Consider the following 54,724-nt stretch of genomic DNA (forward strand, 5'->3'; position numbering starts at 1 on the left):
GGGTGGAGCTGCGCGGCGTCCACTTCGGCTACCAGGACGACCGCGAGGTGCTGCGCGGGATCGACCTGGTGCTCGAACCGGGCACGGTCACCGCGATCGCCGGGCCGTCGGGAAGCGGGAAGTCCACGCTGGTCCAGCTGCTGCCCCGCTTCTTCGACCCGACCCGCGGCTCGGTCACCCTGGGCGGCGTTGACGCTTCGGGCTGCTGGACGGCTCGCTGCGCGAGGTCGAGCGCGCGTCCCGCCGCACCCTGCGGTCGGCGCTGCCCGGCATGCTGGGCCTGACGCTCACCGTGCAGGCGGTGTTCACCGCGCTGCTGGTCCTCGGCGCCCGCCTCGCGCCCGGCGGCGACATCGGCGCGGCCGAAGTGCTGACCGCCCTGGTGCTGGCCGCCCGCTGCGCCGACCCGCTGCTGTCGCTGTCGGACATCGGCGGCCAGATCCGCGGCGCACGCTCCGAACTGGCCGGGCTCGACACGGTGCTGCGCACCGAGCCGCTGCCCGAGCCCGCCCGGCCCGTCCGGCCCGCTCACCACGGCCTCGAACTCGACTCCGACACCTCGTCGGCACGGCGACCGCACCGTGGCCGACGAAGTGTCGCTGACCGTGCCGGAGGGGCAGCGGCTCGCCGTCGTCGGCCCCTCCGGAGCGGGCAAGACCACCCTGCTGCAGCTGCTCGCCCGGTTCCACGACGTGGACGCCGGCGCGGTCCGGGTCGGGGGCGCGGACGTCCGCGCCATCAGCACCGAGGTCCTCATGTCGCGGTTCGCCATCGTCTTCCAGGACGTCTACCTCTTCGACGGCACGATCGAGGAGAACGTGCGCCTCGGCCGTCCCGGCGCCGCCGAGGCCGACGTGCGGGCCGCGGCCACCGCCGCGCGGCTGGACGAGGTCGTCCGGCGGCTCCCCGGCGGATGGGACGCCGACGTCGGCGAGGGCGGCGCGCGGCTGTCGGGCGGCGAGCGCCAGCGCGTCTCCATCGCGCGGGCACTGCTGAAGGACGCGCCCATCGTGCTGCTGGACGAGGTGACCTCCGCGCTGGACCCGGTCAACGAGGCCGCCGTCCACGACGGCATCGAACACCTGATGGCGGGCCGGACGGTGGTGATGGTCGCGCACCGGCTGGGGACCGTCCGGCGCGCCGACCGCATCGTCTTCCTCGACGGCGGCCGCATCGCCGAACAAGGCGGCCACGACGACCTGCTGCGCCGCGGCGGCCGCTACGCCGACTACTGGAACCTCTCCCTGGGCTCAGAGCACTCGGCGGCCTCGGCATAGGGTTGGGTGGCATGACTCTGCGGCTGGTACAGGTGAACTTCAAGGCCCGGGACGACTCGGCCCTCGGCCGGTTCTGGGCGGACGCGCTCGGCTGGGGCGTCTCCAGCGAGGGACCCGGTGTGACCAACATCGAGCCCTTGGGCTTCACCTGGCCCGACCCCACCGCCGTCTGCGTCGACGTCGTCACCGTCCCCGACCCCGAGACGGTGAAGGACCGCGTGCACCTCGATCTCGCCACCACCTCCGCGGCCCACCAGACGGAGCTGGTCGCGCGCCTGAAGGACCTCGGTGCGACGCCAGCCGACGTGGGCCAGGGAGACGTCCCCTGGACGGTCCTCGCCGACCCCGACGGCAACGTGTTCTGCGTGCTGGAGCCCCGGGAGACCTACCGGGACACCGGGCCGATCGCCGCGGTGGTGGTCGACTGCGCCGACGTGCGGGCCATGGTCGGGTTCTGGGGCCAGGCGATGGACTGGACCCTGCACGAGGAGACCGACGAATTCGCGGTGATGCGCTCGGCCAAGGGCGTCGGGCCGTTCCTGGAGTTCCGCCGCGCACCCGGCGCGAGGACATGGTGGAACCGCGTGCACCTCGACCTGCTGCCGTTCCCCGTCGAGGACAAGGAGGCGGAGGTGGCCCGGCTGCGGACCCTCGGCGCCACCGACCTCGACCTCGGCCAGGGCGACGTCCCCTGGACGGTCCTGGCCGACCCGGAGGACAACGAGTTCTGCGTCCTCGGCCGGGGCTGACGCAAGACCCCTGCGCAAAACCGTTTGAGCCCCTCAGCCGCGGTCCCGTAGATTGCCCGCGGCCCATCGCACCGAGCACAGAGGACAAAACCGCGTGACCCCGCCTGCCCTTTAGACCTGACACCTTCTTCGCTCACCTGTAGCCGGCGCTCCCGCCGGTTCCGCCGGGCTGCCCGCGTGCACCCGGTCATACAGCGTTCGAGGCCGCGCGTAATCGGCCTCGTGTCAGGTCTAGAGAGCTCATGTCCTCACAACCTCATACCGTGCTGCCCTGGGTCGTCCGCCGGACCAGGCTGCCCCTGCTGTCGCTGCGGTGCGCGGACTGCCGGTCGGAGTCGGCCACCACCGGCGACGGCAGGTTCCGCGTCAACGCCAACGGCAAGCTGCTGGACGTGTGGCTGCTGGTCCGCTGCACATCCTGCGACCGCACGGGCAAGCTCAGCGTCCACGAGCGGGCGCCGGTCAGATCCCTCGATCCGGCCGAGCTCCGCGGCTACCGCGACAACGACCCGGAACTGGTGGCGTCCAGGCTGCTGGATCCGCTGCTCGCCCGCCGCAACCGCTTCACCCTCGACTGGACGGGCGCCTGGCGGCTCGACACCCCGCCGGAATGGCACGGCGAGCCATGGCCGGTCCAGGTGGAGGTCGCCTTCGCCGATCCGGTACCGGTGCGCCCGGAGCGGCTCATCGCGCAGGGCCTCGGCCTCAGCAGAACCGAGGCGCTGCGCCGGATCAAGTGCGGCATCCCGCTGCGCCGTCCGACGAGCACCGGATTCACCTTCACCGTGATGCCCGCCGGCTAACCGGAACAGCCGCGAAACACGCCCCGCCCGGGGGCGGCTCCGAACGGACCCGCCGCCGGGCGGCCGCGGCATGCGCGGGCCGCACCATCGCGGCCGAGGTGAGCCGGCCGGTCAGGCGTTGAAGACGGCCTCGGATCGGTCGCGGTTTTCGTGCAGGTCCCAATACAGGGGGGCGATCTGCTCGGGCGCGGCCGTCGGGAAGCCCTCCGGGCCGCCCCCGCCGATCCACACGCCGATCACCACGTGCCCGGCGTGCACGCCGGTGCCCGCCAGCTCCTTGTCCAGGTTGACCACCCAGTTGCGCAGAGCCGCCTGCGCCGCGTTGACGTTGCCGAACATCGGCACCGGGTCCACCGAGCCGCCGCCGGTGGTGAACAGCAGGGTTCCGGCGCCCGCCTCCCGCATCGCGGGCAGTACCGCCTGGGTCGCCGTGACGGCACCGTAGAAGCTGTACTCGATCTGCGGTTGCAGACTGTCCACCGTGACCTCTGAGGGAGCGGTCAGGGTGAAGCCGGGCACCGGGGAGTGCGGGGCCGGCGAGTACTCCAGTACGTCGATGCCGCCGAAGCGGACCTTGGCCGCGTCCAGGGCATCGGTCAGTGAGGCGCGGTCCAGGACGTCGGCGGGGAACGCGGCGGCCGTGATGCCTTCCCGCCCGAGCCGGTCGACCAGCGTTTCCAGCTTCTCCTTGGTTCGGGCGATCAGGGCGACGTCGAAGCCCCGGCTGCCGAAGGTGCGGGCGATGGCCAGGCCCATGCCAGGGCCGGCGCCGACGATGGCGAGAGTGGGCACAGTCAGACCTCTTCCGTGTCGTGACCGCCGGGACATGCGGAGACCCGACGCCCGGCATGTGGATCAGGCGTTGGCGGCGTGGCCGACGGGAACCGGATCTCGATTCCCACAGCTCACCTCCAATTCCTACTATTTGTGCGTAGCGCCATGATGGACCAGTATGGAAGGCCGTACAAAAGGCACATCGATGTGTGTGCCGGAGGGGAATGTGCGCCATGGACACCGCAGAGCGACCCGATGCCGCCGCGGGCCGGGGGCCGTGCGCCGCCATCCCCGCTGAGCAGATGGACTTCGTCCGGCAGACACTGGACCGGATCGGCGACAAGTGGAGCATGCTGGTGATCGCCGTACTGGAGGCCGGCGCGCTGCGCTACACCGACCTGCAGCGCGAAGTCCCCGGCATCTCCCAGCGGATGCTCACCCTCACCGTGCGCCAGCTCCAGCAGGACGGCTTGGTGACCCGGACCGCCTACGCGGAGGTGCCGCCGCGTGTGGAGTACGCCCTCACTCCCCTGGGCCGCAGCCTCCACCAGATCGTCACGTCCCTGATCACCTGGGTCGTGGACCACCACGGCCAGATCCGCGAACACCGGGCCCACACCGCCACCGCACCCTGATGTCCAATGGGCCGGTTGCCGCCCGTGCCTCGGCAGCCGTGAGCCTTCAGGTGCCTCCGGCCCGTCCGCCTCCCCGACCGCCACCGCGCGGTTGAGCGCACCACCGGGCTGCCGGTGAGGAGCAGCAGTTCCTCGTACCACTCCACGACCTGGACCCGGTCCGTCTCGGCGACGGTCCGGGCGTCCGCGTGTAGGGCGGCGATCGCGGCCTGCGACTTTACCCGCACGGCGAGTTCCCTCCCGTGCCGCGACGCCTCGGCGCGGGCGGCGTCGAGGAACTTGCGCCACCCGGCCGCGACGAGCCATGCCTTCGGATCGCGCGGCGGCTCGTCCGGCCAGGTGTCCAGCGCTCGGATCAGGGCCTCCTGTACGGCGTCCTCGGCCGAGGCGAAGTCGGCTCCGCGCTGGACGAGGACGCCGATCACTGCGGGAACGAGTTCCCGCAGCAGCGATTCGTTCACCCGGTGACCGTGGGCGGCTCGCCGAAGAACGGCCGGACCTCGACCCACTCGCACCGGCTTCCCGCCGGCCCGGGTACGGCCGACGGCTACCCGGCCACCTCGACCGCGCGATCCCAGGACTCCACGTCGATGATGTACCAGCCGGCGATGAGGTCCTTCGTCTCGGCGAACGGGCCGTCGGTCACCGGCGGGCGCCCCTCGCCGTCGTACCGCATGAACGTCCCCTCGGGCGTGAGGGCCTGGGTGTCGACGAACTCGCCCGTCTCCTCCAGCCGGGCGGCGAAGTCGTTCTTGGACGGGGCGTGAGCGGTCGCGACGCTCGTCTTGCACCGCGCTGGTCGTGAGAGCCGGAATCAGTGTGCGCGTATGCCCTCGATGGCGATCGCCAGCAGGCGGTCGGCTTCGGCCGGGCCGTCGGGTTCGTGCTCGGTGGCCAAGGAGATGGCGCTGACGAGTTTCAGCAGATGGGTGATGGCGATCTCCGGGCGCACGGCCCCTGCCGCTCGGGCACGTGCGAGGAGGGCGTCGCCCGCGTTGATGATCATGTCGTGGCAGGTACGGCCGAGGGCCGGATCGCCGCCGCGCATCAACGATGCGCCCAGGCCCCGGTTGGCCACCGCGTGTGCGCCGACGGCGCGGAGCCAGACGAGCAGCGCCTCGCCCGGATCGGGGTCGCGGAGCAGGCCGTCGGCCTTGGCGCAGAGAACCTCCACTCGATCGTTGAAGACCGCCTCCAGGAGCGCCTGCCGGGAGGGGAAGTGCCGGTGCAGGGTGGCCGAGCCGACTCCGGCGCGGCGGGCGACCTCCTCCAACGAGGCATCGGCGCCGTGCTCGGCGATCAGGGCGCCCGCGGCGGCGACGATCCGGTCGGCGTTGCGGCGGGCGTCGGCGCGCATCCGCTGCCTGGGCGGCGCGGCGGCGTCCTTGGACACGAGCGCTCCTCGCAGCTTGATAAATGGGGTGGCCCTCCATATGGTAGCGGACCATAACCAGGGGGGCACCCCACTTAGGGATCGGCACCTCCTCCGCATGGACGCAGGGAGAGACGATGACGCAGACCGACAAGACCGTCGCGGTGGTGGGGGCGACCGGCCTGCAGGGCGGGGCCGTGACGCACCACCTGCTCCGCGGCGGCTGGCAAGTGCGGGCGCTGACCCGTGATCCGAACGGGACCCCGGCCCGAGCACTGGCGCGGGCCGGTGCGCGGGTGGCGCGGGCGCAGATGGAGGACGTCGATTCCCTGACCGCCGCTGCCGAGGGCGCCTGGGGGCTGTTCAGCGTCCAGCCCACGGTCGGCTCGCCCGGCACGGCACCGGACTTCACCACCGAGGACGAGGTGCGCTGGGGCGTGAACGTCGCCGACGCCGCGCACGCCGCCGGCGTCGGGCACCTGGTGTTCACCTCGGTCGCCGGCGCGGACCGCCACCTCAGCGAGAAGGTGCCGGTGAACCTGGTCAGCAAATGGCGGATCGAGCAGCACATCGCCCGCCTCGGCCTGCCCGCCACGATTCTGCGGCCGGTCTCGTTCATGGAGAACTTCACCGGCGGATACGCGCTGCAGAACGGGACCCTGTCCACCGGGCTCGCACCGGACACGGCCCAGCAGCTCATGGCCGTCGACGACGTCGGCTTCATCACCGAGCTGGTGTTCCGCCGCCCCGAAGAATGGATCGGCCGGTCGGTCTCCCTGGCCGCCGACGAGCTCACACCGGTCCAGGTCGCCGACGCCATCGGCAGGGCGCTCGGCATAACGCTGCCCTACGACCAGATCCCGATCGAGACGATCCGGGATCTGAGTGAGGACTTCGCCTACGCCAACCAATGGCTCAACGAATACGGCTACCGCACGGACATCGCCGCCACCCGGCGAATCCACCCTGCCGCGATGGACTTCTCCACCTGGCTGAAGCACACCGGCGCCGCCCAGATCTCGGCGTTCCTGAACACCGAGATCGCCACGGCCCAAGACGCGTGAACACCCGCACGCCCAGCCACGGTGGCGGCTCCCCCGCCGGGCGCGATGCCCCTGGCGAGAACTCTCAGCGCCATTGGGGTCTCATGGGACTGATGCACGATCGGGTCAGACGACACCCGTCCGTGCGGCAGTCCCGTTCTTGCGCTGGTTGGCATTGAAGCGCGCCTTCTTCTGACGATTCCCGCACGTGTTCATTTCACACCATTTGCGGGTGCGACTTTGACTGGTGTCGAAGAAGGCGGCCTGGCAGGTTGGCGATGCGCACAAGGCCATTTTTCCGTCTCGTTCGCCTGCGATGATGCTGATCGCGTCGGCGGCGATGACGCTCAGGGCGTCCTCTACGCAGGAAGCCGAACCAAGTCGCCATTGGCGGTTTCTCTCGGCCGTCAGGACGGCCGAGGCCCGACCCTGAATACTGCAGTCATTGATGATTCGGACGGCAGATACAGGGAGAGCGTCTTGGATCGCGGTCGCCGTCGCGGCGGCGTGAATTGCTTCCCTCAGTTTCCGGGCGAGTTCGAGCTGGGCGGTGGTGCAGGAGTCCACGGCCAGGCCGTTCGCCGCCAGCCAGTCGACCAGTCGCTGCGGCGTGGGAATGCGCTCCACAGGATTGCCGTGACGCTCCGTCAGAGTCCCCGTGAAGCTGGTCGCCAGCACGCTACCGAGGCGAAAGTCAGGGAACTCAGCACGCATGGAACCACCTTAGCCTCGATCGTCCATTCGAGGACCGCGTCCGGCCCGCCGAAGACTCGGGACCGGACCGGTCCCCGTCGCGGGAGTTCGCGGTCAACACCGCCCGGCCGATGCCGATTCTCGCACGTCCCGGCCCCCGCTCACTCCCCCGGCGACCTTCATGGGAGACCGGGGTCGGCTGGTTGAACTCTGGCGCGCAGGCATGCTAGAACCACCTTAGCCGGTTCGCAAAGGTCATGGCCGGTTCCGCGATGGCCAGGAGGTCTCATGTCCCGTCCGACCAGCGACGTGCGAGCATTCGAAGCCCACGCCACCGCCGCCGACCTCGACGATCTGCGTGCGCGACTGGCCGCGGCGCGGCTACCGGAGGCCGAGACGGTCCATCGCGCCGCGCCCGACCCCCGCCGATGGGAACAGGGCGTCCCTCTCGCCGACCTCGTCGGGCTCGTGGACTACTGGCGCACCGGGTACGACTGGCGGTCGTTCGAAGAGCGCCTCAACCGCATCGGCCAGTTCCGCACGACCATTGATGGTCTGGGAATCCACTTCCTGCACCGCCGGTCCGCGCGCGCAGATGCCACTCCTCTGATCCTGACGCACGGCTGGCCGGGCAGCATCGCCGAGTTCATCGATGTAGTGGACGAGCTGGCAGATCCGAAAGATGCGGCCACGCCGGCGTTCCACGTCGTGGTCCCATCGCTACCGGGATTCGGTTACAGCGACAAACCGGCCACCACCGGGTGGGGCACCGAAAAGATCGCGGCCGCATGGGTGGAACTGATGGGAAGGCTCGGCTACAGCAAGTTCGCAGCCCACGGCGGCGACTTCGGAGGTGTGATCACCACGATTCTCGGCGGCAGGTTCCCGGCGCACGTTCTCGGCATCCACACAACGTTCGCGGAGGGACCGCCCGGGTTGACAACGGACGGGCTGACGGCGGTCGAGCGCGAATGGACCGAGGAGACCCGCGATTTCTGGCGCCACCGCGCGGCGTACGCGAAGCAGCAGGCGACCCGGCCGCAGACCATCGGCTACTCGCTCGTCGACTCACCGGTCGGGCTTCTCGCCTGGATCCTCGACAAGTTCGCCGAGTGGACGGACACCGAAGACAGCCCGTTCGAGACGATTTCCAGAGACCGAGTCCTTGACGACGTCACCCTGTACTGGCTGACGCGGACCGGCGCGTCAGCGGCCCGCATCTACTACGAAAGCCACAACTCGCTCGACCCCGAACTGCGGGTCGACGTCCCGTCAGCGATCACCATGTATCCGCGCGACCTCGAGAACAAGTGTCCGCGCCCCTGGGCACAGGAGCGGTACCGACAGATCGTCCGATGGAGCTCCCCCGAAACCGGCGGACATTTCCCCTCGCTGGAGGTTCCGGAGTATTTCGTCAAGGACCTGCAAGACGGCCTCGCAGCGGTACTGGCCGCCAATCGCTGAACGCGGCCGGGTGCCAGGACTCGATCGGCCGCCGAGCCCCGTAAGCAGATCACTCGGGTGGACGGCTCCCGCGAGCGCCATCCGGCCTCATGAGGGAGCCGCTTACCGGCCGTTTCGATCCTCCTCACCGGCCGGACCGTCGCCGCCCTGGGTGTGCGGGTCGTCGGAGGCGGCAGGATTTCCTTGCGGGGTCGAGGCTTCGGCTCGGGCGGCGCGTTCGCGTTGCGCCGCCGCGTCGGCGCGGGCGGCCGCCAGGTCGGTTTCGAGTCGGCCGCAGAGCGCCTCACGAGAGGCGAGAGCGGTCTGTGCGGCGGCGAGCTGCTGGGCCGCCCGTTCGGCGGCGGCCTGGAGGGCTTGCTGCCGCTGTTCTACGACCTCGGCGCGGGCGGCGGCTTCGCGCCCGTGCCGTACGGCCTCGTCGCGTGCGTGCTCGGCGGCCTCGGCTCTGGTCTGCTGGGCGCGTGTCTCGCCGTGGGCGACGGCCAGAGCCTCCCGCGCGGCCGCGAGTGCTCCCGTGCTGTTCGCCAGTTCTTTCTGGACGGCCTGCGACTGCTCACTTTGGACGCGGGCGGTGGCCTCGAACCGGGCTCTTTCCTGCTCGTGAGCGTGGCGGGTGTCGCGGAGCTCGGCCGTCTTGGCGTCGCGGACCGTCTCGGCGGCGGTCTGGGCCTCACGGGCGGCGTCGCGGGCGTTCTGGTGTGCGGTGATGGCCTCGGTGGTGTCGGCGCGGACCTGTTCCAGGGCCGCGCGGTCGCGGGCCGCGGCCTGCTCGGCCGCCCGCTGGGCATTGCGGGCCTCCTCTGCGGCGGTGACCGCGTTCTGACGCGCCGTGTCGGCGGCGAGGGCGCGGGCTTCGGCGTCGGCTTCGGCCTGTGCGGCCGCCGTCGCCTCGGCCTCGGCCCGCCGGACCCGCGACAGCGCCCCCTCCTGTGCTTTGGCGAGGAAGTCCTGCAGCGCGGTCAACTGATCCTGCAGGGCACCGATGGCCGACGGCACCCGCTGGGCGAGCGCCTCGGCCTGGAGGAGCGGTTCGTCGACCGCCGCGGCGTCCACGGCGCGCCGGTCCCGGCTGGCCTGATCGGCGTGCGCCTTGCTGCAGTACTTGGCGGGCCGGCCGCGGCCGCGCACCGCGAGCGGCTCGGTGCAGCCGGCCAGGGCGCACTCCCCCGCAGCTGCCGACGCTGACGTCTCACCCGCGGCCTCTGCGGCCATGCCCGATGACGTCGGCGAGGGCACAGACGGGGCCCCGCTCGTCTCGTCGGCCGGCGGGGTGACCGCCGCGGTGCTCGCGGACTCGCCGGCGGCGCCGTCCTCGCTGCTCGTCTCGTTGCTCACTCGCCTCACCATAGCCATCTTTTCGCTGCACGCTTCGCTTAATGATTAACGCGACACGCAGAACGTGTAATACGTCCATCGTTGAGGCTCCGGGATAATGACGGTTATCCTGGTGTGCATGATCAACAGCGGCGATCGGCGGGCGAGCGACCTTGCACGCGGCACCTGCCGGGCATGCGGCGATGTGAGGGCCGGAGAAGGCGCGTCCGATGGCGGCGCTCCACACGCTCCGGCTCGGCGGTCGGCGGACGTGTCGGCGGCAGCGGATCAGAAGGCCGAATCCGCTGGTGGCGGCGTTATTGCACCGGGTGTCCGAACGCCGGGTGCGCGGGGTGTGCGGGCATGACCGTGCAACCGCGGCCCGCTCCGGAGGCCCCACTGGAAGCCGTGGTGCTGCTGCCCGCGGAGCCGACACCACCGGCGCCGACACCACCGGCGACACCCCCGGTGGCGGCACCCGTCACGACACTGGGGGCTCAAGGGCTGTCGCCGGATCCGATCGGACAGGCCGTCACGCTGCTGCCCGCACTGCCGCCCGACGACCCGGGTGACCGTTACGGTCCGCGGTTGCTCACCGCCGCCTGGCTGCGCAGCCAGAGCAGTGACGCCACCCGCCGCGCCTACTACCGCGACCTCGCCGGCTGGCTGGACTACTGCGCACGCACCGGGCTGGACCCGCGGGCGGCGCGTCGTGCGGACATCGACGACTGGTCGGCGTCCATGACCGTCGACGTCGGTGCCCGGTCACGCCCGCCGAGCGCCGCGACACGGGCGCGGCGGCTGGCGGCCGTATCGTCCTGGTACACCTACCTGCAGTCCAACGACGCCACCGATCGCAACCCGACGCTGCTGGTCAAGCGGCCGACCAGCGCGCAGATCGCCGCGTCGGCGCACAAGGCGCCCACCCTCAGCGTCGCCGAGACGGCACTGCTGCTCGATACCGCGGAAGGCCGGGCCGTCGACCTGGGCACCGAAGCGGCCTGGCGCGACGCGGCCGTGATCGCCCTGCTGTTCTACACCGCGCTGCGCGTGTCGGCGTTCACCGGCGCGGACCTGGAAGACCTGAGCGCCGAGGCCGGGTACCGGGTGCTGTGGCACGGCACCAAGGGCAAGGGGCCCGACGGCCGCGACTACGTCCGTCTCGACGGTGAGCTCTGCCGCGTCCTGGACGCCTACCTCGCGGTCCGCGCCGAGCGCCACCCGGACCGCGCCACTCCACCCGGACCGCTTCTGGTGACCGCCCCGCACCCCTACGACCCGACCAAACCCGGCGACAAGAGCCTCACCCAGCGCGACGTCACCAACATCCTGCGCCGGCAGGCGGAACGGGCCGGGCTGCCCGCCGCCCCCCGGCTGAGCCCGCACAGCGGCCGCCGGACCGTTATCACCACCCTGCTCGGCAACGACGTCCCGCTCGCCAAGGTGCAGGACCTGGCCGGTCACGCCGACCCCCGCACCACCCGCGGCTACGACGACACCAACCACAAGCTCGCCTCCTCCCCCGTCACCGACCTCACCCGCATCCTCGCCAGGCACCGCACCACCGACCGCAACCAATGATCATTGGTCCGCCCTGACCGGTGGTCTGTCACCTGGCCGGGTTCAGGCCCGTCAGGACGACGCGGTGGGCCGCCGCACGCCGGGTGTGCCCAGATCTCCACCGCCATGGACGGCGGCGGGCGGGAGGCCGAAGCGGCGATCGCCTCAGACGGCCGGGTAAGAAGGTGCGGTCAGGCGCCTTGCTCGGTGTCTCCGACGAGGACGCTCTTTCGGGGTTGCGGCGCATCGACCGGATCGTGGGACCTGGTGCGGAACAGCGACGCGAGGCCGCCCGGGAGGAACAGGATCACCAGGACGAAGACGGTGCCGAGAATGAAGTTGGGTTGGCTCAGGGGCGCGCGGATGACGTGCGGCAGAGCGCTCACCGCGCCCGAGTCGGAGACCGCGGTGAGCCTCTCGTTCAGGTAGGTGTAGACGAAACCGCCCACCACGGCGCCCCAGATCACTCCGCGGCCGCCCAGCACGACCATCAGGACGAGCGACAGGGAGTAGCCCAGGACCACGATGCTCGGGTTGGCGCCGCCCATCACGATGGAGTAGACGGCCCCGCATGCGCCCGCGAGCGTGCAGGCGATGGTGCCCGAGGCCAGTTGGCTCGCGTAGACGTTGTAGCCGAGTACGCCGGTCCTGAGCGGGTTCTCGCGTATCGCCTGCCAGACATGGCCCGCCTCGGTGCGGACGGCGAAGCCCACCAGCGCGTACACCGCGACGAGCAGGGCCAGCGCGAGCCAGTAGGTGTTGCGCGTGTTCACGATGCCGACGAACGGGGCGGGCAGGACGTCGAGCCCATAGGTGACGCCGACCTCCCCGCCGCTGCGGAGGAAGCCGCGCTCGACCGCGATCGAGAGCGCCTGGGCCAGGGCGAGCGTGGCCATGCTGAATCCGATCCCGGTGAGCCGGAGCGATGCGGCGTTGCCGACCAGGGCGACCGTGAACGTGAGCAGCATGGCGAGGGGCAGGCCGAGTGTGAACCCGAGGCCGCCGATGTTGCTGAGGATCACCGTGGAGTAGCAGCCGAATCCGAAGTACAGCGCGTGCCCGAAGGACAGCAGGCCGGTGTAGCCGAACATCAGGTCGAGGGTGATCGCGGTCGCGGCCGCCACGAACATCAGCGCGAGCAGTTGCAGGCTGCCGGTGCTGTTGACCGCCCCCGGCAGCAGTCCGCCGACGCTCAGGTCGCTGTACGGCGCCAGGGCCAGCAGTACGACGACCGCCGCCGGCGCGAGTGTCCGAACCATCGTTACACCAGCCGATCCTTCTGGCCCAGGAGCCCCTGGGGCCGCACCAACAGGGTCACTACCAGCAGCGCCACGACGAGGATGTCGCCGACCCCGTTCTGGACGTAGTAATTGGCCAGCGACTGGGCGAGCCCGAGGACGACCGCGGCGATCAGCGCGCCCTGGACGGACCCGAGCCCGCCGATGATCAGCACGATGAAGGCGAAGATCAGCATCTGGTCGCCGAGGTACGGCGAGACGCCGCCGTAGTAGGAGCCGGCCAGCGCGCCGCCGAGTCCGGCGAGCATCCCGCCGGCGGTGAAGACCGCCGTGAACGATCGCTTGACGTCGATGCCGAGCGCCGCCACCATCTCCGCGTTCTCGACCCCGGCCCGGATGACGAGGCCGGCGCGGGTGCGCGACAGGCACGCCTGGATGACGACCATGGTGACGGCGGCGGCCCCGATGAGCAGGAACCGGGTGTTGGGGATGGGCGCGCCAGCGACCTGCGTCGTCGAGGTGACCCAGCCCGGCTGCGGGATCATGTGCTCGTCCGGGCCCCAGATCGCCGCCAGCAGGGCGACCAGTGCGAGCCCGAGGCCGGCGGTCGCCAGGAGCTGTTCGAGCACCTTGCCCTTCAGCGGGCGGATGATGGTGAGCTCGGTGACCAGGGCGAGAATCCCGGCGGCCACGCTGGACACCAGGACCGCGACGAGCAGGAGCCCGAGGGACGGGGCCGCCGCGTGCCGCAGCACCGTCCAGGAGGCGAAGGCCGCGACGGTGAGGAAGGCGCCGTGCGCGAAGCTCAGGACCCGCATGAGTCCGAAGATCAGCGACAGGCCGCTGGCCAGCAGGAAGTACAGGGCGCCCAGCCCCAGGCCGGAGAGCGCGATGAGGGTGAAGGTGTCCACGGCCGCTTTCCCTTCAGGACTCGCCGACGCCGAGGTGGCGGCGCATGGATGCTTCGTCCGCCAGGATCTCGGCGGCGGGTCCCCGGGTGGCCACCCTGCCCTCGGACAGCACGACGACCGTGTCGGACAGGCGCCGGGCCGCGGCGAGGCTCTGCTCGACCAGGAGGATGCTCGCGGACGAGGCCACGCGGGCGAGGGTGTCCACGACCTCGCGGACCAGTCGGGGCGCCAGCCCTTTCGTCGGCTCGTCGATGAGCAGCAGCCGGTTCTCGTTCAGCAGTGCGCGTCCGAGGGAGAGCATCTGCTGCTGGCCTCCGGACAGGGTTCCGGCCCGCTGCCCCGCCCGGGTCTTCAGCTCCGGGAAGAGCTCGAAGACGCGGTCGTAGTCCGGCGCCGTGCCGCGCCGCTCGGCGAGGCGCAGGTTCTCGGCGATGGTGAGCCCGTGGAAGACGTCGCGGTCCTCGGGGACGTAGCCCACCCCGAGCCGGGCGATCTCGTGGGTCTCCAGGCCGGCGAGGTCGCGGCCGTCCAGCCGGATGGCGCCGGTGCGCCGCATCAGGCCGAGGATCGAGCGCAGCGTGGAGGTCTTGCCGACGCCGTTGCGGCCCACGATGGTCGTCACCTGCCCTGCCGTGACGTCGAAGCTGACGCCGTTCAGGATGTGCGAACGGCCGATATAGGCATGGACGTCGGTGAGAGTCATCAGGGCATGGCCGCCCGCGGACGTGCCCTCGGCCTCGGACAGGACTCGGGACGCGTTCACAGCGGCTCCCCCATGTAGACGTTCTGCACCGTCTCGCTGGCGATGATCTCCTCCGGGGAGCCGCACGCGACCAGCGCTCCGTGGTGCATCACCGCGATCCGGTCGGCGAGGTCGAGCACCACGTTCATGTGGTGCTCGATCATCACGATCGTCTTGGCCTGCGTCCGGTGGACCCGTTGGACCAGGTCCACGAGGCCGCGGACGTCGTCGATGTTCACGCCGGCCATGGGCTCGTCCAGGAGGATGACCTCGCTTCCCTGGGCGAGGACGGTCGCCAGCTCCAGTTTCCGGCGGTCGCCGTGGGAGAGGGTCGACGCCGGACGCCCGGCGAGCCGGTCCAGGCCGACGAGCGCGAGCGCCTCGTCCGCGCGGTCCCATGCCTCGCCGCGCGCCGAGACCAGGGCGGCGTTGCCGAGGATCCCGGACCCCCGCGCCCTCGCCGCGAGCCTGGCGTTCTCCCGGACGCTCCGCCCGAGAAGCAGGTTCGATGTCTGGAAGGTGCGGCCCAGGCCCGCGCGGGCCCGGCGGTGGGGCGGCCGGCCGGTCACGTCCCTGCCCAGCAGGCTCACGGTTCCGGACGTGGCCCTGGCCGCGCCGCTGAGGACGTTGATGAGGCTCGTCTTGCCGGCACCGTTGGGTCCGATCACGGCCATGAACTCGCCGCGGCCGACCTCGATGTCGACCGAGTCGAGGATGTGGTGGCCGTCGATCACGAGATGGAGGTCCCGGCCCGCGACCGCCGCCGTCCCGTCCGGGGACGCCTTGTCGCCGAGGAGCCGCATCACGAGATCTTTTTGGTCACCGGGGACTCGACGTCCTTCGCCGAGTAGGTCTTGACCAGTTCGAGCCGCCAGCCGGCGCCGTTCTTCACCATCGTGTAGCCGAAGATGGGCTGGAGGGGGACGTGGTCCTCGGACCGGATGGTGACCGATCCCACCGGGGTCTGGAACGTCGCGCCCGAGAGCGCCTTGTTCACGGCGTCGACCTTCAGGCCCGCCCCGGCCTTCTCGACGGCCTTCACGGTCATCTGCGCTGCGAGGTATCCGCCCGGCTGCTCGATGTCGACCGGGGTGTCGGTGCCCTTCAGCGCGTCGAGCATCTCGGTCTCGGCCTCGGTGCGGGTGGTGCCTTCGCCGTAGTAGGTGATCAGTTCGAGTCTGGGCAGGTTCGTCCCGACGGCGGAGGCGAACTGGGCGAACTGGGGCCGCGGCGGCCCGATGGCGATGATGTGGGTGCCGGTGAACGCTCCCTGGTCGGCGAGCGCCTTGAACAGCTGGGACAGCCCGTCGCCGGCCCACCCCACGAAGATCGCGTCGGGTTTCTGGGCCAGCGCCTTGGCCACGCCCGCCGTGAAGTCCTGGGTGTCGACGGGGAGCAGCACCGATCCGATGCTGACGCCCTTCGCCGGGGCGAGCCGCTTCAGCGAGGTCACCGCGCCCTGGCCGTAGGCGTAGTCCTGGCCGAGGTACAGCAGCGACTTGTCGCCGGCCTTCGCGGCGGACTGGAGCACCGCGGTGTTGAGCTGCGGCGTCGTCGGGGAGCTGCGGAAGACGCCCGGGCCCATGCCGTCGATGTCGGCGGTGCCGGTCTGCCCGGCGATGAAGACGGCCTTGTTCTGCATCGCCAGCTGGGCGACGGGCACGACGACGGCGGAGCTCGCCGGGCCGACGATCATCTTGGCGCCGTCGCCCAGGAGCTGCTTGGCGGCGCTGAGGCCGGTGGCGGGGTTGCTGTTGTCGTTCTTCTTCTCGACCTCGATCTTGACGCCGCCCACCGTCATCGTGCCGTGGGTCAGGACCTTGAGCCCGGCGCGGTACCCCTCCTCCCAGGAGGGGCCGAAGCTGGCCAGGGCCCCGGTGTAGGAGTTGACGAGGCCCACCTTCACCGTCTTGGAGTCCCCGCCGGCGCCGGCGCCGGAGGCACACGCGCCGACCGTGCTCATGAGGGCGGCCGCGAGCCCGGCCGCCGCAAGTTTCCTGGTTGCCATCTGCTTGTCCCTGGGTAGAAGACTCCACCGAGTCGCTTCGCCGGTCGGCCCTGACCTCTGGCTTCGTGCTCAACCATCCGTTTTCCGGACTATGACATCCGTAATTCGGCACACTCAACCACCCGAGAAAGCGTGACGTCAAGCACACTCGGCCAAAATCCCCCGACTGCTCGCACACAGTGGTGAAACAGACACGAAGGGCGACCTTCTCTCACGAGTTTCACCCTCAATATTTCGGAGGTTATGCTCCGATAATCGGTGCGAGTGGAGAGGTGGCGGGATGCCGGACATGGCGGGGAAGGTCGTGCTGGTCACCGGCGGGGCACGCGGTCAGGGCGCGGAGGAGGTCCGGCGGCTCGCCGGCCGCGGGGCCCACGCGATCGCCGGCGACGTGCGCGCGGCGGACGCCGCCGAACTGGCCGGTTCGGTCGAGGGGCCGGGCAGCGCGAGCGCGATCGCGCTCGACGTCGCCGCCGAGGACTCCTGGCGGCAGGCCGCCGAGGAGATCCGCGCCCGGTTCGGACGGCTGGACGGCCTGGTCAACAACGCCGGAGTGGCCGCCGCCGGCACGGTGTCCGGCACCTCCTTCGAGACGTGGCGCGACGTCATGCGGGTGAATCTCGACGGGGTGTTCCTCGGCCTGAAGCACTGCTGCCCGCTCATCGCCGACAGCGGCGGCGGCGCGGTCGCCAACATCGGCAGCGGCGTCGCGCTCGTCGGCTACCACACCGCCGCCTATGCGGCCAGCAAGTGGGGCGTCCGGAGCCTCACCCGGTCGGCGGCCCTGGAGTTCGCCCATCGCGGCGTGCGGGTGAACGCGGTCCACCCGGGGCTCGTCGAGACACCCATGACGACGTCCAACCCGGCGCAGTTCGACGCCATGGTCCAGGCCACCCCCTGGGGACGCGCGGCGGACGTCGGCGAGATCGCGGAGGTGGTGCTGTTCCTGCTCAGCGACGCGGCCGGTTTCATCACCGGCGCCGACATCCCGGTCGACGGCGGCTTCGCGTCGGGCGGGCTGGCGAAGCGGATCGCCGAGAGCACCGGCGCCCTGACCTCCCCGCCCGGCTGACCGGGCGGGGAGGGCGATCCGTCAGGGACCCTCGTCCGGATCGATGAGCTCCCGGATGGCCGCCGGATCCCAGTGGAAGATCTCCATGACGGCGATGAGCCCGTCCCGCAGCTCGATCCGGTGCAGGACCGAGTTGGTCATGCGCCGCCCGGTCGCGCGGGAGCGGACGCGGCTGCGCATCGCCATGAACACCGTGTCGCCGCACTCGAAGGTCCGGCGGTCGTCGAAGGCCGCCGCGTCGAACACCTCGCGCAGGCGCCGCATCAGCCGTTCCACGCCCTCGCGCCCGTGCCACTCGCCGCCGTAGGGCAGCGACTCGGGCTCGCGCACGACGACATCGGCGGTGAAGCAGTTCCGGAACGCCTCACGCGCCTGCGAGTCGTCCATCCCTCCGGCCAGGTACGCCGCCTCGGCCGCGTAGAACGCGTCCAGCCGCGGGCTCCGCCCGTCGCCCGGCAGTCCCATCCGCCACCCCCTTGCCATCGAATATTTCGGAGAATAATATCCGAATATCGGTTTCTGTTGCGAGGGGTGGGGCGGTTTGTACAGCTGGGAAGAGATCAGCGCACGCCTGGAGATCCGGGACGTCCTGTACCGCTACTGCCGCGGCATCGACCGCCGCGACAAGGGCCTCCTCCGCAGCGCGTACTGGCCCGACGCGGTGGACCGGCGCGGCTACGGCCCCCCGGACGCCTCGCCCGGCGAGTTCGCCGACCGGGTGATCGACGGCTTCGGCGAGCTGCCCGCCTACAGCCAGCACCACGTCACCAACGTGTTCATCGACCTCGACCTGGCCGAGGGCGTCGCCCGCGTCGAGTCCTACAACCTCGTGATGCACCCGGTCGGCCCGGAGACCTCCCTCGTCCTGGCCACCGAGGACGGTGGGGCGCACCTGCGCGTCATGGGCGGCCGGGCCCTCGACCGGTTCGAATGCCGCGACGGGGAGTGGCGCATCGCCCGGCGGGTCATGCTGGTGGACTGGTCGCGCGACGACCTTCCGGGCGGTTCGCTGTTCGCCGGGACGCGGCACGGCCTCGACACGGGCGGTGCCGGCACCGACCCGTCCTACACGGTGCTGCCCACGCTCTGAGCGGCGGCCCTCACGCGGTGGCGAGCTCGATCCTCAGATCCCGCACGGACGGGAGCGAGGCCTGCACGCCGTACGCGCGCCGGAGGTAGAACTGCGCGTCGCACTCGTAGGCGAACCCGAGCGCGCCGTGGAGCAGGACGGCCGACTCCGCGACCCGCACCTGCGCGTCGGCGGCGTGCGACACCGCCACGAGCGCGTCGGCGAGCGCGTCCTCGTCCCCGCGCGCCCACGCGGCGCCCGCCCCGGCGACGGCGGCGCGCTTCATCTCCACGTCCACATAGAGGTCGACGCAGCGATGCCGGACGGCCTGGAAGGCTCCGATCGGCCGCCCGAACGCCTCGCGTGCGCGCACGTGGGCCGTCGCCAGCTCCAGGTTGCCGTGCATCGCGCCCAGGCAGTCGGCCGCGGCCACCAGCAGCCAGAACGCGCGCAGCCGGCGGGCCTCCCCGGGCGCCACATCGCCCAGCTCGCGCACCGGCGCCTCCGACAGTGCGAGGACGGCCGCCGGACGGGTCGGGTCGATGCCGGTCACGTCGAGCCGCCCGGCCTGGTCGAACTCGGCCCGGTCGAGCTCGACCAGGCCGATGCGCACCCCGTTGTCCTCACCGGGCGCCACCAGCAGCAGCCGAGGCGGGGTGGAGCAGGGCGCCACCGCACTGAGCCGGCCCGAGAGCCGCCCGGACCGCCAGTGCACCTCCGGTCCCCTGCCCGCGCCGCCCGGCCAGCACACCGCCGGGACGTCCCCTTCGAGCACCCGCGCCAGCTCGGCGCGCGCGGCCTCCGAATCCCCGGCCAGCGCCGCCAGCGTCCGGACGGCCCACAGCCCGGTCAGCTGGGAGCACGGCGTCAGCAGATCGCGGGCGCACTCCTCCGCCACGGCGAAGGCGAGCGCCGGGTCGCCGCCGGCGCCGCCCAGGGACTCCGGCAGCCCGGCGTGCAGCAGCCCGAGCCGCCGCCACCGCCGCGCCAGGCGGGGGTCGGCCCCCGTCGCGATGCGGGCCGCGACCGGTCCCGCGGCGCGGGCCTTCCGCACCTCCCGCCTCAGCTCGGCCTCAACGGCGCCGTCGTGCACGGTGGTCCTCCTCGCGTCGTTCCCTCTCGCGCGGCAGCCCCAGTACCCGGTCGGCCACGATGGACTTCTGGATCTCATCGGTGCCGCCGGCGTTTTTGATGCCGGGCCAGGACAGGGCGAACCGGCTCAGCGGGCTCTCGGTCCCCAGGTCCGCGCCGAGGATCGCGCGCGCCGCCTCGGCGGCCGCGCGCACGCCGTCGGCCAGGCAGAGCTTGGCGACCGAGCCCTCGGGACCGGGGTCGGCGCCTTCGCTCACCGCGCGCAGCATGCCGCGGCGGAGCTGTTCGACGATGCGCCGCCGGGCGCGGACGGCCCCGAGCGCCGCGGCGATGTCCGGGTCCGCCAGGCTCCCCCGGGCGCCGGCCTCGTCGCGGAGCGCGGCGAACGGGATCTGGTCCGGTCCGACCGCGAGCCGCTCGTTCATCAGTGTCGTCAGCGCGACCTTCCAGCCGGCCCCCGGCGGCCCGATGACGGCCTCCGGCGGCAGCACGACGCCGTCGAGGAAGACCTCGTTGAAGGTCGCCGCCCCCGTCGCCTGGACGATCGGCCGCACCTCGACACCGGGTGCCGCCATGTCGATGGCGAACGCCGTCAGGCCCGCGTGCCCGCCGCCGGTCCGGGCCAGCAGGTAACCCCGGTCGGCGAGATGCGCCCACGACGTCCAGACCTTCTGGCCGTCGACCACCCAGCGGCCGTCGTCGCGCCGCACGGCCCGGGTCCGGATCGCGGCGAGGTCCGAGCCGCAGCCGGGCTCGGAGAACAGCTGGCACCACAGGTCCTCGCCGCGCACCAGCCGGGTGATGTCCGCGGTCTTCTCGGGGGCCCAGTGCACCAGTGTCGGGAGCACCATCCGGGTGGTCACCTCGAACAGGTGCGTGGGGAGGTGATGGCGGGACTCGGCGTCCCAGAACGCCACGTCGGCGGCCCTGCCCCCGTCCCGTCCGCCCAGTTCCGCGGGAAGCGACGGCGCCGCCCACCCATGGGCGGCCTTGTGGGCCTGCCAGCGTCTCCCCCGGGTCACCAGGTCCCGCTCCGCCTCCGCGCTCATCGGCTCGAACGGCGTGAGCGGCGGCGGACCGGGGGGCTCGTGCGCAGGAGCGTGCCGCGCGAGCCATTCGGCCGCCGCCGACGCGACCTCCGCCGTGCTCATCCGGCAGCCTTCGCGCGCTGGTAGATCTGGGTGATCGCGACCGATCCCGCCCCCAGCATGTGGCACATGGCCAGCCGCCGGCCGGCGCGGAGCTGCCGCACGGTCTCGTGCACCTGCGCCACTCCGGTGGGGCCGCCGGGATGCCCTCCGGCGAGCAGGCCGCCATGGGTGGAGAACTCTGGAAGGCCGAAGCGCTCGCGCGAGCCGGGCCCGAAGGCGCCGCGCTCGACCAGGCCCTCCGACTCCCCCTCGGCGCAGAAGCCGAGCAGCTCGTAGTAGAAGAGCTCCTCGATGGCGAAGGCGTCGTGGACCTGGACGACCTCGACGTCGCGCGGGTCTACGCCCGCCTTGCCGCAGGCCGCCGCGGCCGCCGCCCGGGTCATCGCGGGCGGTCCGACGATGGCCCCCTCGAAGACGTGTCCGGGGGCGTAGGTCTCGCTTTCCACGTGCGACGACACCAGGCGCACGGCGGGAGCATCGGAGGCGAGGCGCGCCAGGAACTCCCGCGAGCAGACGACCGCCGCCGCCGCTCCTTTGCCCCATGGCGTGCACATCATGCTCGTCAGCGGCGGCGCGACCATCCGGCTGGCGAGCACCTTCTCGAGCGTCACCTCCTCGCGGGACCGGCGGGCCGCGAAGGGGTTCGCGCGGGCGTAGTTCCAGTTCTTGGCGGCGACCGCTGCCAGGTGCCGGGACGTCGTGCCCCGGTCGTGCATGCGGCGGGCCGCCCACATGGCGAACAGGGCGGGCGCCGGGAGGTTGCCCTCGCCCTCGATGACCGACAGGGCGGACACCTCCCGCTCCGGGCAGTCGATGCCGAGGACGAGCACGGCCTCGTGCTCGCCCGAGCCGACGAGGGTCCAGGCGAGATGAACGGCCGCCAGCCCGGACGCCGACGCGTGCTCGGCGTGCAGAACCGGCAGCCCCGTCACGCCCAGCTCCTTCGCGAGGTAGACCCCGCGCGGGGTGAGCGGGTGCGCCGAGCCCGCCACGAAGCCGTCCATGTCGGCGAACGCGCATCCCGCGTCGGCCAGCGCCGCCAGGCTCGCGCCGCGCGCAAGGGCCCGCGCGCTGCCCGCGGGATGCCGGCCGAAGGGCATCATGCCGGTTCCGGCGACGTACACCTCACGCACGGGCGAACCACCAGTCCCCGTCCACATCACCCTCCAGGAGATAGCCGGCCCCGATCTCGTGGGGGCCGGGACCGAGGCGCACCTGCACGCGCACGCCGTTGGCGAGGTCGACCTGCCCGTAGTCGCGGCCCCCGAAGGACGTCCACGAGTAGAGGGACCCCTCGCGAGGGAGGTCGACGTGCTCCAGCTCGCGCAGGCCGCCGTCCACCGACAGCGTCCGCTCCGGGAAGTAGGACTCGCCGGTGAGGGGATCCAGGCTGCCGCGCAGCGCGCCCCCCTCGGACGCCGCGGGGGCGGCCTCGGAGTCAGGGGTGAGGATGAAGGTGTTGCGGTACCTGGCCCTGAGCCCTGATGCGCCGGACATCTCGGCGATCAGGTCGACGAGGCGCAGTTCGCCGGCCGAGCCGGTCCGGACGCGCTCGTTCGCGATGTACTCGCGCACGTCGAAGACCTCGCCGACGCGCAGCGGGCCGTCGACGAACTCGACCGACGTCTCCCCCATCAGCGTCCGCGCCGGCTCGAAGCCGACCCGGGCGATCGGATCCGGTTCGGGCAGCCAGAAGCTCAGCACCGTGGGGTACGTCGGCGGGACCGGGGAGCCCGTCTCCACCGGCCGCGGCCAGCGCACGCTCGCCGCGAACGCCCGCGCGGCGCCCAGCTCGACGGGGAACCTGGTGCGCTGCTCCTCGTCCCCTTCACCGGTGGCGGCGGGTTCGCTCGGCACCTCGATCCGGGCGGTGGCGCAGGGTTTCCCGTCGACGGTCAGCACCGCCTCGTGCCCGGTGCCGGCCGTCCGGACATCGGCCGTGAGCGACACGTCCAGCGGGACGATGCGATGGAACCTGAGCCGCACGGCGAAGGGGCCCGAGTCCGGCAGCGCGGCGCCCTGGGCCAGCGCGTGGGAGATCAGCCAGCCGCCGTGCAAAGCGCCCATGGCGAACGGGCCGTCGTACCCCGACGCACGGGCGAACTCGGGGTCGTAGTGGATGGGGTTGCGGTCACCGCTCGCGCCCGAGTAGCGGACGACGTCGGGCAGCCCGATGGTCCCGAGCGGGGCGGTCACGCCGGGGTGCCCAGCGGGAAGAGGCCGCCCGCCGCCTTGTCCAGGAGCTCCGGCGTCCACCTGCGGCCGCCCGCCTTGATCTTGGACGTGGCGGTCCACGGCCGGATCAGGGTGATCTCGTCCCCCTCGACCGTGTAGACGCCGCCCGACGGAACGGGGCACGCCGGATCGGCCAGCCACGCGATGAACGGGCCGACGTTGCCGGGGTCGAAGAAGTCGAATCCCGACTCCGGCTTGGCGACGGCGTCGACGGCCGCGGGCGAGCTCTCGGTCAGGCGGGTGCGGGCGCTCGGCCCGACGGCGTACGAGCGCACCTTCAGGCGCTCGTTGAGTTCGAGGTGGCACTGGTAGGCGAAGGTCGCGATGCCCGACTTCGCCGCCGCGTAGTTCGCCTGCCCCGGGCTGCCGAACAGGCCGGAGATGCTGGTGGTGTGGATCAGCACGGAGTCGCGGTTCACGCCCGGCGGATCGGCCTTGGCGCGGGCGCGCCAGTGCCCCGCCACGGCGCGGGTCGGGCAGAAGTGGCCGCGCAGGTGCACCCGGATCACGTCGTCCCATTCCTCGGCCGACATGTTCACCAGCATCCGGTCGCGCAGGATGCCCGCGTTGTTGACCAGGACGTCGACCTCGCCGAACGTGCTCAGCGCCGTTTCCAGCATCTGGTGGGCGCCGTCCCAGTCGGCCACGTCCGACGCGTCGGCGACCGCCTCGCCGCCGGAGGCCAGGATCTCCCGCACCACCTCCTCGGCGGGCGTCTCGTTCCCTTCCTCGCCATGGAGCCCGCCGCCGAGGTCGTTGACGACCACCCTGGCCCCCTCCCGCGCGAGTTCGAGCGCGTACGCGCGGCCGAGGCCGCGGCCCGCACCCGTCACGATCGCGACCCTGCCCTGCAGCCGTTGCATCTGTGCTCCCTGTTCCAGCGTGAATGGTTGGGCGGCCCGGCGTCCGGCGGTCTCAGTCCGCCCGGTCGAGCCAGGAGGTGAGGTAGACGCCGTCGTCGGACTCCAGCGCCCCGTCCCCGAGCAGCAGCGGGCGGAAGGTGTCGATCATGACGGCGGTCTCGTCGACCGCCTCGACTCCGATCGACGCCTCGTAGGCGCCGGGCTGGGGGCCGTGGGAATGACCCGAGGTGTGCAGGGTGACCGAGCCGGCGCGGACGCCGGATCCGCTTCGCGCCTCGTATCGTCCGGCCACGTAGAACATCACTTCGTCGCTGTCCACGTTGGCGTGGTAGTAGGGCGCCGTGACGGCGCCCTCGTGGTAGCCGACCTTGCGCGGCACGAAGTTGCAGACGACGAAGTCGCGGCCCTCGAAGACCTGGTGCGCGGGCGGGGGCTCGATCACCCGGCCCGTGATCGGCTCGAAGTCCCGCAGGTTGAAGGCATAGGGGTACAGGCAGCCGGCCCAGCCCACCGCGTCGAGCGGGTGGTGCTGGCAGGTGTGGACGCTGCCGCCTCCGCGGTGCTTGATGAGGACGTCGACCTCGGCGGCGGGGTCCTCGCCCACGTCCTCGGCCAGCAGGCGCGCCCGGGGGACCCGCAGGTCCCGCTCGCAGTACGGCGCGCTCTCCAGGAACTGGCCGAACCTCGACAGGTACCGGGACGGCGGGGTGATGTGCGAGGTCGCCTCGATGCAGAAGGCGCGGACCGGACCTGCGCCCGGTGCGACCACCCACCGGTGGGTCGTCGCCCGCGGCACGACCAGGTAGTCGCCCGGACCGGCGTCCAGAGCACCGAACACCGATTCCAGCCGGGCCGTCCCGTCCTCGATGAAGACGCACTCGTCACCCAGCGCGTTCCGGTAGAACGGCGAGGTCTCGCCGGCCACGACGTAGGAGATCCGCACGTCGTCGTTGCCGAGCACGAGGCGCCTGTGCCGGACGACGTCGCGGCCGCCGCCGTCGGGGAACAGCGCGTGCAGGTCGAAGTGCCGCGGGATCAGCGGCCGGTTCTCGTGCAACTCGGCCCCGGTCGGCTCCCAGGGCGCCGAGCGGGCGATCGCGGACGGGATGTTGCGGCGGTAGAGCAGCGACGAGGTCGAGGAGAAGCCCTCTTCGCCGATCATCTCCTCGTACAGCAGGCGGCCGTCGTCGCGCCGGTGGGCGAGGTGCCGCTTGCGCGGGACCTCACCGACGGACGTGAAGTAGGTCATCGGTGCTCCTCCGCCTCGTCGGTGATCGTCGGGTTCGGGTTCCGCCTGGGGAGCAGCCGGTTGCCCGCGTCGACGATCAGGTCCGTGCCGGTGATGTCGCGGGCGGCGTCCGAGCAGAGCCACAGGACCGCGGCCGTGACCGAAGCGGGGTCGAGGTGGCCCCGTCCGGCGAGGGCGGTCGTCGCGTAGGCGGCGCGCAGGAAGTCCTCGCGCGAGGCTCCGGGCCGCACGCGGTCGTAGATGTCCTGGAAGTGGATCATCGGCGTGTTCACCAGGCCGGGGCTCACCGAGTTGACCCGGACGCCGTAACCGCCCAGCTCCAGGGCGAAGACCTTCGCCAGCTGCACCAGGGCGGCCTTGGACGAGGCGTAGTGGGCGTAGCCGGACGTCGGCACGGTGGCCGAGGTCGAGCCGATGATGACGACGCTGCCGCCGCGCTGCTCGATGAGGGCCGGCGCCATGGCCTTCATCAACCGCCAGGTGCCGTGCACGTTGACGTCGTACGTCGCCGTCCACTGCTCCTCCGTGATCTCCCAGAACGGGCCGGTGCTCCAGATGCCCTGGTTGAGCACCGCGACGTCGATGGACCCGAACGCCGACCGGACGGCGGCCACGGCGGCGCCGACCTGCCCGTCGTCTCGCACGTCGCAGCGCACCGGCAGCGCGGTGGCGCCTGCGGCCTCGACCAGCCGGGCCGTCTCGTCGAGGTCGCCGGCCGTACTCGGCCTGTACTGCAGGGGGGAGACCGGGGAGGCCACGTCGAGCAGGGCGACCCGCATCCCGCGTTCGGCGAAGGCCAGCGCGTGGCTTCGTCCCTGGCCGCGTGCGGCCCCGGTGACCAGCGCGGTCGGTCGGCTCATCCGGCTCCTCCCCGAGCATTGATCCGTAGAACGGAGATATAGCTCCGATAATCGGTTTCGAGATACACCTTCGACCGCAACCCGGCCGGCTGTCAACACCCGGTCCGCCGGACGGCCGCCGCGGGGTTGACACCCATGGGCGGGCATGCCCATGCTGGCTCATATTCGGACACTATGCTCCGAAAAACGGAAATTGGGGGTGGTGATGCCGGCCGAGCGGGAACTGCTGGCCGTTCCGATGTCCGGTACGGCCTCGTCCAACGAGGTGTACTCGGGCGTCGCCCGGCTGGCCGGCACGCTCTGGTGCGTCCGCCACCGCGCCGTCCCCGGCCGCCGGTCGTCCACCGTGGTCGTCGCCCTGCACCCGTCGTCGAACTTCATGGGGCACTACGCGCTCGCGGCGATCGCGGAGGCGGGGCACGACGCCGTGGGCATGTCGACCCGCTACATCGGCAACGACACCGCGCTGCTGCTGGAGAACTGCGTGGTGGACGCCGGCGCCGTCGTCCGCCGTCTCCGCGACGAGGGCTACGAGAGGATCGTGCTCTTCGGCAACTCGGGCGGCGGCGCCCTCGCCGCGATGTACCAGAACCAGGCCGAGCGGCCCACGATCACCTCGTCGCCGTGCGGGGGCGGGCCCGACCTCACCCGGGCGGGCCTGCCGCCGGCCGACCTGCTCGTCCTGGCGATGGCGCACCCCGGCCGCTCGCAGCTGCTCACCGAGACGCTCGACCCGGCCGTGCACGACGAGGGCGCCCCCTTCGACCGCGATCCCGCCCTCGACATGTTCGGCGGCCGTCATGGACCGCCGTACGACCCCGCATGGCTGGCGCGCTACCGGCTGGAGCAGCGCCGGCGCAACGACCTGATCACCGCCTGGGCGGAGGCGCGGCTGACCGAGCTCGCCGCACGCGGAGTACACGACCTGCCGTTCGTCGTCCACGGCGTCTGCGCCGACCCCCGCCACCTGGACCTCGAACTCGACCCCAACGACCGCGTCCCCGGCACCCTCTGGGGCGACCCCTGGAACGCCAACTTCCAGCCCGCGACGCTCGGGCATTTCACCACGGTGCGCGCTTGGCTCTCCCAGTGGTCGCGTCTGCGCAGCAACGGACACGGCCCCGATCTGCTGGCCACCGTGCGCGCGCCCGTCCTCGTCGTATACGGGACCGCCGACCAGAGCTGCTTCCCCTCCCACGCCCGCGAGCTGCACGGCGCCGTCGCGCACGGCGACAAGAAGCTCGTCCCCATCGTCGGGGGACGCCACTACCTGCACGGTCAACCGGAGCAGATCGCCCAGCTGGTCGCCGCGCTGGACGACTGGATCGACGCACATCCCCGGACCCCGGAGGCATGACATGACCAGCCAAGCCGAGCAGTACACCCCCGAGGCTCTCCAGGCCCGTGCGGAGATCACCGACCGCTTCCACCTCTACTCCCACTGCGTCGACCGGCGCCGATGGGACCTGCTGGACCAGGTCTTCCACGCCGACGCGACCTGGTGGGTGTCGTCCATCGGCACCGACAACCACTGGCGGGACGCGATGGAGAGCAGCCGGGAGCTGTTCGCGGCCGCTTTGGACGCCACGCACCACCAGGTCGGCAACATCCTGATCTCCCTGGACGGCGATGCGGCCGACAGCGAGGCCCTGATCACGGCCTACCACCGGGTCCGGGCCGACGCCCCGCTCGGCGGCATGTTCGGCGGCACCGGATGCGCCTACGATCTCTTCGCCGGCGGACGCTACCTGGACCGCTGGGAGCGCCGCGGCGGTGCCTGGAGGATCGCGCGGCGCAGGGTGGCCTCCGAATGGCGGCACCTTCAGCCCGCGTCCGACGGCATCCTCGCCTCGATCCCCCTCGAAGCGAGGGGGAAGCACGACGACTCCGACCTGTCCACGCCCACCATCGAGCGTTTCCGTGCCGCCCGGTCATGATGACGCCTGGGTAGGTTCCCCGATCCGCACCCGACCGGAAGGACGACCCATGCCGCGGCCCCGGCTCACCGCCAGTCTCGCCTACTGGAGCTCGCGCACGCCCGATTCCATCGCCCTGGAATGCGAGCGGACGACGCTCACCTGGCGCCGGCTCGCCGACTCGGTCGAGGCGGTCGCGCGCCAGCTGCGAGACGGCGGGCTGGCGGCCGGCGACCGGATCGGGTACCTGTGCGAGAACGGCGCGGGCGTCATCCAGACCATTCTCGCCGCGGCGGCCCTGGACGCGATCGTCGTCCCCCTCAACGTGCGGCTCACCACGCCCGAGCTGAGCTGGATCGCCGAGGATGCCGGGCTGTCCGCGCTGCTGACCGACCGGGCGTTCGCGGACCGGTCAGAGGAACTCGCCCGGCGCCACGATCTGCGGGTCTACTGGCAGGGGGACGCGGCACCGGACTGGGCCGCACCGCTGGCCCGGGAGGGGACGGATTCACGTGAGCTGCTGTCCCGGGTCACCGCCGCCGAGGACCTGCCGGTGTTCATCTGCTACACCTCGGGCACGACCGGCCGGCCCAAGGGGGCGGTGCTGACCCACGGCAACGCCGTCGCCGCGGCGACATCGTTCTCGATCACCGAGACCATGACCCGCTTCGACACCTGCTTGCTGGTGCTGCCGCTGGCCTTCACCGGCAGCATCATGGCGACATGGGCGCCGACGTACTACAGCGGTGCGCGCTTCATCATGCACCGCCGCTTCGACGCGTCCCGCACACTGGCCGAGTTGCAGGACGGCGGCGTGACGGTCTTCCCGGCGGTGCCGGTGGTGTTCGAGCAGCTGGCGGCACTCGACGGGTTCGACAACGCCGACCTCTCCACGGTGCGCGTGGCCAAGGCCGGCGGAGCGCCGCCGTCCGCCGCGACCCTGCGCAGGTACGAGGACCGCGGGATCCCGATCGGCCAGGGCTACGGCATGACCGAGAGCTCCGGGGTCGGCACCTCCCTCCCCCAGGAGGATTTCGAGCGCAAGGCCGGCTCGGCGGGGGTGGTGAACTTCGGGACCGACCTGTCGATCCGGGACGCCGCGGGCGATCCGCTCCCACCCGGTGAGGTCGGAGAGATCTGCCTGCGCGGACCCAGCGTCATGCCGGGCTACTGGGAGAACCCGGACGCGACCGCCGAGGCGCTCGCCGGCGGCTGGCTGCACACCGGTGACCTCGGGCTGCTCGACGACGACGGCTACCTGACCATCATGGGCCGCGAGAAGGACATGGTCCTGTCCGGCGGTCTCAACGTGTATCCGAGCGAGATCGAGCGCGTCCTGCTGCTGGACGAGCGGGTCCGCGAGGCGGCGGTCGTCGCCGTGCCCGACGAGCGGTGGGGAGAGGTTCCGGCCGCGATCGTCGTCACCGACGGCCCCGGCCCCGGCCCCGATCCGCTCCTGGCCCTATGCCGGGAGGAACTCGCCGACTACAAGATCCCGAAGTACTTCCACTTCACGACCGACCCCCTGCCGCGCACGATGTCCGGAAAGGTCTCCAAGGCGGACCTGCGCGACCGGGCCGCGAAGCTGTCGGGACTCCCGTCGCCCGGGCGAGGCGCGGCGGCGGCGGACCAGGCGGCCGATGAAGCACGGGGCTGATGGACCGCGGGGCCGGATCGCGGGGAACCTCACGCCTCCGCGGAGGATCGCGGGGGCCTCACGCCTCCGCGGAGGTCAGTTGCGTGCTGATCGCCGCGGCGGCGGCCACCACCTGGTCGGCCGCCTTGCCGACGGCCGCCACGCGGTCCTTGTCCGTGGGCGTGTAGACGGCCACGCTCGCGGCGACACCGTCGATCGAGCTGATCGGGACCGCGAGCGCCCACAGCCCGCTCTGGTTCTCCTCGGGACCCGCGATGTAGCCCCGCCTGCGGATCCGCGCCAGCTCCGAGCCCATGGCCCGGTTCTCCCCGACGAGGTGCCGCAGGTCGTCCTCGTCGCCGAAGGCCGCCATCACCTTCCCGGACCCGGTCGCGAGGATGTGGTGGCGCAGCCCCGGCGGGTAGCTGACCTGCACGATGTGGTCCCGGCTGACGATCCGGTGGACCGAGAGGGACTCCTGGCGGTCGCGGACCACCAGCACGACGGTCTCGCGCAGGCCGTCGACGAGCGTCGCCATGTGGGAGTGCGCGGCGTCCCGGACCGCCCACTCCACGTGCTGCGCCAGCGCGAAGAGCTTGGGCCCGAGGCGGTAGACGCCCGCGGTCCGGCGGATGAAGCCGCGCACCTCCAGGGTGCTCAGCAGCCGGTAGGCGACCGTCCGCGAGAGACCGAGGTCGCGCGCCACCTCGGCGATGGTCGTGCCGCCCCGGTCGCCGAGGTACTCCAAGATGTTCAGCGCCCCGTCCGTCGTCTTGGAGACTTCAGGCATCCAGCCGTCCTTACCCGCGTGTCCGAATATCGGAGGTCACCCTAGCTCCCGGCCCCGGCCGCGTCCAGTCGGGGCGCCGGGGACCGGTCGACTACTATTCGGATTGTACAACCCGATTAACGGACATAGGAGCAGGGTCGATGAAGGCCACCGAGATCCACCTGGCCCGGCGTCCGCAGGGAGATCCCGTTCCCGAGGATTTCCGCGAGGTCACGGTCCGGCTCCCCGATCCCGGGCCCGGCCAGCTGCTGGTCCGCAACGTCCTGATGTCGGTCGACCCCTACATGCGCGTCCGCATGGCGAAGCTGCCGACGTACCCGGCATGGGAGATCGGGGACCCATTGGACGGAAGCGCCATCGGCGTCGTCGTCTCCTCGGCCGATCCCGCCCTGCCCACCGGAACCGTCGTCTCCCACCGATACGGGTGGCGGGACCATGCGCTGGTCTCCGCGGCCGACCTCCGCACGCTGCCCTCGTCCCCGGGCATCCCGCTCACCGCGCACCTGGACGTACTCGGCATGACCGGGCTCACGGCCTACGTCGGGCTCAGACGCATCGCCGGCCTGCGCGCCGGGGAGTCCGTCCACGTCTCGGGGGCCGCAGGGGCCGTGGGCACCGCCACCGGTCAGATCGCGCGAATCCTCGGCGCCGCCCGCGTGACCGGATCCGCGGGGTCCGCGGAGAAGGTCGCCTACCTCACGGGCGAACTGGGCTACGACGCGGCGTTCGACTACCACACCGAGGACCTGTCCTCGGCCCTCGGCGCCATCGCCCCCGACGGTTTCGAGGTCTACTTCGACAACGTCGGCGGCGACCACCTTGAGGCGGCCCTGAACGTCATCAGCCCGCACGGCCGTATCGCCGTGTGCGGTGCGAGCAGTGCCTACAGCGCACCCGGTGACGCGGACGCTCCCGGGAACCTGATCTACGTCCTGACCAAGCGACTGCGCATGGAGGGCTTCAACGTGCGCGAGCACCTGGCCCACTACGAGGGGTTCGTGACCCAGGCGGCCCAGTGGATGCACGAGGGAACGCTGCACAGCAGAGTCACGGTGATCGAAGGGCTGAGCCGCGCCGTGGAGGCGTTCCAGCTGATGCTGAAAGGGGCGCATCGCGGAAAGATGCTGGTCCGCCTCTCCGACGACCCCGTCTGATCGGTCTCAGAGTCCTTGTTTGCCGGTGGCCCAGTACGGCTTGGTGGTGATGGCGCGGCGCGGCAGGATCCCGCCGTCGACGAGGGTGCGCCGTTGGCGCTGGATGGATTGGGCGTGGCCGAGGAGCAGCGCGCCGTCGGCGCCGGCGAGCCCGCCTTCCACGGAGGCCTGTTCGAGCCAGCTCTGAAGGGCGTCGCCCGGTGCTCCTTCGGCGGCGACGAAGTGGTGGCGGGGCCAGCGGTCGGCGAGCGGCCGCAGGGCCTCGGACGAGACCTCGATGGCGGTGATGTGCTCCGTCCGGGCGTAGGCGTCGATGGTGCCGAGGGCGCAGCCGTCGCCGAGGCAGAGGCGCCGGGTCCCGTGTTCGCGCAGAGGCCGGTGCCGTCCGGTCAGCACCGTGATCCAGGCGCCGGTGCGCAGGCCGCGGATCCAGTGCGCGCCAGGACCGGCGGCCTGGGTGGTGGCCAGGACGGTGACGCGCTCGGGGTCTCGGCCGTTCACCGTCCTCACCGTGTAGCGGCGGCCTTGGGTGGCGGAGGCGCGGACCTGGATCTCGTGGCCCGGCCGCCAGCCACCGGGCGGCGCCTCGGCACGCAACTCCACCTCAACGAACCCCGGAGCGGGCTCGCCCAGGTCGAGGACGCGCGCCCGGCGGCCCATGAGGGATTCGGCGAGCTTGCCGATGAGCGTGGGTGCCTGCGGCATGGGGTGCCGTCCTTTCCGGTGGGATGCGGTCAGGCCGCCGGGGCGGGGGACGCCGCGGGTTCGGCGGTCTCGGCCTTCGGGACGAGGAGGGCGAGCAGGAGCGGGAGGGCGCTGAGGCCGAAGGTCCACCAGAACGTGGCGGAGAACGCCGCGAGGCCATCGGCCGGTGCGGCGGTGCCGTCCAGGAGGGTCTGGAGGACGACGGCGATGACGGCGACGCCGAAGGGCGCGCCGACGCGCTGCACGACGTTGAAGGCGGCGCTGCCGCGCGGGGCCTCGTCGTGGCTCAGGCTCGCCAGGGCGAGGAGCATCAGCGGGAAGGTCGTGGCGCCGAAGCCGAGGCCCTGCAGGAACTGCCCGCAGAGCAGCAGGACCGTGCCGCCGTGCGCGCCGGCGAGGGCGAACGGCGCGATCCCGGCCATGGTCAGCAGCACGCCCGCGGCCACGACGACGCGGCCGTCCAGCCGTGCGGCGAGCCTTCGTGCGAGCAGGAAGAACGTCATGATGCCGACGCCCTGCGGGATGAGGAGCAGTCCGGTGTCCAGCACGCTCTCGCCGCGGACCTGCTGGTAGAACAGCGGCAGCAGGAACGCCAGCGCGTAGGTGGAGAACCCGCTGACGAAGGTGATGAGGCTGCTCAGGCCGAAGCCGCGCCGCGCGAACACCCGCACGTCGATGAGGGCGGCGCGGCGGGCGCGCAGCGAGTGCGCCGTGAACGCAGCGATGAGGGCGGTGCCGGCCAGGAGGGGAAGCCAGGCGGAGGCGGAGGCGAAGCCGCAGTGGCCGGGTGCTCGGCTGATGCCGTAGGCGAGGGCGACGACGCCGGGCGTCAGGAGCAGGAAGCCGGCGGTGTCGAATCGGTGGCCGCGCCGGCCCGCGGTGGCCGGCAGCAGCCAGGAGCCGAGCACGACCGCGGCCAGGCAGACCGGGACGTTCACGAAGAAGAGCCAGCGCCAGTCCGCCGACTGGAGGATCACACCGCCCAGCACCGACCCGAGGACCGGTCCGAGCAGGCTCGGGACCGCGACCGGGATCATCGCCCTGTCCAACCGGTCGGGCCCGGCCGCCTGGGCGAGGATCGACATCGTGATCGGGATGACCATGCCGCCGCCGATCCCCTGCACCACGCGGAAGGCGACGAGGGCGGGCAGGGAGCCCGCCAGGCCGCACAGGAGCGAGCCGGCCAGGAAGGCGCCGACGGCGAACAGCCATGCGTTCCGGGCGCCGAACCGCTCGGAGATCCAACCGCTCGCCGGGATCACGGCCACGTACGCGAGCAGATAGCCGGTCACGATCCACTGGGCCTGGGCGACCGGGGCCCCGAACCGGGTGCTCAAGCGGTCCAGGGCGATGTTCACGATCGTGGTGTCCAGGAGTGTGGTGAAGGCTCCCAGGGCGAGGACCGGTCCGATGAGGTACAGCCGGCGATCGGTGACGGGCACGGCCGGTACGGGCGGTGCGGCAGTCGATGATGTGGACATGGCGCGCACACTACACCGTTTAGTGTAGTTGGTGCTACACCGATCGGTGTAGGCTTGGGCCGTGGCGAACACGGTGCGCACGGACAAGCGGGTACGCGAAGGGTCGCGGGAGAAGCGGGCGGCGATCATCTCCGCCGCGCGGGAGCTGTTCGCGCGCCAGGGGGTGGACGGCGTCAGCATGGACGCCGTGGCGGCCCGCGCCGGGGTCTCCAAGCGCACCGTCTACGACTACTACGGCGACAAGGACCGCCTGTTCCTGGCCATCCTGTCGGACACCTCCGACGCCCTGAACGCCTCGGTCCAGCATGCCTTGGACCGGCACCTCCCCATGGACGGCACCATCACCACCGTCACCCGGCTCCAGGAGGCGGTCACCGCGCTGGTCGTCGAGCTCGGCAGGACCCTCGTCGGCTCCGCCGACTACGCGGCCGCGTTCGCCCTCATCGCCCAGCGGCGCTGGCGGGAGCCGGGCAGCCGGGACGACGTCGTGACGGTCTCCGCCGAAGAGGCCCTCGCCGAACACCTCGCCCACTTCGCGGACGCCGGGCTCCTCGACACCGACGACCCGCAAACAGCCGCCTACCACCTCGCCGCCCTGACCGTCCTGCTCGCCTACAACGACCAGCCCGACCCCGCCACCGCCGACTCCGGCCGCATCCGCCAGATCATGACCGACGGGGCCCGCGCCTTCATCCGCGCTTACGCCACCCGCTAGCCGAACCCGCTCGCAAGGCGCCAGGACTCACACCGAACCGCAAGCCGCCCCCGAATCCGCCACCGGGTGCGACGGGCACGTCACCGTGACCGAGCGGCGTTCGCGGACGGCGGGCAAGGGATGGCCCGTACCAGCGTGGCGTCGGTGGCGCCTGGTTTCCGGCGCACACCTGCATGCTCTCGTAGCGATCGGACAGCTCCGCGACCGTGCCGGCTCCTCGGGGGGAGAGGAACACTCCGGGGTGCTGGTCGGCTCCCTCGCACAGACCCTCTACGAGGGCCCGGCCGATCTCGCCCACCCCGATGACGCCGATGCGCTCCACCGCGTCCTCCTCCATGATGCGTGCAGGTCGTGCCACGTGCCGGCCCGCGTCCGAGGGTAGGCGGAGGCGGCCGGCACGGATGTCACGCGGTGAGCCGGCTCGACTCCGCCGGGCGCTTCGAGTCGCGGCCTTATCGGGGTGTCACGGCGTTCTCGCGGGGGACGTCCCGCGCGGTCCGGGCGAGGCCGGGGATCAGGATCACCGCGACGATCAGGTGCATGCCGGCCAGGATCGCCATGGACGTGCCGTCCGCGGCGCTGCCGAGCGGCCCCGTCATCGACAGGGCCAGGGCGACCGCGGCGATGACGGTCCACACCCGTCCGGGCCGGGCGACCATGCGTTCCAGCAGCGCGAGCAGGCCCCAGGCGGCCAGGCCGGCGATCAGGCTGCCCGCGATGACCGCGCCGGCCCCGACCTCGGCGGTCTTCCCGCCGGTCTCGGCGGACGGGTCGAGCCCGGCCACCGGGCCGGTCAGCACCCACAGGACGAGCGCGGCGGCGACGGCTCCGGCGACGGTCAGTGCCCGCTGCACGCGGTTCCCACTGGACATGTTCGCTTCCCTTCGTTGACGTGTGGCAGAAGCGTCGCCGCCGCGGCGGGCCGGGCGCATCGGGCGCGCGGCGACACCGGGTACGACCGCGGGACGGGCGGGCACCGACTTTGGTCGGTGTCGCCGCGGCGGCGCCCGCGGCTAGCCTCGGTCCGGTGGACGACGTGACCTCCGACCAGGCCGGACCCGGCGCCTGGCAGCAGCGCAGGCGCAGGGGCGCCGTCATCGTCGCGGTCGCCGCGACCATGCTGACGGCGATGGCGGTCTGGGGCCGGTTCAGCTCGGGCGTGGCGGGTGCGGCGCTGATCCTGGACATCGCGGTCGGCGCGGCGAGCTGCCTGCTGGCGCCGCTGCTGCTGTGGCGCCCGGTCGCGGTGTCGCTGGCCCTGGACGTGCTGGCGGCGCTGTCCCCGGCCGCCACCACGGCGGCGAGCATGGGCGCGCTGCAGGTCGCGCAGCGGCGCCGCTTCCCGGTCGCGGCCGGGGTCGGCGCGGTGGGGATCGCGGCGCATGTCGTCCAGGGGCTGTGGCGGCCGAGCAGCGGCATCTCGTTCGGCTGGTGGCTGCTGCTCGTGAGCCTCGGCTACGGCGCGATGGTGGGCTGGGGCGCGCTCGCGCGGGCGCGCCGGGAGCTGCTGGAGTCGCTGCGGGAGCGGGCCCGCCGCGCCGAGGCCGAGCAGGGCCGCCGGGTCGCCGAGGCCCGCATGCTGGAGCGGACCCGGATCGCGCGGGAGATGCACGACGTGCTCGCGCACCGGCTGTCGCTGCTGGCCACCTACGCGGGGGCGCTGGAGTACCGGCCGGACGCGCCGCCGGAGAAGCTGTCGCAGGCCGCCGGGGTGGTCCGCGCCGGGGTGCACCAGGCGCTGGACGAGCTGCGCGAGGTGATCCTGCTGCTGCGCACCGACGACGCCGGCGAGGAGGACCGCCCGCAGCCCGTCCTGGACGACGTGCCCCGGCTGGTGGCCGAGTCGCGCGACGCGGGCGGGCAGGTGGAGCTGCGCGACGAGACGGTCGAGGCGTCCGCGCTTCCCGCCGCGGCCGGACGGACGGCGTACCGGGTCGTGCAGGAGGGCCTGACCAATGCCCGCAAGCACGCCGCGGGCCGTCCCGTCCGGGTGGTGCTGGAGGGCCGCCCCGGCACCCGGCTGGTGATCGACATCCGCAACCCGCTGCCCGCGGACGGCGCGGCGCCGCTGGCCCCCGGCAGCGGAACGGGGCTGGTCGGGCTGACCGAGCGGGTCCGGCTGGCGGGCGGGCGGCTCGACCACCAGGTCACCGCGGGCGAGTTCCGGCTGCACGCCTCGATACCATGGCCCGCGTGACCCGCCCCCTGCGCGTGCTGATCGTGGACGACGACGCCCTCGTCCGCGCCGGACTGTCGATGATGCTGGACGGGACGGGCGGCATCACCGTGGCCGGCGAGGCCGCCGACGGCGACGAGGTGCCCGCCGCGGCCGACGCCCACGCACCCGACGTCGTGCTGATGGACCTGCGGATGCCCCGCGTGGACGGCATCACCGCGACCCGCAGGCTGCGGGCCCGCCAGGATCCGCCGGAGGTCATCGTGCTGACCACGTTCGACTCCGACGAGAACATCCTGCACGCGCTTCGCGCCGGCGCCAGCGGGTTCCTGCTGAAGGACACGCCGCCGGACCAGATCGTCCACGCGGTGCGGCAGGTCGCCGCCGGGGACCCGATCCTGTCGCCGCGCATCACCCGCCGGCTGATGGACCGCGCGGCGGTGGAGGCCGGCGCCTACCAGCGGGCGCGCGCGGCGCTCGCCCGGCTCAGCCCCCGCGAGAACGAGGTGGTCCTGGCGATCGCCCGGGGGTGCTCCAACGCCGACATCGCGGCGGAGCTGTTCATGAGCGTCGCCACCGTCAAGGCGCACGTGTCCAGCGTCCTGACCAAGCTCGACCTGGACAACCGCACGCAGATCGCGCTGCTGGCGCACGACGCCGGCCTCGACTGACGCACCCCGGCGCACTCCCCCGCTTGCGCGCGGCCCCTCCCCCGTGCCAATCTTGGAACAGTCATTCCAAGTTAGGAGCGCGCGGATGCCGGACGTCAAGCACTTCGACCCCGACACCGTCCTGGACCAGGTGGTGCGGCTGTTCTGGCGGCGCGGCGCCGCCGCCACCGGGATCGCCGAGGTCGTGGCCGAGACCGGGATCAGCCGGTCCAGCCTCTACACGACGTTCGGCGGCAAGCGTGAGCTGCAGGTGGCGGCGCTGCGCCGCTACGTCGACCGGCAGTCGCGCCCGGTGTTCGATCGGCTCGCCGCCGACGGGCGGGGCCTTCCGGCGATCGCCGGGTTCTTCGAGGCGCTCGTCACCGCGCGCTGCTCCGGCGAGCACGCGCGCTGGGGCTGCATGGTGTCCAACGCCCACGCCGTCCAGAGCGACCGCGACGCCGCCGAGCGGGAGGTGCTCGACGCCCACCACGAGGCGCTGTGCACCGCCATGCGCGCCGCGCTGCGAGCGGCAAGCGACCACGGGCAGTTGCGCGACGGCCTCGACGCCGACGCCACCGCCCAGATGCTGGCGCTGCTGGCCTACGGCGTGAACCTGCGCTCCCGCGCCGGCGCGTCCCCCGCCGAACTGTCCGCAACCGTCGGCGCGGCGCTCCGCACCCTGACGGCCCGTTGAAGGAGATGAAGATGGCCGAGTTCACCGTCTACGACGAGACCGACGCCCCCGAACAGGCACGCCCCCACCTTGAGGCCGCCAAGAAGCGGATGGGTTTCGTCACCACGCTGAACGGCGTGATGGCCGAGTCGCCGGAACTGCTCGCCGGCTACAACACCCTGTCCGAGCTGTTCGGCAGGTCGTCGCTGCCCCGCGACGCCAAGCACGTCGTGTGGATCACCGCGAGCGTGCTGAACGGCTGCGAGTACTGCGTGGCGGCGCACTCCACGCTGGCGCTGCGGCAGCGCGTCCCCGCCGGCGTCGTGGACGCGCTGCGCGCCGGACACGCCCTGGACGATCCCGCGCTGGAGGCCGCCCGCCGCTTCACCGGCGCCATGGTCACGCGGCGCGGCTGGGTGGACGACGAGGAGATCGAGGCGTTCCTGGACGCCGGCTACACCCGCCGCCACGTCCTGGACATCGTTCTCGGCATCGGCATGAAGACCCTGTCCAACTACACCAACCACATCGCCCACACGCCCCTGGACCCCGCCTGGAAGGAACAGGAGTGGACGGCGCCCGGCCCTGATCTCACCTGACGGCGTATCCGGCGCCCCGCTCCTCCACCGGCACCACCTCACGGGGCGCACCGCCGCGGGCCGACGCGGCGATGAGCACCGCGAGCCCGGCGAAGACCACGGCGGCGATGAGGCCGGTGACGTGCACGCCCGCGGTGAACGCGGCGCGGGCGGTGCCCAGCAGCTCGTCCGCCTGCGCGGACGGCAGCCGATGGCTCTCGGCGACGGCGCCGGCGATGGTGCGGGACGCCGCGCCCCCGGCGCCGTCCATCCGGGCGCGGTAGACGAACGCCCCGGCCACGCCGATGACGGCGAGCCCCAGTGACCCGCCGAGGTAGTTGCTGGTCTCCGACATCGACGCCGCCGATCCGGCCCGCTCGGGCGGGACGGACCCGACCACCAGGCCGGTCCCCAGCGCGAACAGCGGGCCGGTGCCCAGGGCGAGCAGGGCGATGCCCGCCATGACGGCCGGGACGCCGTCGGCCACGGTCAGCGGGAGGCACCCCAGCGCCGACACCGCGAGCCCGGACGCGATCGCCGTGCTCGGCCTCATCCGCCGGGCCAGCATGGGCGCGGTCATCGTCCCGGCCGCGACGCCGAGGCCCATCGGCGCGAACAGCAGCGCCGAGGCGAGCGGCGAGTGGCCGAGGACGCTCTGCAGGTACTGGGTCACCATCAGGCCCGTCCCGGCCATGGCGATGCCCGCGAACACCAGCGCGGCCAGGATCGCGGTGAACGGGCGGTTGCGCAGCAGCCGAAGGTCCAGCAGCGGGCTGTCCAGCTTGAGCTGGCGCCGGACGAAGGCGACGCCGACCCCCGCCCCGGCGGCGATCGTGAGGGCCGGCGTGACCTTGTCGTGCGCGCCGGCGATCGTCAGCTGCTTCAGCCCGTACACCACCGGCAGCACGGCGGCCAGCGAGAGGCCGACGCTGACCGGGTCGATCCGGCCGGCGGACCGGTCGCGGAACTCCGGCAGCACGAACGGCCCGGCCACCAGCAGCAGCACCATGACCGGCACCGCGACCAGGAACACCGACCCCCACCAGAAGTGCTGGAGCAGGATTCCGGCCAGGACCGGGCCGAACGCCCCGCCCGCGAACTGGCAGGTGGCCCAGATCGCGATGGCCTTCCCGCGCTGCCGCTCGTCCCGGAAGATGCTGGTGATCAGCGCCAGCGTCGAGGGCATCAGCGCCGCGCCCGCCACGCCGAGCAGCGCCCGCGCGGCGATCAGCGTCCGCAGGTCGGGCGCCCACGCGGCGGCCACCGACAGGACGGCGAAGGCGGCGGCGCCGGCGAGCAGCAGCCGGCGGCGGCCGACGCGGTCGCCGAGCGTTCCCATCGTGATCACGAACCCGGCGACCAGGAAGCCGTAGGCGTCGCTGATCCACAGCTGCTCGGTGCCGCTCGCGCCCAGGTCCGCGCTGAGCCGCGGCAGCGCGAGCAGCAGCGCCGTCAGGTCCATCGCGATCAGCAGCGCCGGTAGCGCCAGGACGGTCAGCGCGAGCCATCCGCGCGCCCCGGCGAGCAGTCCCGGAGCGTCCTGATCCTTGTGTTCCATGCCGCGTTTCCTCTCCCCTGCGGGTCACGTCTCGTCCGCTGGTCGGAGCGGGCCGGCGATTCTCGACATCGCCCGCGGCTCTTTCTGCGAGGCGGGAGCGGCGGCCCGTTCGCGGGGTACGCCGGACCGCACGGTGGGAGGGTGCCGAAAGCGGACGCGCCGCCCGCCTGCCCGATTCGGGCGGCTGACCATGGACGGCGCGGCTCCTCGCCCGGCCGGTGGCGGTCAGGTGGCCGCTCCCGGCGGGCGGGTGAGGGCGCCGGCGCGGGCGGCGGCGCAGGCGGCCGCAGCGGCGCGGTCCGCGGCCTCCTCGCCGGCCGGCTCGCCGGTGATGAACAGCCGGTAGAACAGGGGGGCGACGGCGACCCGGACTACCTCGGCCGCGTCGGTGTCCGCGGGGACCTCGCCGCGTTCGATCGCCCGCTCCACCAGGGCGGCGGACTGCTGGTGCCGGCGGGCGAAGAAGGCGTGCAGGGCGCGGGCGGCGTCGCCGCTCTGCGTGGCGGCCAGCACGAACGCGCGGGCGACGGGCCCTTCGACGGGGTCGGCGTAGCCGGTCGCGACGAGCCGGGCGAGGGCCCGCAAGTCGCCGGCGAGAGTGCCGGTGTCGGGGACGGGCCAGGGCTGCGCGGCGGCGCGGTCCAGGGCGTCGGCGATGAGGCCGACGGCGCTGCCCCAGCGCCGGTAGACGGTGGTCTTGTGCACCCCGGAGCGGGCCGCGACCCCCTCGACGGTGAGCCCCGGGTAGCCGCGCTCGGCCAGCTCGGCCAGGGTGGCGTCGCGGACGGCGTCGCGCACCCGGGCGGTGCGGCCGCCGGGGCGGACGGTCCCGGGCCCGGACGCGGTCACCCGGCGGCCCGGCGATCTCTGCGGGTTTCCACGTCCCGATCGTAACGCAACTCAGGTTGCGTTAACCTCGCCGCTGACCGGAAACAGCAATTGGGGGACGAGGGGGGACGATCCATGCCGCACGGTTCGCACGCCACGATCAGGGAGTTCACGGTCACCGGCCCGGAAGCGGGCCCCTACGGCATCGCCGCCGGGCCGGACGGCGCGCTGTGGTGCACGCTCGTGCACGACGGCCGGATCGCCCGCATGACACCGGACGGGGACCTCACGCTGCACGGCCCCGCCGCCGACGGCCCGATGACCATCACGGCGGGCCCGGACGGCGCGCTCTGGTTCACCGCGTTCCAGAGCCACGCCATCGGCAGGATCGGCACCGACGGGGAGATCACCGAGTTCGCCGCGCCCGAGGGCTGCGGCCCGTGCGGGATCGCGGCCGGCCCCGACGGCGCCCTCTGGTTCACCCAGATGCACACCGGCTCCATCGGCCGGATCACCGTGGACGGCCAGGTCACCGGCCACCAGGTGCCGGGCGAGGGCACCATGCCGTCGATGATCACCACCGGGCCGGACGGGGCGCTGTGGTTCACCCTCAACCAGGGCAACGCCATCGGCCGGATCACCCCGGACGGCGACCTCGCCGTCCATCCGCTGCCCACCGAGGGCGCCGCGCCGGTCGGCATCACCGCCGGACCGGACGGCGCCCTGTGGTTCACCGAGATCGGCACGGGGCACATCGGGCAGATCACCACCGACGGGAAGGTCACCGAGTTCCCGCTGCCCGACCCCGGCGCCCGCCCGCACGCCATCGTCGCCGGCCCCGGCGGCGACCTGTGGTTCACCGAGTGGGGCACCGCCCACATCGGCCGCATCAGTCCCGACGGCCGCATCGACGAGCATCCGCTGCCGACGCCCGGATGCGAGCCGCACGGCATCGCGGCCGGCCCGGACGGCGCCCTGTGGGTGGCGCTGGAGACGGGCGCGCTCGCCCGCGTCGCCGTCAGCTGACCGGCGCCTCGAACCACACTTCGAGCCGCGCCGAAACGTCCGGCGGCCACGGTGGAGGGCATGGACTCCACGACGCCGGCCGAGCCGACCGGCGAGGCCGCCGCCCGCGACGCGGCGCCTCCGCCCAGGCGCGGCGCGATGCTGGCGATCCTGTGCGCAGGGATGTTCCTGGTCCTGCTCGACGTGACGGTCGTCAACGTCGCGCTCCCGGGGATCGGGCGGGCGCTGGGCACGGGCCTGCCCGGCCTGCAAGGGGTCGTGGACGGGTATGCCGTCGCGATCGCGGGCCTGCTGCTCGGCGGCGCCCTCGGCGACCGGATCGGGCACCGCAGGATGACGCTCGCCGGCTTCGGCCTGTTCGGGCTCGCCTCCCTCGCCTGCGGGGCCGCGCCCGGCGCCGGGCCGCTGATCGCGGCGCGCGTCGCCCAGGGCGCGGGCGCCGCGCTGCTGCTGCCCGGCAGCCTCGCCCTGATCACCGCGATGTACCCGGGGCGCGCCGAGCAGGCGCGGGCGCTCGGGATGTGGGCGGGCATCTCCTCCACCGCGCTGCCGGCCGGGCCGCTGCTGGGCGGCCTGCTGGTCGACACGACCGGCTGGCGGTGGATCTTCCTGCTGAACGTCCCGATCACCGCCGCGGCCATCGCCGGGGTCCGCGCGCTCGTCCGCGAACCCGCCGGGCGGCCGCGGCCGGGCGCCCCGCTGGACCGCGCCGGGATGGTCCTCGCCCCGCTCACCCTCGGCGGCCTGGTCTGGACGGTCATCGCCGCCGGCCACGGCCACCGGGAGACCGCCGCCGGCACCGCCGTCCTCACCCTGGCCGCCGCGGCGGCGTTCGTGGCCGCCGAGCGGCGCGCGGCCGCGCCGATGTTCCCGGGCGGGCTGCTGCGCGCCCCGGCGTTCCTCGGCGCCAACGCCATCGCGCTGATCATGAACCTGGTCACCAACGGGGTCCTGTTCGTCGCGACGCTGCACCTCCAGCAGGCCGGGCACCGCTCCGCGCTCGCCGCCGGGGCGATGCTGCTGCCGATGGCCGTGCCGCTGGCGGTCCTGGCGCCGGTGAGCGGGCGCCTCACCGCGCGGTTCGGGACGCGGGTGCCGCTCGCCGCGGGGGCCGCGGTCGCCGCCGCCGGATGCCTGTCCCTGCTCGGCGCCGGGCAGGGCGGCGGGTACGGGGCGCTGCTCCCGGCGCTGCTGGGCATCGGGATCGGGGACGGCCTCATCGTCACCGCCGTGGTCGCGGCGGCGATGCGCGCGGTCGCGCCCGCGCACGCGGGACTGGCCGGCGGCGTCAACAACACCGCCCGGCAGGTCGGGACGGCACTCGGTGTCGCGGTGTTCGGGGCGGTCGCCGGCCCGGCGACGCAGCCCGCGTTCGCTTCGGGCCTGCACGCCTTGGCCTGGGCGAGCGTCGCGCTGTGGCTGGCCGCGCTGGCCCTGACCCGCATCGTCCCGGCCCGCTGAGAAAACCCGTTGGCATGATCGGCCGTGTTCGCCTAGAACGGTCGCATGCTGCGCAAGTACCCCCGGACCCGGCACATCGAGGGCTCCCGGCTCCAGCCGGGCGACCACGACCTCGCCTCGGTGCCGTTCGCCGCCATCGCCGGGCGGTACCTGGTGGTGGAGGAGAAACTCGACGGCGCCAACGCCGCCATCAGCTTCGGCTCCGGCGGCGAACTGCGGTTGCAGAGCCGCGGCCACTACCTCACCGGCGGGCCCCGCGAGCGCCAGTTCGGGCCGTTCAAGGCGTGGGCGGCGTCCGTCCAGCACGTCCTGCGCGAACGCCTGCGGGACCGGTACGTCATGTACGGGGAATGGCTGTACGCCAAGCACACCGTCTTCTACGACGCCCTCCCCCACTATTTCTGCGAGTTCGACGTCCTGGACCAGTCCGACGGGACGTTCCTGTCGACCGAGCGGCGCCGCGAGCTGCTGGACGGGACGCCGGTGGTGTCGGTGCCCGTCCTGCACGAGGGCCCGCTGCGGGACGTGGCCGCGCTCACCGCGTTCGCCGGGCCGTCCACCTGCCGCACCCCGGCGTGGCGGGACGCGCTGCGCACGGCGGCGCGGGCGGGCGGCGCCGATCCCGACCGCGTCACCGAGGAGAGCGACGTCTCCGAGGAGATGGAGGGCCTCTACATCAAGGTGGAGGAGGACGGGGAGACCGTCGACCGCTACAAGTGGGTCCGGCCGAGCTTCCTGACCGCGATCCTGGACTCGGGCACCCACTGGCAGGACCGGCCGATCGTCGCCAACGGCCTCGCCGACCCGGAGGTGCTGTATGCGGGTGTTTGAGGAGCTGTGCCCGGCGCCGCCGCACTGGACCGTCCCGTGGGAGGAGATCCGGGACGCCTTCGCCTGGGTGCGCGACATGGCCGGCGTCCCGCAGGACGCCGTCTACCACGGCGAAGGCGACGTCGAGGTCCACACGCGGATGGCGTGCGAGGCGCTGGCGGCGATGCCGCGGTGGCGGGCCCGCCCGGCCGGCGAGCGGGTGCGGCTGTTCACCACCGTGCTCATGCACGACATCGCCAAGCCGTCCTGCACCGCCACCGGTGACGACGGCCGCATCACCGCGCGCGGCCACTCCCGCCGCGGCGACCTGATGGTGCGCCGCATCCTGTGGGAGCTGGGCGCGCCGGTCGGCTGGCGCGAGCATGTGGCGGCGCTGATCCGCCACCACCAGGTGCCGTTCTGGGCGCTGGAACGTCCCGACCTGCAGCAGATCGCGTTCCGCGTCAGCCTGCTGGCCCGCAACGACGACCTGGTGCTGCTGGCGTCCGCCGACATCCTCGGCCGCATCTGCCCCGACACCGACGAGCTGCTCGACAACGTCGCCCTGTACGGGGAGTACTGCGCCGAGCAGGACTGCCTGGACGGGCCGCGCGCGTTCCCGTCCGACCACGCCCGGTTCTGGTACTTCCGCAAGCCCGGCCGCGACCCCGGCTACGCCGCCTACGACGACACCCGCTGCACCGCGACCGTGCTGTCGGGGCTGCCGGGCGTCGGCAAGGACCACTGGATCGCCGCGAACCGCCCGGACCTGCCCGTCGTCAGCCTCGACCGGCTCCGCGCCGAGCTGGGCGTCGACCCGGCCGGCGACCAGCGCGCCGTGGCCGCCGCCGCCCACGAGCTGGCCCGCGGGCATCTGCGCGCCGGGCGGTCGTTCGTGTGGAACGCCACCAACGTGTCGCGGACGCAGCGGGACCTGTGCGCCGGCCTCGTCGCCGCCTACCGGGGACGTGTGGAGATGGTCGCGCTGGAGGCGCCGCCGCGCGTGGTCCGGGACCGCAACCGGGCGCGGACCTCGCCCGTCCCCGACGCGGTGATCGACCGGCTCGTCCGCCGCTGGGAGACGCCGGACCCGACCGAGGCCCACCGCGTCCACTGGCTCAGCACCGCCTGAGCCGCCCGGCGCTCACCGCGCGTCGGGACGCGGCCACGTTTAGCCCATGAGCACAGGGAACGCCAGCACCAGGCTTCGTAACGAAACGCGGAGGGGGCCTGGAGGCTATGAGCATCGTGCGGCAGCAACATGACGGCGAAGGCCAGGCCAAGGCCGGGGCCGCGGGCGCGCACCGGCAGGACTTCGGACGCGCCCCGGAGTTCAACGGCGACCACCATGAGGCGGGAACGGGCGAACTGGTCCGGCAGGCCGCCCAGCAGGTGTCGGAGCTGATGCGCGCCGAGCTGCGCCTGGCGGTGGCCGAGCTGAAGGACAAGGGCCGCCACGCCGGCACCGGCGCCGGCATGTTCGGCGGCGCCGCCCTGGTCGCCCTGTACGGGTTGGGGGTGCTGCTGGCCGCCGCGGTCGCGGCGATCGCGGTGGCGCTGCCGGTATGGGCGGCCGCGCTGATCATCGGCGTCGTCCTGATGCTGGTGGCGGGCGTGCTGGCGATGCTGGGCCGGGCGCAGACCAAACGCGCCGCGCCGCCCAAGCCCGAGCGGGCCATGGACGAGGCCAAGCAGGCGGTGGCCGAACTGAAGGAGAGGGCGACGCACCGATGACCACGCAGGGCAAGCACGGCGCCGAGGCCGGGACCGAGGAGCTGCGCCAGGACGTCGACCGCGCCCGGCACGAGCTCGGCGACACGGTGGAGCAGCTGGCCGCCAAGGCCGACGTGAAGGCCATGGCCCGGGAGAAGGCCGAGTACGCGCGCGCCAAGGCCCGCGACGCGGCCGCTTCGGCATGGCAGGTCGCGGGCTCGGAGAAGGCGATGTCCGCGGCGCGGCGCGGCGGGGCGGTCGTGGCCTCGGCGGGCGCCGTCACCGCCGCGGCGCTGTGGATGCGGCGCCGCCGGCGGCCGCGGGCGCGGCTCGGCCGCGGCCGCAACGCGCCGGTGCAGGTGCGGTACCGCATCGGCCAGAAGCGCGCCGTCAAGGTGCGCCGCCGCAACCGCGGCTTGTTCTGAGACGAGACCCCCCTCGGAGAGACGAGACCATGGGCAGTGCGAGCGCAACCCCCGGCCGGACGGCCGCCCCGGCGCGCGGCGTCCTGAAGCGCACGGCCGGCGAGTTCAAGAAGGACAACGTGACCGCGTGGGCGGCCGCGCTCACCTACTACTCGGTGCTGTCGATCTTCCCGGCGATCCTGGTGGTGGTGTCGCTGGTCGGCCTGGCCGGCCAGTCGGCCACCGACGACCTGATCGACGGCATCGGCGATCTGGCGCCGGGATCGGTCCGGGACCTGCTGATCAGTTCGGTCCGGCAGCTGCAGGGCGGCGGCGGCGCGGGCGTGCTCGCGATCGTGGGCCTGCTCGCCGCGGTGTGGTCGGCGTCGGGGTACGTCGGCGCCTTCATGCAGGCGTCCAACGTCGTCTACGACGTCCCCGAGGGGCGCCCGTTCTGGAAGACGATCCCGCTCCGCGTCGCCGTCACGATCGTCACGCTGGTGCTGCTGTCGGTGTCGGCGGTCGCGGTGGTGGTGACCGGGCCGCTGGCGCGCAAGGTCGGCGACGGCATCGGGGCGGGCTCGCAGGCGGTCACGGTCTGGAACATCGCCAAGTGGCCGGTGCTGCTGCTGGTGGTGGCGTTCCTGTTCATGCTGCTGTACTGGGCGGCGCCGAACGCCAAGCGCGGCCTGCGGGGCCTGGCGCCGGGCGCCCTCCTGGCGATCGTCGTGTGGATCGTCGCGTCGGCCCTGTTCGCGCTGTACGTGGGGAACTTCGCGTCCTACAACAAGACCTACGGCAGCATCGCCGGGGTCATCATCTTCCTGGTGTGGCTGTGGATCACGAACCTGGCGATCCTGCTGGGCGCCGAGCTGAACGCCGAGCTCGAGCGCGGCCGCGCGATCGCCTCGGGCATGCCGGCCGGGGAGGAGCCGTACGTCGAACCCCGCGACACGCGCGCGTTCGACGAGGAGGACCGCCGCGAGACCGGCTGGCAGGACGCGCGGGAAGAGGACGACGGGAAGCGGGGCGTTTCCGGCCCGTCCGCCCCGCAGGAGGCTCCGGGCGTGCGCCGCGGAGACCCCGGGGCACGCCACTAGGGCATGCGGACCGTGCGTTTCCGGGGAATCACGGGTCGCACAACACCGAACACCCTGAATAGGATCGCGGGCATGCTCCGTCCCGCCTATCCGATCGAGACCGAGCGGCTGATCCTGCGGCCGTTCCACGAGGACGACCTTGAGGGTCTGTACGCTTACCAGTCGCTGCCCGAGGTGGCGCGCTTCCTGTACTGGGAGCCCCGTTCCCTGGAGGAGTCGCAGTCATTCTTGAAACAGAAGATGAGCGCGTCCACCGTGGAGAAGGAGGGCGACTGGCTCGTCCTCGCCGTCGAGTGGCGCGAGACCGGTGACCTGATCGGCGAGGTCAATCTGCAGTGGCGCAGCCGGGAGCACCGACAGGGCGAGATCGGCTACATCTTCAACCCCGCCTACCACGGCAAGGGGTTCGCGACCGAGGCCGCCGAGGTGGTGCTGCGGCTCGGCTTCGAGGGCCTGGACCTGCACCGCGTGTGCGGGCGGCTGGACGGCCGCAACGCCGCGTCGGCCCGCGTCCTGGAGCGGCTCGGCATGCGCCGCGAGGCGCACCTGCTGCACAACGAGATCGTCAAGGGCGAGTGGAGCGAAGAGGTCATCTACGCGATGCTCCGCCACGAGTGGGACGCCCGCTCCGGCGGCTGACCGGCGGTCACCGCCCGGCCTGCTCCTCCAGGGACCGGGCCAGGTCGCGGACGTGCCCGCGCAGTTCCTCGGGCCGGCGGACGACGAACGGGAACCCGATGCCGGCCAGCATCCGCGCCATGCCGTCCAGCCGCTCGGCCCGCGTGGTCATCACCACTCCCCCGGCGTCCTCGGTGAGCGTGGCGGTCGCGGTGGGGATCCGGCGGCGCGCCTCGTCCAGGGTGGTCTCCAGCAGGACCTCCACCTCGTGGGCGTAGGGGACGCGCGCCAGTGACCGGGTGACGTGCTGGACGGGGTCGACGCCGCCGGGGACGTCGAAGCGGGCGGTGCCGGGCTCGGCGGCGGCGACGCGGTCGACCCGGAACGTGCGGATCTCGCCGCTGCGGTGGTCGTGGCCCATCACGTACCAGCGCCCGGAGTGGAACACCAGGCCGTAGGGGTCCAGGTCCCGCTCGGTTTCGGCGCCCTGCCAGGACCGGTAGCGCAGCCGCACGCGGCGCCGCTCCCGCGCGGCCTCGGCGAGGGTGAGGACGGCGCCGGTGTCGGGCGCGGCGGCGTCGCGTGCCGCGAGGGTGAATCCGAGCGTGTCGCGCAGCGCCTGGACGCGGTCGCGCAGCGCGGCGGGCAGGACGCGCTGCACCTTGGCGAGGGCGCTCTCGGTCGCCTGCCCGGGCAGGCCCAGCCGCCGTCCCGCCAGCAGCCCGAGCACCACGGCGGCCGCCTCGTCGTCGGTGAGCATGAGGGGCGGCAGCTTGTACCCGGGCATGAGCCGGTAGCCGCCGTGGCGGCCGCGTTCGGCGACGACGGGGACGCCGAGGTCCTCCAGCCGGGCGGCGTAGCGGCGGACGGTCCGCTCGTCCACGCCGAGCCGCCGCGCCAGCTCGCGTCCGCCCATGCGGTGGTGGGCCTGGAGCAGCTCCAGCATGGCCAGGACGCGGGTCGTCGGATGGGACGGCGGCTGTGACACGGGTCACTCACTTAATCCGGGCGGTTTCTGTCCGGTATCGACCGTAGCGTGGGACCACAGCAACCCGAAAGGACGGCCGACATGGCGACGTTCGTACTGGTCCCCGGATACTGGCTCGGCGCGTGGGCGTGGGACGAGGTCGCGGCGCACCTGCGGGACGCGGGCCACGACGTGCACGCGGTGACGCCGGCCGGCCAGGCCGAGCGGGCGGACGAGGACGGGCCCGGCGTCGACGTCGACGCCCAAGCCGACGGCCTCGTGCGCCTCATCGAGGACGGCGGCCTGGACGACGTCGTCCTCGTCGCGCACAGCGGCGCGAACATGGCCGCGACCGGCGCCGCCGACCGGATCCCGCACCGGGTCGCCCGCATCGTCTACGTCGACAGCGGCCCCATGCCGTCCGGGCTGGCCGGCATCGACTTCCACGACCCCGGCTCGCGCGCGGAGCTGGAGAAGGCGGTCGCCGAGCAGGGCGGCGGGCGGACGATCCCGGTGCCGCCGTTCGACCCCGGCACCGACCCCGTCAACCTCGCGGGCCTATCGCAGGAGCGGCTGGCCGCCATGCGCGAGCGCGGCACACCGCAGCCGTTCGGCACGGCGACGCAGGCGCTCACGCGGCCCGACCCGCTGCCGGCGACGCCCCGCACCCTCATCTCCAGCACGATCCCGCTGGCCGCGGTGAAGGAGATGGGCGAGGGCGGCCACCCGATCTTCTCGATGATGGTCGGGCCGGGCTGGACCTACCGGGAGCTGCCGACCGGGCACTGGCCGATGTTCTCCAAGCCCCGCGAACTGGCCGCGCTGCTCGCCGGGCTCGCCGGGGACGGGGCCGCCGCGGGCGGCGCCTGAATGACTCACTTCTCCACAGCCCCGCCCGCGTTTCTTGTTACCCGCCCACGTAGATCATTTCGGCGGAGGCGAGGACACTCTGCGGAAGTCGCGCGGCCGCGGGGGTCGGGCCTGCTACGCGAGGTGAACCGATGGTACCGACCGTCCGCCGCCGATCACACCGGGTGCACTGGCGGCGCTCGCTGGCGTCCGGCGCCGTCACCGCCGTCCTGGTTGCCGGGCTCGGCGCGGTCGCCACCGCCCCGGCGCAGGCCCTGGCCGGCCCGGTCCGGGCGGACGACGGCGCGCGCATCACCGCGGAGAAGAAGATCGCCTCCCGCGAGGTCGACGTCACCATCGACTCCCCCGCGCTCGGCAAGTCGGTGAAGACCCGCATCCTGCTGCCGGCGAACTGGACGCGGAGCGCCGCCGCGACGTGGCCCGTGCTGTACGCCTACCACGGCGGCCAGGACAACTACACGTCGTGGACCCGCAACACCGACATCGAGGCGTGGGCGGCCAAGTACAACGTCATCGTCGTCATGCCGGAGGGCGACAACGGCTCGTACACCGACTGGTACAACTACGGCAAGGGCGGGACTCCCAAGTGGGAGACCTTCCACACCGCCGAGGTGCGCCAGCTGATGGAGCGCAACTACCACGCGGGCGCGCTGCGCGCGGCGATCGGCAACTCCTCGGGCGGCGCGGGCGCGATGTCCTACGCGGCGCGGCACCCGGGGCTGTTCAAGTACGCGGCGTCGCTGAGCGGGATCCTATCGATGCGCTCGATCGGGATGCCGGCGATGCTGATGTTCACCAACGCCGGCAACGGCCAGGACCCGTTCGCGATCTGGGGCATCCCATGGGCGGACGACGCCAACTGGGCGGCGCACGACCCGTACACGCTGGCGCCCAAGCTGCGCGGCACCGGGCTGTTCTTCTCCGCCGGCACCTCGGGCCGCCCGGGGCCGGGCGACCCGGACGTGGCGCCGTGGGACATCGGGCTGCTCAGCGAGATCGCGGTCGGCGCGAACAACAAGGACTTCAAGAAGCGGCTGGACGAGCTGAAGATCCCCTACACCGCGCACATCTACGGCGACGGCCGGCACAACTGGCCGGCGTGGGTGCGTGAGGCGGGCTCCATCTGGCCGACGCTGATGAAGTCGATCGGCGCGAAGAAGGCGTGACGCGGGCGTGATCCGCACGCCGTCCTGAGCGCGGCTCCTTGGAGCGAACCCGGCCCGGTTCCGGTGCGGCAGCGGCTGCCGCACCGGAACCGGGCCGCCGCGTGTGCGGGTCCCGTCTCCGGTTCGCCGGGTCCGGTCAGTAGCCCAGGCCGTACCCGAACGGGTAGAGGACGCCGTCCGGGTCGTCCCGGACGGGGATGGCGACGGGCAGCCGCCCGCGCGGGTCCAGCTCGCCGAACAGGGTCTCGGCCGCCGACCGCAGCGCCTCGGCGGTGTAGGAGTAGGTGGCCAGGTAGGTGGTGGCCCCGGGGAACCAGGCGATGTCGTAGGGGTCGCGGACGGCGATGACGACGACGGGCCTGCCGGTGGCGATGAGCGCCTTGACGAGGTTCATCTGGCCGGGCCCGTTGTGGCCGGCCTCGGTCTCGACGTCCCAGGCGCGGTTGGTGACGGCGACGACGAGGTCCTGTTCGCGCGCGGCGGCGACGGCCTCGTCGATCTCGGCCTGGCCGGGGTCGATGCCGGTCTGCCGGATCGTGGTGGTGGCGCCGCGCCGGGCGATCTCGGTGCCGAGCGTCGCGGTGGTCGACAGGCCCCATCCGGTGACCAGGGCCTTGCGGGCGCCCGGCTTCAGCGGCAGGACCCCGGCGCCGTTCTTGACCAGGGTGGTGGTGCGGTCGGTGGCGCGCTGGGCGGCGGCCAGGTGCGCGGGCGTCCCGACCACCTTGTCGATCTTCGACTCGTCGGCGTAGGGGTCGCGGAACAGGCCGCGCTCGCGCTTCAGCGCCAGGATCCGGTAGACGGACTCGTCGAGGCGCTTCTCGGTCAGCTCACCGGACTTGACGGCGTCCACGACGGCGGCTAGCTGGCGGGCGAACACGCCGTTGCCCTGGTCGTCGGCCGGCGGTTTGAGCAGCACGTCCACGCCGGCCTTGAGGGCGAGGACGGGGATGTTCTCGTCGCCGTACTTGTCGCGGACGCCCTGCATGTCGAGGGCGTCGGTGACGACGACGCCGCGGTAGTGCAGCCGGTCGCGCAGGATGCCGGTGAGGATGGGCCGCGACAGGGTGGCGGGGTCGCCGGACGGGTCCAGTGACGGCACGACGATGTGCGCGGTCATGATGGCGTCGACGCCGTGCTCGATGGCGGCGCGGAAGGGCGGCAGGTCGAGCCGCTCCCATTCGGCGCGGGTGTGGCCGATCTGCGGGACGCCGGTGTGGCTGTCGGTCTTGGTGTCGCCGTGCCCGGGGAAGTGCTTGGCGGTCGCGGTGACGCCCGCGGACCGGTAGCCGCCGATCTGCGCGGTGACCATGTCCGACACCAGGGCGGGGTCGGAGCCGAAGGACCGGACGCCGATGACGGGGTTGGCCGGGTTGACGTTGACGTCGGCGTCGGGCGCGTAGTCCTGGTTGACGCCGATGGCGCGCAGCTCGCCGCCGGTGATGCGGGCGAGGGCGCGGGCGTCGCCGGTGCGCCGCCCGGCCGCCAGGGCCATGCTGCCGGGCGACTGCGTCGCGGGCGGCTGGACGCGGGCGACGATGCCGCCCTCCTGGTCGATGGCGATCGTGGCGGGGATGCGGTGCTGCTGCGCCATCGCGGCGTGCTGGATGCCGTTGGAGAACGCGGCGAGCTGGTGCGGGTCCTGCACGTTCTCGCCGTAGTAGATGATTCCGCCGGGGTGGTAGCGGGCGATGACCTGCGCGGCGTTGTCGACCCCGTACAGCTTGCGGTTGGCGGCGACGTCGGCCGGGTCGTCGGTGGTCGCGCTCGTGCCGTGGATCTGCAGGACGAACAGCTGCGCGGCTTTGTCCTCAAGCGACATCGACCGCAGGAGCCGCAGCAGCCGCGGGTCCTTGCGGCCGTGGCCCGGTGCGGCCTGCGCGGCGGACGCGTCCAGGGCGGCCATGCCGCTCACGGCGAGGACTCCCGCGGTGACGCCGGCGAGCCACCGGCGGCGGCGCGTGCGGGGACGGTACATGACGGCTCCTTCTCGCCCCCGAGCTGCCCGATGATCACGATTCCCTCTGGCACGTTAAACCCGGCGGGCGGCGCCGTCCACGGCAATGCTCGACGATTCGTCCCGGAACGAGGCCGGATTCGGCAAAGGACGCCCGCCGCTCCGGGTGACGACCCCCAACCATCCGAATAATTCCCTATCACTCCTTCTATGAGGTCGTTTAGGGAGTGATGACGGAGAAGATGTTGTCGGTGGAGGAGGTCGCGGACCGGCTCGGCCTGCATGTGCGGACGGTCCGCGGCTACATCCGGGGCGGCCGGCTGAGGCGGTGCGGATCGGCAAGCAGTACCGGATCGCGCGCGCCGACCTGGACGCGCTGACCGGCGGGCCGCGCCCCGCTCCCCCGTCCGCGGGGCAGGCGGAGGTGTCGAGCATCGTGCAGGTCGACGGTGCCGACCGGGCGGCGGCCGACCGGCTGGGCACCCTCGTCCAGGCCGGGGTGAACACCGGCGACCCGGGGCGGCCGCTGCGGATCCAGGTCGTCCACGACGAGGAACGGAACCGGATGAAGATCGTGATCCTGGGCGGCGCGGCCGCGACCGCCGACGTCCTGCACCTGCTCGACTCGGTGCTGCCCGGCGTGCTGGCGGACGTGCCGGCCCGGGAGGCCGGCGATGCCTGACGTGCTTCAGGAGCGGGCCGGGGTGGCGGTGCTGGTGTGCGACCCGGACGGCCCGCCGGTGGCGACCGTCGACGACGCGCTCGACCTGATCGGCGCGGCGTTCCTCGGCGCCGAGGCGGTGGCGGCGCCCGCGTCCCGGCTGGACGAGCGGTTCTTCGCCCTCGGCACCCGGTTCGCCAACTACCGGCTGCGGCTGGCCGTCATCGGCGACATCTCCCGGCATGCGGCGGCGTCACCGGCGCTGCGGGCCCTCGTCCGCGAGTCGAACGCGGGCGGCCACGTGCGGTTCGTCCCGGACCTGGACGCCCTCGACGCCCGCCTGGCCGCGGTCGCCTGACCGGTCCGGGGTTCGCCGCGGGCCGCCGGGCCGGTGGGAGGCCTCGATCTCCCTGCGTTCGCGCCACAGGTGGCACAGCGCGATCGCGAAGACGACCGTGCCCGCGAGGTTGGTCAGCATGTGCCACCAGACCCGGTAGGTCCACAGGCCGGGCCCCGGGTCGAGAAGACCGAACCAGGTGGACATGCCGATCGCCTGGGACGCGCCGAGGGCCACCGACAACGTCAGCACACCGTGCTCGACGCCGTGGATGCCCTGCATCCAGCCGCCCATCTTCGCCCATTTGCGGGACCGGGTCCCGAGTGCGCGGCGGGTGATCAGCGCGACGCCGACGATGCCGGCCAGGAAGATGAGGTTGCCGGTGAAGTGGAGGATCTCCATTCCCAGCGAGTGCTTCGAGGGGTCGACCTGGCCGAAGCCGTTGGCCAGCCCGGTGCCCCAGGCGGTCATCCACGGCTGCTCGTCGGGGTGCATCACCCAGTACCCGGTCTGCGCGATGTGTTCCTGGATGTGGCCCAGCTGCCCGACGACGCCCAGCCCGATGACGCCCGCGGACGCGCGGAACAGCCAGGGCCG

58 protein-coding genes and 2 pseudogenes (1 of these 60 cut by a window edge) are annotated in these 54,724 nt (G+C 72.8%); 32 read left to right on the forward strand and 28 right to left on the reverse strand.

The annotated features are described in order from the left end of the window. The 4 genes from E1293_RS08185 to E1293_RS08200 all read left to right on the forward strand — a co-directional run. A partial coding sequence (locus tag E1293_RS08185; protein WP_243716089.1) for an ATP-binding cassette domain-containing protein occupies positions 1-284 on the forward strand: 284 nt, incomplete at its 5' end. 297 nt (positions 285-581) lie between these two features. Continuing rightward, complete coding sequence (locus E1293_RS49310) at positions 582-1,277, forward strand: ABC transporter ATP-binding protein (protein WP_243716090.1); 696 nt, start codon at positions 582-584, stop codon at positions 1,275-1,277. Positions 1,278-1,288: 11 nt separating this feature from the next. Further along, a complete protein-coding gene (locus tag E1293_RS08195) occupies positions 1,289-2,026 on the forward strand; it encodes a VOC family protein (RefSeq protein ID WP_132195516.1) in 738 nt (245 codons plus the stop codon). A gap of 263 nt (positions 2,027-2,289) precedes the next feature. Beyond that, positions 2,290-2,829: a DUF1062 domain-containing protein gene (locus tag E1293_RS08200; RefSeq protein ID WP_243716091.1), complete on the forward strand. Its 540-nt coding sequence runs from the start codon at positions 2,290-2,292 to the stop codon at positions 2,827-2,829. 111 nt (positions 2,830-2,940) lie between these two features. Here E1293_RS08200 and E1293_RS08205 read toward each other — a convergent pair whose 3' ends face one another. Beyond that, positions 2,941-3,621: an SDR family NAD(P)-dependent oxidoreductase gene (locus E1293_RS08205; RefSeq protein ID WP_132195520.1), complete on the reverse strand. Its 681-nt coding sequence runs from the start codon at positions 3,619-3,621 to the stop codon at positions 2,941-2,943. A gap of 215 nt (positions 3,622-3,836) precedes the next feature. On the opposite strand from E1293_RS08205, the gene E1293_RS08210 reads away from it, so the two are divergent. After that, a complete protein-coding gene (locus tag E1293_RS08210; protein ID WP_243716092.1) occupies positions 3,837-4,238 on the forward strand; it encodes a winged helix-turn-helix transcriptional regulator in 402 nt (133 codons plus the stop codon). Positions 4,239-4,549: 311 nt separating this feature from the next. Here E1293_RS08210 and E1293_RS50460 read toward each other — a convergent pair. The 3 genes and pseudogenes from E1293_RS50460 to E1293_RS08225 form a co-directional block, all read right to left on the reverse strand. Next, positions 4,550-4,753 (reverse strand): annotated as a pseudogene (locus E1293_RS50460) (sigma factor); the annotation flags it as partial. Further along, a pseudogene (locus E1293_RS49315) lies at positions 4,696-4,998 on the reverse strand (YciI family protein); the annotation flags it as partial. The pseudogenes E1293_RS50460 and E1293_RS49315, both read right to left, overlap by 58 nt. Before the next feature lie 54 nt (positions 4,999-5,052). Next, complete coding sequence (locus tag E1293_RS08225) at positions 5,053-5,631, reverse strand: TetR/AcrR family transcriptional regulator (protein WP_243716093.1); 579 nt, start codon at positions 5,629-5,631, stop codon at positions 5,053-5,055. A gap of 116 nt (positions 5,632-5,747) precedes the next feature. On the opposite strand from E1293_RS08225, the gene E1293_RS08230 reads away from it, so the two are divergent. Then, positions 5,748-6,674: an NmrA/HSCARG family protein gene (locus E1293_RS08230; RefSeq protein ID WP_132195526.1), complete on the forward strand. Its 927-nt coding sequence runs from the start codon at positions 5,748-5,750 to the stop codon at positions 6,672-6,674. A gap of 105 nt (positions 6,675-6,779) precedes the next feature. Here the strand turns inward: E1293_RS08230 and E1293_RS08235 are convergent, their stop codons facing one another. Beyond that, positions 6,780-7,367 carry a CGNR zinc finger domain-containing protein gene (locus E1293_RS08235; protein ID WP_132195528.1) on the reverse strand — a complete coding sequence of 196 codons (588 nt, stop codon included), beginning with the start codon at positions 7,365-7,367 and terminating at the stop codon, positions 6,780-6,782. Positions 7,368-7,634: 267 nt separating this feature from the next. On the opposite strand from E1293_RS08235, the gene E1293_RS08240 reads away from it, so the two are divergent. Next, entirely contained in the window at positions 7,635-8,810 is a 1,176-nt protein-coding gene (locus tag E1293_RS08240) for an epoxide hydrolase family protein (protein ID WP_132195530.1), read from the forward strand. Positions 8,811-8,912: 102 nt separating this feature from the next. On the opposite strand, the gene E1293_RS08245 is transcribed toward E1293_RS08240, so the two are convergent. Then, complete coding sequence (locus tag E1293_RS08245; protein ID WP_132195532.1) at positions 8,913-10,145, reverse strand: coiled-coil domain-containing protein; 1,233 nt, start codon at positions 10,143-10,145, stop codon at positions 8,913-8,915. A 342-nt stretch (positions 10,146-10,487) separates the two neighbouring features. Between E1293_RS08245 and E1293_RS08250 the strand changes: the two genes are divergently transcribed. Beyond that, positions 10,488-11,705: a tyrosine-type recombinase/integrase gene (locus tag E1293_RS08250; RefSeq protein ID WP_165978137.1), complete on the forward strand. Its 1,218-nt coding sequence runs from the start codon at positions 10,488-10,490 to the stop codon at positions 11,703-11,705. 170 nt (positions 11,706-11,875) lie between these two features. On the opposite strand, the gene E1293_RS08255 is transcribed toward E1293_RS08250, so the two are convergent. Genes E1293_RS08255 through E1293_RS08275 form a run of 5 tightly spaced genes read right to left on the reverse strand, consistent with a single transcriptional unit; the run spans position 11,876 to position 16,583 of the window. Beyond that, entirely contained in the window at positions 11,876-12,943 is a 1,068-nt protein-coding gene (locus E1293_RS08255; RefSeq protein ID WP_132195536.1) for a branched-chain amino acid ABC transporter permease, read from the reverse strand. Positions 12,944-12,945: 2 nt separating this feature from the next. Then, complete coding sequence (locus E1293_RS08260) at positions 12,946-13,833, reverse strand: branched-chain amino acid ABC transporter permease (RefSeq protein WP_132195538.1); 888 nt, start codon at positions 13,831-13,833, stop codon at positions 12,946-12,948. Between the two features lie 13 nt (positions 13,834-13,846). Further along, on the reverse strand, positions 13,847-14,596 hold the full coding sequence (locus E1293_RS08265) for an ABC transporter ATP-binding protein (protein WP_243716094.1): 750 nt from the start codon (positions 14,594-14,596) through the stop codon (positions 13,847-13,849). Further along, positions 14,593-15,378, reverse strand: coding sequence for an ABC transporter ATP-binding protein (locus E1293_RS08270; protein WP_132195540.1), 786 nt, complete (start codon positions 15,376-15,378; stop codon positions 14,593-14,595). Before E1293_RS08270 ends, E1293_RS08265 begins: the two co-directional genes overlap by 4 nt. Beyond that, positions 15,378-16,583 (reverse strand): substrate-binding domain-containing protein, encoded by a 1,206-nt coding sequence (locus E1293_RS08275; RefSeq protein WP_132195542.1) that lies wholly within the window; start codon positions 16,581-16,583, stop codon positions 15,378-15,380. Before E1293_RS08275 ends, E1293_RS08270 begins: the two co-directional genes overlap by 1 nt. Positions 16,584-16,863: 280 nt before the next feature. Between E1293_RS08275 and E1293_RS08280 the strand changes: the two genes are divergently transcribed. Continuing rightward, positions 16,864-17,655 (forward strand): SDR family NAD(P)-dependent oxidoreductase, encoded by a 792-nt coding sequence (locus E1293_RS08280; protein ID WP_132195544.1) that lies wholly within the window; start codon positions 16,864-16,866, stop codon positions 17,653-17,655. 21 nt (positions 17,656-17,676) lie between these two features. Here the strand turns inward: E1293_RS08280 and E1293_RS08285 are convergent, their stop codons facing one another. Continuing rightward, positions 17,677-18,120 (reverse strand): nuclear transport factor 2 family protein, encoded by a 444-nt coding sequence (locus E1293_RS08285; RefSeq protein WP_165978138.1) that lies wholly within the window; start codon positions 18,118-18,120, stop codon positions 17,677-17,679. 76 nt (positions 18,121-18,196) lie between these two features. Here E1293_RS08285 and E1293_RS08290 point away from each other — a divergent pair, with 76 nt between their 5' ends. Beyond that, a complete protein-coding gene (locus E1293_RS08290) occupies positions 18,197-18,745 on the forward strand; it encodes a nuclear transport factor 2 family protein (protein ID WP_165978139.1) in 549 nt (182 codons plus the stop codon). 10 nt (positions 18,746-18,755) lie between these two features. On the opposite strand, the gene E1293_RS08295 is transcribed toward E1293_RS08290, so the two are convergent. Genes E1293_RS08295 through E1293_RS08325 form a run of 7 tightly spaced genes read right to left on the reverse strand, consistent with a single transcriptional unit; the run spans position 18,756 to position 26,174 of the window. After that, on the reverse strand, positions 18,756-19,817 hold the full coding sequence (locus E1293_RS08295; RefSeq protein ID WP_165978140.1) for an acyl-CoA dehydrogenase family protein: 1,062 nt from the start codon (positions 19,815-19,817) through the stop codon (positions 18,756-18,758). Further along, on the reverse strand, positions 19,798-20,967 hold the full coding sequence (locus E1293_RS08300; protein ID WP_132195552.1) for an acyl-CoA dehydrogenase family protein: 1,170 nt from the start codon (positions 20,965-20,967) through the stop codon (positions 19,798-19,800). The genes E1293_RS08295 and E1293_RS08300 overlap by 20 nt, the downstream gene beginning before the upstream one ends. Continuing rightward, complete coding sequence (locus E1293_RS08305) at positions 20,964-22,100, reverse strand: thiolase family protein (protein WP_132195554.1); 1,137 nt, start codon at positions 22,098-22,100, stop codon at positions 20,964-20,966. Before E1293_RS08305 ends, E1293_RS08300 begins: the two co-directional genes overlap by 4 nt. Beyond that, entirely contained in the window at positions 22,093-23,163 is a 1,071-nt protein-coding gene (locus E1293_RS08310; protein ID WP_132195556.1) for a MaoC/PaaZ C-terminal domain-containing protein, read from the reverse strand. Before E1293_RS08310 ends, E1293_RS08305 begins: the two co-directional genes overlap by 8 nt. Beyond that, positions 23,160-24,065: an SDR family NAD(P)-dependent oxidoreductase gene (locus E1293_RS08315; RefSeq protein ID WP_132195558.1), complete on the reverse strand. Its 906-nt coding sequence runs from the start codon at positions 24,063-24,065 to the stop codon at positions 23,160-23,162. The genes E1293_RS08310 and E1293_RS08315 overlap by 4 nt, the downstream gene beginning before the upstream one ends. A gap of 52 nt (positions 24,066-24,117) precedes the next feature. Beyond that, positions 24,118-25,314: a homogentisate 1,2-dioxygenase gene (locus E1293_RS08320; RefSeq protein WP_132195560.1), complete on the reverse strand. Its 1,197-nt coding sequence runs from the start codon at positions 25,312-25,314 to the stop codon at positions 24,118-24,120. Then, a complete protein-coding gene (locus tag E1293_RS08325) occupies positions 25,311-26,174 on the reverse strand; it encodes an SDR family oxidoreductase (protein ID WP_165978141.1) in 864 nt (287 codons plus the stop codon). Before E1293_RS08325 ends, E1293_RS08320 begins: the two co-directional genes overlap by 4 nt. A gap of 205 nt (positions 26,175-26,379) precedes the next feature. Between E1293_RS08325 and E1293_RS08330 the strand changes: the two genes are divergently transcribed. Genes E1293_RS08330 through E1293_RS08340 form a run of 3 tightly spaced genes read left to right on the forward strand, consistent with a single transcriptional unit; the run spans position 26,380 to position 29,747 of the window. Then, positions 26,380-27,531, forward strand: a complete 1,152-nt coding sequence (locus E1293_RS08330; protein ID WP_132195564.1) for an alpha/beta hydrolase — start codon at positions 26,380-26,382, stop codon at positions 27,529-27,531. Between the two features lies 1 nt (position 27,532). After that, entirely contained in the window at positions 27,533-28,111 is a 579-nt protein-coding gene (locus E1293_RS08335) for a nuclear transport factor 2 family protein (RefSeq protein ID WP_132195566.1), read from the forward strand. Positions 28,112-28,160: 49 nt separating this feature from the next. Beyond that, positions 28,161-29,747, forward strand: coding sequence for a class I adenylate-forming enzyme family protein (locus tag E1293_RS08340; protein WP_132195568.1), 1,587 nt, complete (start codon positions 28,161-28,163; stop codon positions 29,745-29,747). A gap of 58 nt (positions 29,748-29,805) precedes the next feature. On the opposite strand, the gene E1293_RS08345 is transcribed toward E1293_RS08340, so the two are convergent. Beyond that, on the reverse strand, positions 29,806-30,516 hold the full coding sequence (locus E1293_RS08345; protein WP_132195570.1) for an IclR family transcriptional regulator: 711 nt from the start codon (positions 30,514-30,516) through the stop codon (positions 29,806-29,808). A 140-nt stretch (positions 30,517-30,656) separates the two neighbouring features. Between E1293_RS08345 and E1293_RS08350 the strand changes: the two genes are divergently transcribed. Further along, positions 30,657-31,670, forward strand: coding sequence for an NADP-dependent oxidoreductase (locus E1293_RS08350; protein ID WP_132195572.1), 1,014 nt, complete (start codon positions 30,657-30,659; stop codon positions 31,668-31,670). A 6-nt stretch (positions 31,671-31,676) separates the two neighbouring features. Here the strand turns inward: E1293_RS08350 and E1293_RS08355 are convergent, their stop codons facing one another. Both E1293_RS08355 and E1293_RS08360 read right to left on the reverse strand, forming a co-directional pair. Beyond that, positions 31,677-32,375 carry an SIP domain-containing protein gene (locus E1293_RS08355; protein WP_132195574.1) on the reverse strand — a complete coding sequence of 233 codons (699 nt, stop codon included), beginning with the start codon at positions 32,373-32,375 and terminating at the stop codon, positions 31,677-31,679. A 29-nt stretch (positions 32,376-32,404) separates the two neighbouring features. After that, complete coding sequence (locus tag E1293_RS08360; protein ID WP_165978142.1) at positions 32,405-33,856, reverse strand: DHA2 family efflux MFS transporter permease subunit; 1,452 nt, start codon at positions 33,854-33,856, stop codon at positions 32,405-32,407. Between the two features lie 61 nt (positions 33,857-33,917). Between E1293_RS08360 and E1293_RS08365 the strand changes: the two genes are divergently transcribed. Then, on the forward strand, positions 33,918-34,571 hold the full coding sequence (locus E1293_RS08365; protein ID WP_207938732.1) for a TetR/AcrR family transcriptional regulator: 654 nt from the start codon (positions 33,918-33,920) through the stop codon (positions 34,569-34,571). Between the two features lie 452 nt (positions 34,572-35,023). Here E1293_RS08365 and E1293_RS08375 read toward each other — a convergent pair whose 3' ends face one another. Continuing rightward, positions 35,024-35,443 (reverse strand): DUF6069 family protein, encoded by a 420-nt coding sequence (locus tag E1293_RS08375; RefSeq protein WP_132195580.1) that lies wholly within the window; start codon positions 35,441-35,443, stop codon positions 35,024-35,026. A 155-nt stretch (positions 35,444-35,598) separates the two neighbouring features. Between E1293_RS08375 and E1293_RS08380 the strand changes: the two genes are divergently transcribed. The 4 genes from E1293_RS08380 (at position 35,599) to E1293_RS08395 (ending at position 38,672) form a co-directional block, all read left to right on the forward strand. Continuing rightward, the gene (locus tag E1293_RS08380; protein ID WP_243716095.1) at positions 35,599-36,768 is read left to right on the forward strand and encodes a sensor histidine kinase; all 1,170 of its coding nucleotides are present in this window, start codon (positions 35,599-35,601) and stop codon (positions 36,766-36,768) included. Further along, positions 36,756-37,418: a response regulator gene (locus E1293_RS08385; RefSeq protein ID WP_132195582.1), complete on the forward strand. Its 663-nt coding sequence runs from the start codon at positions 36,756-36,758 to the stop codon at positions 37,416-37,418. Before E1293_RS08380 ends, E1293_RS08385 begins: the two co-directional genes overlap by 13 nt. A gap of 85 nt (positions 37,419-37,503) precedes the next feature. Further along, the gene (locus E1293_RS08390) at positions 37,504-38,094 is read left to right on the forward strand and encodes a TetR/AcrR family transcriptional regulator (protein ID WP_132195584.1); all 591 of its coding nucleotides are present in this window, start codon (positions 37,504-37,506) and stop codon (positions 38,092-38,094) included. A gap of 11 nt (positions 38,095-38,105) precedes the next feature. Then, positions 38,106-38,672, forward strand: coding sequence for a carboxymuconolactone decarboxylase family protein (locus E1293_RS08395; protein WP_132195586.1), 567 nt, complete (start codon positions 38,106-38,108; stop codon positions 38,670-38,672). Here the strand turns inward: E1293_RS08395 and E1293_RS08400 are convergent. Together E1293_RS08400 and E1293_RS08405 are read right to left on the reverse strand one after the other, a co-directional pair. Further along, the gene (locus tag E1293_RS08400) at positions 38,665-40,209 is read right to left on the reverse strand and encodes an MFS transporter (RefSeq protein WP_132195588.1); all 1,545 of its coding nucleotides are present in this window, start codon (positions 40,207-40,209) and stop codon (positions 38,665-38,667) included. The two genes, E1293_RS08395 and E1293_RS08400, sit on opposite strands and share 8 nt — an antisense overlap. A 225-nt stretch (positions 40,210-40,434) precedes the next feature. Continuing rightward, positions 40,435-41,058: a TetR/AcrR family transcriptional regulator gene (locus E1293_RS08405; protein ID WP_243716096.1), complete on the reverse strand. Its 624-nt coding sequence runs from the start codon at positions 41,056-41,058 to the stop codon at positions 40,435-40,437. 114 nt (positions 41,059-41,172) lie between these two features. Between E1293_RS08405 and E1293_RS08410 the strand changes: the two genes are divergently transcribed. From E1293_RS08410 to E1293_RS08445, 8 genes are all read left to right on the forward strand, one after another. Next, complete coding sequence (locus E1293_RS08410) at positions 41,173-42,063, forward strand: Vgb family protein (protein ID WP_132195590.1); 891 nt, start codon at positions 41,173-41,175, stop codon at positions 42,061-42,063. A 60-nt stretch (positions 42,064-42,123) separates the two neighbouring features. Beyond that, on the forward strand, positions 42,124-43,524 hold the full coding sequence (locus tag E1293_RS08415) for an MFS transporter (protein ID WP_243716097.1): 1,401 nt from the start codon (positions 42,124-42,126) through the stop codon (positions 43,522-43,524). Between the two features lie 45 nt (positions 43,525-43,569). Further along, complete coding sequence (locus E1293_RS08420; protein WP_132195592.1) at positions 43,570-44,355, forward strand: RNA ligase family protein; 786 nt, start codon at positions 43,570-43,572, stop codon at positions 44,353-44,355. Further along, a complete protein-coding gene (locus E1293_RS08425; protein ID WP_132195594.1) occupies positions 44,342-45,466 on the forward strand; it encodes an AAA family ATPase in 1,125 nt (374 codons plus the stop codon). The genes E1293_RS08420 and E1293_RS08425 overlap by 14 nt, the downstream gene beginning before the upstream one ends. Before the next feature lie 107 nt (positions 45,467-45,573). Next, entirely contained in the window at positions 45,574-46,068 is a 495-nt protein-coding gene (locus E1293_RS08430) for a phage holin family protein (RefSeq protein ID WP_132195596.1), read from the forward strand. After that, positions 46,065-46,472 (forward strand): DUF3618 domain-containing protein, encoded by a 408-nt coding sequence (locus E1293_RS48520; protein WP_207938733.1) that lies wholly within the window; start codon positions 46,065-46,067, stop codon positions 46,470-46,472. The genes E1293_RS08430 and E1293_RS48520 overlap by 4 nt, the downstream gene beginning before the upstream one ends. Positions 46,473-46,501: 29 nt before the next feature. Next, positions 46,502-47,551: a YihY/virulence factor BrkB family protein gene (locus E1293_RS08440; RefSeq protein WP_132195598.1), complete on the forward strand. Its 1,050-nt coding sequence runs from the start codon at positions 46,502-46,504 to the stop codon at positions 47,549-47,551. 72 nt (positions 47,552-47,623) lie between these two features. Beyond that, positions 47,624-48,190 carry a GNAT family N-acetyltransferase gene (locus tag E1293_RS08445; RefSeq protein ID WP_132195600.1) on the forward strand — a complete coding sequence of 189 codons (567 nt, stop codon included), beginning with the start codon at positions 47,624-47,626 and terminating at the stop codon, positions 48,188-48,190. 7 nt (positions 48,191-48,197) lie between these two features. Here E1293_RS08445 and E1293_RS08450 read toward each other — a convergent pair whose 3' ends face one another. Then, the gene (locus tag E1293_RS08450; RefSeq protein WP_243716098.1) at positions 48,198-49,157 is read right to left on the reverse strand and encodes a helix-turn-helix transcriptional regulator; all 960 of its coding nucleotides are present in this window, start codon (positions 49,155-49,157) and stop codon (positions 48,198-48,200) included. An 81-nt stretch (positions 49,158-49,238) separates the two neighbouring features. Between E1293_RS08450 and E1293_RS08455 the strand changes: the two genes are divergently transcribed. Both E1293_RS08455 and E1293_RS08460 read left to right on the forward strand, forming a co-directional pair. Then, positions 49,239-50,006: an alpha/beta fold hydrolase gene (locus E1293_RS08455; RefSeq protein WP_132195602.1), complete on the forward strand. Its 768-nt coding sequence runs from the start codon at positions 49,239-49,241 to the stop codon at positions 50,004-50,006. A 131-nt stretch (positions 50,007-50,137) separates the two neighbouring features. Beyond that, the gene (locus tag E1293_RS08460) at positions 50,138-51,172 is read left to right on the forward strand and encodes an alpha/beta hydrolase (protein WP_132195604.1); all 1,035 of its coding nucleotides are present in this window, start codon (positions 50,138-50,140) and stop codon (positions 51,170-51,172) included. A 136-nt stretch (positions 51,173-51,308) separates the two neighbouring features. Here E1293_RS08460 and E1293_RS08465 read toward each other — a convergent pair whose 3' ends face one another. Next, entirely contained in the window at positions 51,309-53,150 is a 1,842-nt protein-coding gene (locus E1293_RS08465; protein ID WP_132195606.1) for a glycoside hydrolase family 3 protein, read from the reverse strand. A gap of 221 nt (positions 53,151-53,371) precedes the next feature. Between E1293_RS08465 and E1293_RS50465 the strand changes: the two genes are divergently transcribed. From E1293_RS50465 to E1293_RS08475, 3 genes are read left to right on the forward strand one after another with little or no spacing between them, the layout of a single operon-like run. Next, positions 53,372-53,509: a helix-turn-helix domain-containing protein gene (locus E1293_RS50465; RefSeq protein ID WP_341770177.1), complete on the forward strand. Its 138-nt coding sequence runs from the start codon at positions 53,372-53,374 to the stop codon at positions 53,507-53,509. Next, positions 53,458-53,811, forward strand: coding sequence for a DNA-binding protein (locus E1293_RS08470; RefSeq protein WP_341770176.1), 354 nt, complete (start codon positions 53,458-53,460; stop codon positions 53,809-53,811). Before E1293_RS50465 ends, E1293_RS08470 begins: the two co-directional genes overlap by 52 nt. Then, a complete protein-coding gene (locus tag E1293_RS08475) occupies positions 53,804-54,148 on the forward strand; it encodes a DUF4180 domain-containing protein (protein ID WP_132195608.1) in 345 nt (114 codons plus the stop codon). Before E1293_RS08470 ends, E1293_RS08475 begins: the two co-directional genes overlap by 8 nt. On the opposite strand, the gene E1293_RS08480 is transcribed toward E1293_RS08475, so the two are convergent. Beyond that, positions 54,044-54,724 carry the 3' portion of a DUF6008 family protein gene (locus E1293_RS08480; protein WP_207938734.1) on the reverse strand. The gene runs 117 nt beyond the window's last position, so the window shows 681 of its 798 coding nt (coding positions 118-798); its start codon lies off the right edge, out of view; the stop codon is at positions 54,044-54,046. The genes E1293_RS08475 and E1293_RS08480 overlap by 105 nt on opposite strands.

The organism is Actinomadura darangshiensis, from assembly GCF_004349235.1.
GTDB classification, from domain to species: Bacteria; Actinomycetota; Actinomycetes; order Streptosporangiales; family Streptosporangiaceae; genus Spirillospora; species Spirillospora darangshiensis.

Bases quoted from the DNA above. Each gene is read 5' to 3' on its own strand.
- E1293_RS08285 (WP_165978138.1), bottom strand. From the start codon at position 18,120: ATGGGACTGCCGGGCGACGGGCGGAGCCCGCGGCTGGACGCGTTCTAC.
- E1293_RS08445 (WP_132195600.1), top strand. From the start codon at position 47,624: ATGCTCCGTCCCGCCTATCCGATCGAGACCGAGCGGCTGATCCTGCGG.
- E1293_RS08345 (WP_132195570.1), bottom strand. From the start codon at position 30,516: ATGCCTGAAGTCTCCAAGACGACGGACGGGGCGCTGAACATCTTGGAG.
- E1293_RS08420 (WP_132195592.1), top strand. From the start codon at position 43,570: ATGCTGCGCAAGTACCCCCGGACCCGGCACATCGAGGGCTCCCGGCTC.
- E1293_RS08255 (WP_132195536.1), bottom strand. From the start codon at position 12,943: ATGGTTCGGACACTCGCGCCGGCGGCGGTCGTCGTACTGCTGGCCCTG.
- E1293_RS48520 (WP_207938733.1), top strand. From the start codon at position 46,065: ATGACCACGCAGGGCAAGCACGGCGCCGAGGCCGGGACCGAGGAGCTG.
- E1293_RS08415 (WP_243716097.1), top strand. From the start codon at position 42,124: ATGGACTCCACGACGCCGGCCGAGCCGACCGGCGAGGCCGCCGCCCGC.
- E1293_RS08320 (WP_132195560.1), bottom strand. From the start codon at position 25,314: ATGACCTACTTCACGTCCGTCGGTGAGGTCCCGCGCAAGCGGCACCTC.
- E1293_RS08390 (WP_132195584.1), top strand. From the start codon at position 37,504: ATGCCGGACGTCAAGCACTTCGACCCCGACACCGTCCTGGACCAGGTG.
- E1293_RS08240 (WP_132195530.1), top strand. From the start codon at position 7,635: ATGTCCCGTCCGACCAGCGACGTGCGAGCATTCGAAGCCCACGCCACC.
- E1293_RS08465 (WP_132195606.1), bottom strand. From the start codon at position 53,150: ATGTACCGTCCCCGCACGCGCCGCCGCCGGTGGCTCGCCGGCGTCACC.
- E1293_RS08250 (WP_165978137.1), top strand. From the start codon at position 10,488: ATGACCGTGCAACCGCGGCCCGCTCCGGAGGCCCCACTGGAAGCCGTG.
- E1293_RS08440 (WP_132195598.1), top strand. From the start codon at position 46,502: ATGGGCAGTGCGAGCGCAACCCCCGGCCGGACGGCCGCCCCGGCGCGC.
- E1293_RS08395 (WP_132195586.1), top strand. From the start codon at position 38,106: ATGGCCGAGTTCACCGTCTACGACGAGACCGACGCCCCCGAACAGGCA.
- E1293_RS08315 (WP_132195558.1), bottom strand. From the start codon at position 24,065: ATGCAACGGCTGCAGGGCAGGGTCGCGATCGTGACGGGTGCGGGCCGC.
- E1293_RS08375 (WP_132195580.1), bottom strand. From the start codon at position 35,443: ATGTCCAGTGGGAACCGCGTGCAGCGGGCACTGACCGTCGCCGGAGCC.
- E1293_RS08235 (WP_132195528.1), bottom strand. From the start codon at position 7,367: ATGCGTGCTGAGTTCCCTGACTTTCGCCTCGGTAGCGTGCTGGCGACC.
- E1293_RS08275 (WP_132195542.1), bottom strand. From the start codon at position 16,583: ATGGCAACCAGGAAACTTGCGGCGGCCGGGCTCGCGGCCGCCCTCATG.
- E1293_RS08460 (WP_132195604.1), top strand. From the start codon at position 50,138: ATGGTACCGACCGTCCGCCGCCGATCACACCGGGTGCACTGGCGGCGC.
- E1293_RS08410 (WP_132195590.1), top strand. From the start codon at position 41,173: ATGCCGCACGGTTCGCACGCCACGATCAGGGAGTTCACGGTCACCGGC.
- E1293_RS08230 (WP_132195526.1), top strand. From the start codon at position 5,748: ATGACGCAGACCGACAAGACCGTCGCGGTGGTGGGGGCGACCGGCCTG.
- E1293_RS08270 (WP_132195540.1), bottom strand. From the start codon at position 15,378: ATGCGGCTCCTCGGCGACAAGGCGTCCCCGGACGGGACGGCGGCGGTC.
- E1293_RS08330 (WP_132195564.1), top strand. From the start codon at position 26,380: ATGCCGGCCGAGCGGGAACTGCTGGCCGTTCCGATGTCCGGTACGGCC.
- E1293_RS08280 (WP_132195544.1), top strand. From the start codon at position 16,864: ATGCCGGACATGGCGGGGAAGGTCGTGCTGGTCACCGGCGGGGCACGC.
- E1293_RS08340 (WP_132195568.1), top strand. From the start codon at position 28,161: ATGCCGCGGCCCCGGCTCACCGCCAGTCTCGCCTACTGGAGCTCGCGC.
- E1293_RS08195 (WP_132195516.1), top strand. From the start codon at position 1,289: ATGACTCTGCGGCTGGTACAGGTGAACTTCAAGGCCCGGGACGACTCG.
- E1293_RS08385 (WP_132195582.1), top strand. From the start codon at position 36,756: ATGGCCCGCGTGACCCGCCCCCTGCGCGTGCTGATCGTGGACGACGAC.
- E1293_RS08455 (WP_132195602.1), top strand. From the start codon at position 49,239: ATGGCGACGTTCGTACTGGTCCCCGGATACTGGCTCGGCGCGTGGGCG.
- E1293_RS08350 (WP_132195572.1), top strand. From the start codon at position 30,657: ATGAAGGCCACCGAGATCCACCTGGCCCGGCGTCCGCAGGGAGATCCC.
- E1293_RS08425 (WP_132195594.1), top strand. From the start codon at position 44,342: ATGCGGGTGTTTGAGGAGCTGTGCCCGGCGCCGCCGCACTGGACCGTC.
- E1293_RS08335 (WP_132195566.1), top strand. From the start codon at position 27,533: ATGACCAGCCAAGCCGAGCAGTACACCCCCGAGGCTCTCCAGGCCCGT.
- E1293_RS08210 (WP_243716092.1), top strand. From the start codon at position 3,837: ATGGACACCGCAGAGCGACCCGATGCCGCCGCGGGCCGGGGGCCGTGC.
- E1293_RS08400 (WP_132195588.1), bottom strand. From the start codon at position 40,209: ATGGAACACAAGGATCAGGACGCTCCGGGACTGCTCGCCGGGGCGCGC.
- E1293_RS50465 (WP_341770177.1), top strand. From the start codon at position 53,372: ATGTTGTCGGTGGAGGAGGTCGCGGACCGGCTCGGCCTGCATGTGCGG.
- E1293_RS08325 (WP_165978141.1), bottom strand. From the start codon at position 26,174: ATGAGCCGACCGACCGCGCTGGTCACCGGGGCCGCACGCGGCCAGGGA.
- E1293_RS08300 (WP_132195552.1), bottom strand. From the start codon at position 20,967: ATGAGCACGGCGGAGGTCGCGTCGGCGGCGGCCGAATGGCTCGCGCGG.
- E1293_RS08360 (WP_165978142.1), bottom strand. From the start codon at position 33,856: ATGTCCACATCATCGACTGCCGCACCGCCCGTACCGGCCGTGCCCGTC.
- E1293_RS08475 (WP_132195608.1), top strand. From the start codon at position 53,804: ATGCCTGACGTGCTTCAGGAGCGGGCCGGGGTGGCGGTGCTGGTGTGC.
- E1293_RS08355 (WP_132195574.1), bottom strand. From the start codon at position 32,375: ATGCCGCAGGCACCCACGCTCATCGGCAAGCTCGCCGAATCCCTCATG.
- E1293_RS08430 (WP_132195596.1), top strand. From the start codon at position 45,574: ATGAGCATCGTGCGGCAGCAACATGACGGCGAAGGCCAGGCCAAGGCC.